The sequence below is a fragment of the Ensifer adhaerens genome (genome assembly GCF_002007205.1).
Taxonomy (GTDB): domain Bacteria; phylum Pseudomonadota; class Alphaproteobacteria; order Rhizobiales; family Rhizobiaceae; genus Ensifer; species Ensifer adhaerens_D.
Genome location: NZ_LAZS01000007.1, coordinates 1 through 55,146, shown reverse-complemented (window position 1 = coordinate 55,146; position 55,146 = coordinate 1). Strand labels below are relative to the sequence as shown.

The window sequence follows — 55,146 nt, the reverse complement described above, 5'->3', positions numbered from 1 at the left end:
CAACAATCTCGTCAAGGAGACGATGGTCCTTGGCATGCCATTCCTGTTCCGCTCGACGGAACACATGCACAAGACGGTCGACGGCCCGATCGGCGACGAAATTCTGGCGGCCTTCGAGCCGCACGGCCTGGTCGGCCTTGCCTTCTACGATTCCGGCGCGCGTTCCTTCTACACCACCGAGAAGCCGATCGAGAAACTCGCCGACCTCAAGGGTCTGAAGATCCGCGTGCAGCAGTCCGACCTCTGGATCGCCATGATGCAGGCCTTCGGCGCCAACCCGACGCCGATGCCGATGGGCGAGGTCTATTCCTCGCTCGAGACGGGTGTCGTCGATGGTGCCGAAAACAACTGGCCGTCCTACGAATCCGCCCGCCATTTCGAGGTGGCCAAGAACTATTCGCTCACCGAACATTCGCTCAATCCGGAAATCCTGGTCATTTCCAAGATGAGCTGGGACAAGCTTTCCCCCGAAGACCAGACGCTGCTGCGTCAGGCCGCAAAGGACAGCGTCGGCAAGATGCGTGAGCTCTGGAGCGCGCGCGAGAAGGCTTCGGAGGAGAAGGTGCGGGCCGCCGGCTCGAATGTCATCAAGGTCAACAAGGAAGAGTTCTCCGCTGCCATGGGGCCGGTCTACGACCAGTTCGTTAGCGATCCGAAACTGAAAGACCTTCTCGAAAGGGTGAAGGCGGTCAAGTGACAGGCGGTGGGGCCGGTTCCGGGATCCGGGCCGGCCCTCGCAACTGTCCACCGGATCGCATTTGCTGAGGAGGAAGAAACATGCGTCGTTTCATGCGGGCGATACGTCCGGCTCTCGGGGTGCTGAGCCGCGCGTCGCTCTATATTGCCGGCACCGGCATGGTCGCCATGACGTTGATCGTCGGCTGGCAGGTCTTTGCACGCTACGTCCTGAACGATTCGCCGAGCTGGTCGGAGCCCTTGTCCCTCCATCTCATGGCTTGGTTCATCATGCTCGGTGCCGCCGTCGGCGTGCGCGAGAGCGTGCATCTCGGCCTTGATGTCATCCGCCACGTGATGAGGCCCTCGGTCCAGCTTGCCATGGATCTGACGAGCCTCGGCCTGATCGTCATCTTCGGGGCGTCCATGGCCTATTACGGCCTGCTTCTTTGCCTCGGCACGTGGACTGCCACCATACCCGTACTCGGGTGGCCGGGCGGCGTCGACTTCTTCCCGCTGATCGTCGGTGGCCTGATGATCGCGCTGTTTGCCGCCGAGCGTTTCATCGATCTTGTTTTGGGCGTCGACGTCGCTGCCGATGTCGTCGTGCAGGAGATGGCCTGAATGGCTTACGTTATCCTTTTCGGGGTCTTCACCCTGCTGATGTTCATCGGCACGCCGATCGCGTTTTGCCTCGGCATCGCGTCGTTCGCCACCGTGCTCTATCTCGGCCTGCCGCCGGTGGTGGTGTTCCAGCAGCTGAATTCCGGCATGAACGTCTTTGCCATGATGGCGATCCCGTTCTTCATCTTTGCCGGCGACCTGATGGTGCGCGGCGGTATCGCCAATCGGCTGATCCAGTTTGCCGCCGGTCTCGTCGGGCATCTGCGTGGTGGTCTCGGCCAGGTGAACATCGTTGCTTCGACGCTTTTTGGCGGCATTTCCGGTTCGGCCGTCGCCGATGCCTCGGCGGTCGGCGGGCTGATGATCCCTCAGATGGCGAAGCGCGGCTATGACCGCGACTATGCCGTCAACGTCACGGTCAATGCGGCGATCATCGCCCTGATGGTGCCGCCGTCGCACAACATGATCCTCTATTCGATCGCCGCCGGCGGCAATGTCTCGGTCGCCGATCTCTTTACCGCCGGCATCATTCCGGGTCTCCTGCTTGCGCTTGCGCTGATGGTGACCGCCTATATCGTTGCGCGGCGCCGAGGCTATCCGGCAGAGCCGTTTCCGGGCTTTTCCAAGGTTTTCTACTACCTGCTCGCGTCGTTCCCGGGCATCGTCCTGATCGGCATCATCTTTGGCGGCGTGCGCTCCGGCGTCTTCACGGCCACCGAGAGCTCCTGCATCGCGGTGCTCTACGCCTTCCTCGTCGCCATGCTGGTCTATCGCGAGCTGGATTGGACAGGTTTCCTCGAGGCGGTGATGGGGGCGGTGCGCACGACGGCCATGGTGCTGCTCGTCATCGGCATGGCGGCGTCCTTCGGCTGGCTGATGGCCTTCCTGCAGGTGCAGGCGCTGATGATCAGTGCGATCAGCGCGGTCTCGGAAAACCCGATCATCGTGCTGCTGGTGATCAACATCATCCTGCTGTTCCTCGGCACCTTCATGGACATGGCGCCGATGGTGATCATCTGCACGCCCGTCCTTCTTCCCGTGGTCAAGGCCTTCGGCATCGATCCTGTGCATTTCGGGGTGGTGATGATCCTCAATGCCGGCATCGGCCTCAACACGCCGCCGGTTGGAACCGTGCTCTTCGTCGGTTGCGCCGTCGGCGGAATTTCCATTCGCGAGGCGATGCGCACCATCTGGCCGTTCTTCGGCGCCAGCATCGCGGTGCTGATGGCCGTGACCTACATTCCAGCGCTCTCGCTCTGGCTGCCGTCGGTCTTCAAATGATCTGAACGTTCGCGATGTTTCCGGGCTCGGCATGGTTGCCGGGCCCGAACAACCTTCATGGGGCGGCTACTCGTTCCGGTTGGCGGCGATGCACTGCCGCTCGAGGCGTTTCAGGAAGACGCCGATCTCCTTTGCCGCCTGCAGATCGCCCTTCCGCTCCGCGACCGTGCGGCCCTCGCGCCAGACCTCGATCGCCTCTTGGTGGCGGCCGAGCTTGTGCAGGATCGCGCCGCGCAGTTTCCAGGCGGCCGAATAGTCCGGGTCGAAGGTGATTGCCCGCTCGACATGGGCAAGCGCGGTTTCGAGATCCGCCTCCTGAAGGCAGATGCTGCCGAGCGTGAAGCGCAGCAGGGCGTCGTCCTTGCCGTCTTTTAAGAGTTTTTCGAGCGTTTGCCGCATTGCTCCATTCCTCCTACGCGATCGCCGGTTCAGGCTGCGGGCTTGCTTGGGGTGAGGGTCGCATGCCCGTTGCTCGGCGACGCCGGCAACGATCTCGTCCTGTCGAGAGACTGATATCGCCGGCGGCTCCAGATCAAGGGGGCGGCGTGGGTGGAAGTCTCGGTTGCGACAATTGTTCCCACGAACAATGTGTGGTCGCCGACCTGCACCGAGGCGCTGAGCAGGCAGTCGAGCGCGGCGGCCGCCCCGAGCAGCCTTGGCCGTTCGCTCGGCCAGTCTGCCCAGATGCCGACGAGGTAGCGCTTCGACGCTTCGATCTTGCCGGCAAACGCATCCGCGATCAGCTCCTGTCCCTCGGCCAGCATGGCGAGCGAGAAGCCCTGCTCGGCGGCGATCAGCGCGGCAAGCGGGCTATCCGCCTTGACTGAAACGACGATCGACGGCGGGCTGGCGGAAAGCGAGAACGTCGCCGTCACGGTGCGGCCGAGGCTTTCGGCGCCCCTGCCGGCGCTGACCACGCAGACGGTGGTGGCGAGATGCGACAGCGTGTCGGCGAACTCCGGTTTCGACACGGCGAGATCGGCGTAGGCGTCGATATCGACGGAAAACGGAGGTGTCTGGCGCATGGGTCTTCTTCCAACTGAGGATAGCCCGTGGCGGCGGGGAGACGCCACGGGGTCTGCGGAAGCCTTGGCTCAGGCGGGGGCGAGGGGCTTCCGCAAATTCTCTGATCAACCGCGCTGTGTGCTGGTTCCGGCGTCGTGGCGGTCTCCAACCGATCAGGCGGACTTCAATTCCGCTTCGGCAAACTCGTAGTTGGCAAGCTTGTCGAGGAAGTTCGACGTATAGTCCGGCCGGCGGTTGCGGAAGTCGATGTAATAGGCATGTTCCCAGACATCGAGGCCGAGCAGGGCCTTGCCCTCGTTGGTGGCGACCGGATTGGAGCCGTTGGCGGTCTTCGTCACCTTGAGCTTGCCGTCCTGGCCGAGCACCAGCCAGGCCCAGCCGGAGCCGAACTGGCCGGTGGCGGCCGCCTTGAAGGCATCCTTGAAGGCGGCGACGCTGCCGAAATCTTCCGCGATCTTCTTTTCGAGTGCGCCGGGGATCTGGCCACCCTTCGGCGAAAGGTTGTTCCAGAACAGGATATGGTTCCAGTGCTGGCCGGCATTGTTGAAGACCGGTGCCAGTTCCGGCTTGCCGTGGCTGAGGCGAATGATCTCTTCCAGCGACAGGCCGGCGAGCGAGGCGTCCTTCTCGACGAAACCGTTCAACGCGGTGACATAGGCCTGGTGATGCTTGCCGTGGTGGAACTCGATCGTCTCAGCGCTCATGCCGTTTTCGGCGAGCGCTGCGGGTGCATAGGGAAGGGCGGGAAGTTCGAAGGCCATGGTCAGATCCTTTGCGGGCGGGGCACGCTCGACGGTCTCTTGTCTGCGAACCGATGAGCGTGTATTTAGCAAGACAACTCTTTGTAAATCTGTGTCCGGGAATATGTCAAGCGATCCCTTGTTAAATCCAGAGCGGAGCAATGGCCGCACGCCGGGTGAACGCATCATGCTGGCGCTCAAGCTGCACGGCCCGCAGACGGCGGCGGCACTCGGCAGGCGTCTGACGATCACCGGCGAGGCCGTGCGTCAGCAACTGGTTCGCCTTGCCGAGGACGGCTTCGTCCTGTCGTGGTCGGAGGCAAAAGGCGTCGGCCGCCCCTCGCAGTTCTGGGGGCTGACGGCCGCGGGCCACGCGGAATTTCCCGATACGCACGCGGAGCTGACCGTCCAGCTCTTAAGGACGATCCGGCAGACGCTGGGCGAGGCGGCGATCGATCGGCTGATCGCGGCGCGCGAGGACGAGACCCGGCAGAACTATCGCGCGGCGATTGAGGAGAAGGCGGGCCTGCGCGAACGGGTGGACGAGCTCGTGCGGCTGCGGTCGCAGGAGGGCTACATGGCCGCTTGCGAGGATCCCGGTGATGGCACGCTGCTCTTCGTCGAGAACCATTGCCCGATCTGTGCCGCCGCGACCAGTTGCCAGGGCTTCTGCCGGGCGGAGTTGAGCGTTTTTCGCGCGGTACTCGGGCCTGGCATCGAGGTCGAACGTACCGAGCATATTCTCGCTGGCGCCCGGCGATGCGCCTATCTCGTCAGGATGGCCGATCAAGCCGCCTGATCTGCCTTGGTAAAGGTATGGCACCGCGCCCGGTTGCGTGCGGGCGAGGCGCCATTGCCGATCCTATCAGCGCGCGCCCATGCGCAGCGCGCCGTCGAGGCGGATGACTTCGCCATTCAGCATGCGGTTTTCACAGATGTGCTGAACGAGCGCCGCGAATTCCTCGGGTTTGCCGAGGCGCTGCGGGAAGGGCACGCTCTTGCCGAGCGAATCCTGCACCTCCTGCGGCATGCCGGCCATCATCGGCGTTTCGAAGATGCCAGGCGCAATGGCGACGACGCGAATGCCGTGGCGCGCAAGTTCACGGGCGATCGGCAATGTCATCGAGACGACGCCGCCCTTGGAAGCGGCATAGGCCGCCTGGCCGATCTGGCCGTCGAAGGCGGCGACCGATGCCGTGTTGACGATCACGCCCCGCTCACCGTCATCGCCCGGTTCCTCCCGCTGGATCGCTTCGGAGGCAAGCCTCAGCATGTTGAAGCTGCCGATCAGATTGATGCCGACTGCGCGCGCAAAACTGTCAAGGCGATGCGGACCGTCGCGGCCGAGCACCTTTTCCCCCGGCGCGATGCCGGCGCAGTTTACAAGCCCGTGGAGGTGGCCGAAGCGGCCGAGCGCCGCAGCGACGGCGGCAGCACCATCCGCTTCATTGGTGACATCCGTCTTCTGGAAAAGCGCGTTGCTGCCCAGTTCGTCGGCCATCTGCTGGCCGGCCGCGGCATTGACGTCGGCAAGCACCACACGGGCACCCTCGCCATGCAACCGCCGCGCGACGGCCGCACCAAGACCCGAACCGCCACCGGTAACGATAAAGACTTTTCCATCGATCAGCATATGAGGCTCCTCCCGTATCGCATCGTGTCGCTGGCCTAACGACATAGCCTTGCTGGCCGTTGAAGCCAAGTTCCGACGACGACCAGCGACCTGGCGCCGCAGAGCCTATTGGGCGCCGATCGGGGAGATTTCGATGATCTTGATGCCGATAGCGTTGGTCGCTTCGTCGAAGACGATCTCGCCTCGCCCGATCACCATGCCGTTGACCTTGAGTTCCACCGGCTCGCCGAAATTTCGGTCGAGGTGGATCGTGTCGTCCTGATGGAGTTTCGAGATCTGCGATACGGTCAGCTTGGCCCGCCCGATCACCGCCTCGATCGCGAGCGGAATTCCCTGCACGGCGCGCTCGCTCATGACGGAACGGCCTTCGAACGCGGGGCTTTCGTCGAGCTCGACCAGCTCATCCTGTAGCTTCTTGTTAATCATTCTGCACCATCCAAAGCACTGATTCACGACTCTTTAACAAAGAGTTGCGCCAGTTCGCCCTGGGTGGCAACCGTGGCTAAATGGGGGTTATCCCTGCCTTGCAAGCGAGCGTTAACAAAGCGTTAACATCCACAATGCGGGGCCGGCTGAAGCCGTCAAAGCGTCACCGCAGCCCAGTTTCCGTCCCGTTTTTGGAATCCGATCATGCGGCGGCCGTTCGGCAATTTGTCGCCGAGTCGCACGACATAGACGTAACCCTCGTAGACCATCAGCCCGCGATCGCCGTCGCTGAAGAGGATCTCGAAGTTCGGCGACCGCATCATCGGTCGTTCGGCCTCAGCCGAGGCGAGCGCAGCTATTTCCGAAGAAGGCTCTTTCGCTCCGGTCAGGTAGTAGAGCGACGTTGCGGCGGCTGTTCCGCAGAGCAGCAGGGCGCCCGCCCACGGCAACAGGCGACGCTTGAAAGGTGTCGGGTTCGGTTGAGGTGCGGCAACACTCAAGGTCATTTTCCTGATTCGCTGTATTTCCCGATCGGAGCCGATCGCACCGGGAAAGCGACTAAGCTTCTCCGGCAGAATGATTGCCGGAGACCTTGCCAAATCTACCTAGTGGAACCGTTCCGTACTTCAAGCCGAGAAGTGACTTGCTTCCCCGACTCGGACAGCATGCCCACGGACCGATTTCAGGGACATATGCTCATCGGCGTTTCCACATCTTTTGCGTGCCTTGCGACAGAAGCATGTCGCACGGCGGTTTTTCAGCGACCGGCCGCCCCTGACTGAGCGAGGTCGAGGCTGATCCCTTAGCCCCGTCTGATGTCGATCAGCCTCAGCCAGGGCTGCAGGTGAAAGGCGCCCATCAGCAGGTACATGGCAGTCATCCCGCCGATCGCCGCTTGCTCGGTCCCGCCGCACAGCATCGGATCCGCTGCGCTGTTTCCCGCGCTCGTCAGGAACGCCATCAGCGCGAAGATGGGGGCGGCGGCGAGCGCCAGCGCCGCTGCCGCCCAATGGGCAAGGGAGGGCACCCGCCCGTCACGCTCGCCGGAACGGGTGCCGGCGCTCATGGCTTCGGGTCCGTGGCGGAGGCGCGCATAGCAGCCTCTCCTGCGTCCGATATCTCGACCCATCTTTTGTCGGGCGCAGCGCCTTCGACATAGCTGTCGTTCCAGTTCCACCATTTGTAGGGCGGGGTCTGGGGGTACCCGGCAGGCGAATCCTCCCAGATTTCCTGTCGTCCGAGCGCCGTGATGTCGAGATAGTTCCAGGTGCCGCCCATCTGCTCGTCGCCGCGATTGTTGACGAAATAGGTGCGAAACAGCCGCTCGCCGTCGCGGACGAAAACATTGTGTCCATGCCAATCGTCCACGCCAAAATCGGCGTCGAAGCTGTCGGTGATTGTGTACCAGGGCATGGTCCATCCCATGCGCGCCTTCAGCCTGGCGATATCCGCCTGCGGCGCGCGTGAGATAAAGACAAGCGTCGTGTCGCGGGCGTTGAGATGCGACAGATGCGCAACCTGGTCGGCGACCATGGAACAGCCGGGGCAACCGTGATCGGGCCAGCCATGGACGCCGGGCTCGTAGAAGGCGCGATAGACGATCAATTGGCGCCGTCCGGCGAAAAGGTCGAAGAGGCTCGCCTTGCCGTCCGGCCCCTCGAAAGCATAGTCCTTGGTCACAGCCATCCAGGGCATCCGCCGGCGCTCGGCAGCGAGTGCATCGCTGGCACGGGTGTGGGCCTTTTCCTTCACCAGCATCTTCTGCCACGCCGCTTCCCACGCCTGCGGCGAAACCACCGCCGGCTTCTGCATGGCCGGTCCGCCGTCCGGGCGTCCATTCTCGCGTTTCTCGATTGTCTGGGTCATGGTGTTGATCTCCTCGTTCAGCAAAGCTTGGCAAAGCAAGGCCAGGGGCATGGCTCGCAGTGCCAACAGCTTGACACCCCGAGAGGATCGGCGGGAGTAACAAGTGTGGCGGTGTTTCCAGGGAGCCGCCGGATGGACGGGACCAGCGCCGAAAGTATGTTCGTGGGTGGCCGTGGTAAGCGCCAAAACATAACCCCTAAATTATGATTGGCGCCCCATATTTCATTTTTACATTACCGTTTGGCATGGCAAGCTGACGACTATCAAATTGTCTGGCGTTTGCGAGGAGGATGCGGGTACGGGAGTGGCCGGCATCTCAGGGAGGAAATATGAAACGCATGATTCTGGCTGCGGTTGCGGCCTTGGCAATGGGTGGCGCGGCCTATGCCGATACGATCAAGATCGGTGTTGTCGGACCGTTCTCGGGACCCTTCGCGCTCCAGGGCAAGAATTTCAAGGCCGGCATCGACGCCTATATGGCGCTGAACGGCACCAAGGTCGGCGAAGACGATATCGAGATCATCTATCGCGACGTGCCGCAGGCGGATCCCGCCCAGGCCAAGGCGCTGGCGCAGGAACTCGTGGTCAAGGAGGGCGTGCAGTATCTCGCCGGCTTCTACTTCACCCCGGATGCGATGGCGGTGACGCCGCTCCTCACCCAGGCGAACGTGCCGCTCGTCATCATGAACGCGGCGACCTCGGCGATCGTCACCAAGAGCCCGCTCGTCGTGCGCACCTCGTTCACCACCTGGCAGACCTCGACGCCGATCGCGAAGGTCGCCAAGGACGCGGGCGTCTCCAAGGTGATCTCCGTCGTCAGCGATTACGGCCCGGGCGTCGATGCCGAGAACGCCTTCAAGGCGGGCTTCGAGGCGGCCGGCGGCCAGGTGGTCGAAGCGATCCGCATGCCGCTCGCGACCAACGACTTCTCGCCGATCATGCAGCGCATCAAGGATTCCGGCGCCGAGGGCGTCTTCGCCTTCCTGCCGTCCGGCCCGACGACGCTCGGCTTCGTCAAGGCCTTCAAGGAAAACGGGCTCAAGGACGGCGGCATCAAGTTCTTCGCGCCAGGCGACCTGACGCAGGAATCCGATCTGCCGGCACTTGGCGAAGCGGCACTCGGCATCCAGACGACCTTCCACTATGCGGTCTCGCACGATTCGCCGGAAAACAAGGCGTTTGTCGAGGCGGCGGGCAAGGCGATCGGCAACCCGGCGGAACTCTCGTTCCCCTCGGTCGGAGCCTATGACGGCATGCATGTGATCTACAAGATGATCGAGGCGACCGGCGGCGAGCAGGATGCGGCCAAGGCCGTGGAAGCCGTGAAAGGCCTCTCTTGGGTCAGCCCGCGTGGTCCGGTGACGATCGATCCGGAATCGCGTCACATCACCCAGAACATCTACCTGCGCGAGGTCGCGAAGGCCGATGACGGCACCTATTACAACAAGGAAATCCAGACCTTCGAGAAGCAGGGCGACCCCGGTCTCGCTGCGCTGAAGTAGTCGACTTGGGCGGGTGCTGAGCGCCCACCGACACTGATGATGCGTTGACCGGTTGCTTTTGAGCGACCGGCGCGCCTGCGGCGCCGCGAATGCTGGCGCCTGACTGCCGCTCCGCGCATAGTGCGCACCGAATCCGGCGCAGCCAAATTTGGAAGAAAGGGCAACGGATAGCCCCATGCAAACCGTCCTCAGCATAGCGATCGACGCCCTTGCCTATGGCATGGTGCTCTTCGTCATCTCCATCGGCCTTTCGGTCACCATGGGCCTGATGCGCGTGGTCAACCTGGCGCACGGCGCCTTTGCCATGATCGGTGGCTACATCGCCTCCTATGCGGCGCGCGATCTCGGTCTCGCCTATGGCTTTGCCGTGCTGCTCGCGATCTTCGGCACCATCGTCATAGCCGTGCCGATCGAGCGGCTGCTTTACCGGCGGATCTATGGCGCGCCGGAACTGACCCAGGTGCTGATGACCATTGGTATTACGTTCTGCATCATCGGCATCGCCAACTATGTCTTCGGCCCGACGTTGAAGACGGTGCCGCTGCCGAGCGAGCTGCAGGGCTCCGTCGATCTCGGCTTCCGGGCGATCGCCACGCACCGCATCTTTGCGATCCTCTGCGGCCTCGCGGTCGCAGCTGGCCTCTGGTACGCGATCGAAAAGACCGCCTTCGGCGTCAAGCTGCGCGCCTCGGTCGACAATGCGGCCATGGCGGCGGCTCTCGGGGTGCGCACCGAAATCGTCTATGCGGTAAGCTTCGCCGTCGCCGTCGGGCTTGCCGCCTTCGGCGGTGTCGTCGGCGCGGAACTGCTTCCGGTCGAACCCTATTATGCCTTGCGCTACATGGTGACTTTCCTCGTCGTCGTCTCGGTCGGCGGTGCCGGCTCTATCCCGGGCGCGCTCGTTGCCTGCCTGCTGCTCGGCGCGATCGACACGACCGGCCGCTATCTCATGCCGGAATTCGGTGAGTTCTTCTTCTATCTGGCCGTCATCGCGATCATCTGCGTCTTCCCGCGCGGGCTCGCCGGGAGGGCCAAGGGATGACCATGACGACGACGAACGACTTGATCGCAACCGCTCCGGCGCGCCGGCGGTTCGGCGGCGGCGACCTTGCCGGTCTGGCCGTTATCCTGCTGGTAGCAGTGCTCGGCTACTTCCTCTTTCCCAACAATCTGGCGCTTCTGACCCGGATCATCGCAGCAGCGCTTCTGGTGCTGTCGCTCGATCTCGTCACCGGCTATTGCGGCGTTGCAACGCTCGGGCACGCCGCACTCTTCGGCGCCGGCGCCTATGCCGCCGGCATCGCCTCGGCGCATTACGGCATCAACGATCCGCTGGCCATGCTCGCCTTCGGGATCGTCGCCGGGGCGGTGGCCGGGCTTATCTGCGGGTTCGTCATCCTGCGTGCGCACGGGCTGCCGCAACTGGTGCTGTCGATCGCGCTCATCCATCTCTTCCATGAGTTTGCCAACAAGGCCTCCTCCTGGACCGGCGGTAGCGACGGGCTCTCCGGCATCGCGCCGACGGCGCTTCTCGGGCTCTACGAATTCGATCTCTGGGGGCGCACGGCCTATGTCTTCGGCGTGGCGCTGCTCGCCGTCGTCTTTGTGCTCCTGCGGCTCATCGTGCGCTCGCCCTTCGGCATGCTGTGCCGGGGCATCAAGGAGGACCCGGTCCGCGTCCGCTCGATGGGGGCGTCGCCGAAGATCGCGCTGACGAAAATGTACGTCATCTCCGGCGCCGTTGCCGGTGTCGGCGGCGCGCTGAACGCGATTTCCACCCAGGTGGTCGGCCTCGACAGCCTCTCCTTCACCATGTCGGCCGAAAGCCTCGTCATGCTGGTGCTCGGCGGCACAGGCTCCCTGTTCGGTGCGCTGACAGGGACGGTCGTCTTCATGTTCTTCGAGGACGTGGTCTCGGCCGCCAATCCGTTCCACTGGCTGACGATGGTCGGCGCGCTGCTGATCGCCGTCGTGCTTTTCGCGCCGAAGGGCATCTACGGCACTGCAGCCGCCTTCGTTGCCCGCCGCAAGGAGGCACAGTGATGCAGCCGATCTTCGAAGTTCGCAACCTGAAGCGCGCCTTCGGCGGACTTGCGGTCACCAATGACGTCAGCCTCAGCATGGCGCCGGGAGACCGTGTCGCGCTGATCGGGCCGAACGGCGCCGGCAAGACGACCTTCGTCAATCTCGTGACCGGCAATCTCAAGCCCGATTCCGGGGAGGTGCGTATCGGCGGCGAGGCCGTCACTGGTGTCGATGCGATCGGCCGCGTGCGAAGGGGCCTCGTGCGCTCGTTTCAGGTGACGCGGCTCTTTGCCGATATGACGCCAGCCGAGCATGTCGCGCTTGCCGTCCTGCAACGAAGTGGCCGCGCCGGTCGCCTTTTCGGCAATTTCCTGGGCATGCCGGATGTCATGGCCGAGGTGGAAGAGCTTCTCGGCAAGCTCGGGCTCAAGGAACTGATGCACCGAAAGGTGAGCGAGATCGCCTATGGCCAGCAGCGGCTGCTGGAAATCGCCGTGGCGCTGGCGCTAAAGCCGCGGGTGCTGCTGCTCGACGAGCCCGCCGCCGGCGTGCCGCAGAGCGACACCGGCCGGATCGAGCAGGCACTGGCCGATCTTCCTGCCGATCTCGCCGTCTTGATGATCGAGCATGACATGGATCTCGTCTTCCGCTTTGCCAAGCGCGTCGTCGTGCTGGCCGCCGGCGCGATCATCTTCGACGGCTCGCCGTCTGACGTGACCAAGGATCCGCGCGTGCGGGAAGCCTATCTCGGGAGCTATGCCAATGCCAGCCACGCCGCTTGAGGTGGAAAACCTGTCTTCGGGCTACGGCCCGACGCGCGTGCTCGAGGGCGTGTCCTTTGCCGTTCCGGCTGGCGCCCGGCTCGCCGTGCTCGGCCGCAACGGCATGGGCAAGACGACGCTGCTTGCGACGCTTGCCGGCCAGACGCGACGTTATGACGGGCGCATCCGCATGGGCGGGACGGACGTGACGGCGCTGCCGAGCGCAGCCCGCGCCATGCACGGGCTTGGTTTCGTGCCGCAGGCGCGCTGCGTCTTCCCGACGCTGACCGTCGAGGAGAACCTGTTTGTCGGCCTCAAAGGCCGTCCGAAAAGCGCGCTCCAGGAAGCCTACGACATGTTCCCGCGCCTCTTTGAGCGGCGGCGCAATCTCGGCAGCCAACTCTCGGGCGGCGAACAGCAGATGCTGTCGACGGCGCGCTCCATCCTCGGCCGTCCGTCGATCCTGCTTCTCGACGAGCCGCTGGAGGGCTTGGCGCCGGTTATCTGCGAAGAGCTGATGAAGGCGTTCGCCGAACTGGCAAAAACCGGCGACATGACGATCGTGCTGGTCGAGCAGCGCATTCAGAGCGCGCTCGACTTTGCCGACCGGGTGATCGTGCTCGAACGCGGCCGAATCGCCTGGTCCGGAACGCCGGAAGCGCTGACTGGGGATCACGACGCGGTCGAGCGGCTGCTGGGCGTCGGCGGGCTTCACTGACGCCGAGTTCGCTTGTACCGCTTCACTTCTGCTCCCGTCGCGACGTATCGAGGCGGGAGCGCTCCCTCTCGTAGTAGCGCGCCAGTGGCGGCAGGGCGCTCTTCAACTGGTCGAACACCACGTCATGCGCCCGAAGCGAGCCGTCGTACTTGGCTTGCACGAAACCCTGATGGCGTTCGATCGCTTCCCTTTTTGCGCCGATGGCGACGGTGAAGACCGGAGACACGGCGGTGCGACCCTTGACGGTGATGCGATCGAGTTCGGCGACCGGGAAGGTTTTTTCGACGAGGCGGGCCGTCTCCTCGCCGAGAAGCAGAGAGATGCCGTAGTCCTTCGATGCGCCTTCGAGGCGCGCGGCCAGATTGACGGCGTCGCCAAGGGCTGAATAGTCGAAGCGCTGGTGCGAGCCCATATTGCCGACGACGCATTCGCCGGTGTTGATGCCGATGCCGATCCTCAGGGTTTGAGCCGGTCTGCGCTCTCGTTTCGCCTCGCCCTCGAGTTCCCGGTTGACCCGTTCAAGCCGCGCAAGCATGTCGAGCGCCGCACCAACCGCGTGGACGGCGTGGTCGGGATCGTCGAGCGGCGCGTTCCAGAAGGCCATCAGGCAATCGCCGATATATTTGTCGATGGTGCCGCCCTTTTCGAGAACGGCTTCCGAAAGCGGCGTCAGCAGTCGGTTGACCAGCGCGGTCAACCGCTCCGGGTCTTCCTTCATTTCCTCGGCGATGGTGGTAAAGCCCCGGATGTCGCAAAAGAGGATCGACAGGGTGCGCCGCTCGCCGCCGAGCCTCAGGTGCGACGGGTCCTTCGCCAGGCGCTCCACGAGGGCCGGGGAGAGATATTGCTGGAAGGCGCGGGTGATTTCCCGGCGCTTCTTCCGTTCCTCCGCATAGTCGAGCCCGGCCTGCCCGGCGGTCACGGCAAGGAACGCCAGGCCGGGGCCAAGCGGCGACAGGAAGACGTGGCCAAGGCGCATCGCGGCATAGCTGGCGGCGATGATGAGGCTGATGGCGACGGCGCCATAGACAAGCGTGCGCCAGCCGGTCGTCCGCAGCACCGAGGAAGCCGCCAGCATCGCAGCCAGCGCAATGGCTGCAACCACGTAGGGTCTTGCAGCGCGCTGAATGAAAAGGTCATGGGCCAGATTGTCGTAGATGGTTGCCTGCATCTCGACGCCGGAGACGAGCTTGTTCGAGTGTACGGTGTCCGATGTGGTGAACGTGTCGGCGCCGCCATCGGCGATCGACGGTGCGTTTTGCAGGCTGAGACCGACGAGCACGACGCGGTCCTCGAAGATGCCTTCGGGCAGGAAGTTGTCGGGATCGAGCGCCTGGTAATAGGAGACGGTGGGATAGGTCCGTGCCGGCCCGAAGACCTGGATCAGCCCGTCGCTTGGTGGTGCTTGCGATTTTGCGCCGGCGATTGCCGCCAGCACGGCGGCAAACCCGTCCGGATAGTCGGGAACGGCGCGCAACGTTCCGTCGCCGCTGAGGCTGACGGAGGCGATGCCGGTCCAGGCGCCTCTTGCGATGAAGCGGGCAAGCGGCTCGGTGCGCACGAACTGGTCGGCCTGGGGCGCTTCCACCAGCGTCTGATCGCCGGCAAGGACGACGTCTGCGCCGAGCGCCTTTTCCAGCGCCTCGTCATTGGCCTGATCGGCCGAAGGTTCGGCGAAAATCACGTCGATGCCGATCGCCCGCGCGCCAGCCTTGCGCAGCGCATCGATCAGGCGCGCATGCAGGGCCCGCGGCCACGGCCATTGACGGCCGATTTCGGCCATCGACGGCTCATCGATGGCGACGATGATCGGGCTGTTTTCCGGCAGCGCCGGGCCGCCGATGGTCGACAGGTAGTCGAAGCTGCGCAGCTCGTTCAGCCGCCAGGCATTGGTCAAGGTTGCCAGTGACAGCGCGATGGCCACGAAAACCGCAAGAGCGAGAAGTTTCAGCCGCCGTTGCAAGAAACGGGGGCTGTCCCATTGTCCGGACCGACCGCTCGATGCCTGCACGGCGACGCGCTCCTCCATCAGAACCGCACTTTAACCGTGCCCTTGAACGTTTGTCCCCAGCCCGGCAGGCCATTGCTCAACTCGAAGTCTTCGTCGAGCAGATTGAAGGCCGCCAGATCGACCTCGATCTGCTTGTCGAACGGCTCCCATTGCAGCGATGCGTCGAGCGTCCAGAAATCGTTAAGGGTTCTTCCGCCGCCGGGTCGCGAGCCGACATAGTTGGCGGCAACGGTTGTCTTGACGTTTGCCTTGTTGACCCATGTCAGCGCGGCCTGGCCGGTGTTCTCGGGCACGAACAGGAGCACGTCCGGTTGGCTGCCACTGTGTTCCTTGACGTCGGCTTCCGTGTGGGCCGCGGTCAAGGAGAGGCCGAAGCCGTGGCCGATGGCAAAGTTCGCTGTCGCGGCGACCCGGTCGAGCCCGACCTTGGCATAGGCAAGGCTGGTGGTGGAAAGCGGAATGTCGAGCGCGAGTTGCCGCACTTCCTGGTGCTGGTAGTCGAGCGCGGTGAAAAACCAGCTGTTCCATTCTGCGTCCCAACGCAGTGCCAGCGTATCGGCGTAGCCTTCCGCGCCGAAGTGCAGCTGGTTCGGTTGCAGGCCGACGATGCCGATCGGCGCGAGGGTGGCGACGTTGAAGTTGAGGCCATCGCGCATGGCAGCGGCCCGCAGCCAGTGCCGTTCGGCCGGCGCCCAGGCGATGCCGAGTTTCGGCTCGAGCCTGACATCGCCGTCGTTGACGCCCTCGATGTAGCGGCCAAAGAGGGCGCCCTCCGTTTTCAGGTCCGGCGTGATTTCGTAGATCGCATCGACATAGGCCTTGGCGACCGTCTGTGTCGCCGACGTCGAACCGGACGCGATGACAGGCACGCTGCTGCTGCCAGTGCTCAGCCCCAGCGGATCGAAGATGTCGAACGACTGCGATGACCTGACGACGCCGCCTTCGATCCCGTAGCGCCAGGTGAAGTCGCCGTCGCCGTAAAGGTGGTTGATCGCGGCGACATAGGTTCGCTGTTTTTCCTCGTTTCGGCTTGTGGCGAGATCCGGAAACCTCACACCCGAAAAGCGAACCCTCTCGCTGTCCGTGATGTTCTCGTCGGAGAAGAAGAACGCCGCATTGGCGATGTTGCGGTAGCCGAAGGTGTGGCTCCAGGCCACGCCCGAGAGCAGCCGCGTCGCGTCGTTGTCGTTTATCCCGTCGAGATTGAACGGGATGAGGGGCGGAGGTGGGATGTCGAAGATGCTGCGTTTATCATTGAGATCGCCGTAGTTGGCATAGGCCACGACCCTGTCATCCGGTGTCGGCGTGGCCGTCACGTAGCCATTGCCGCCAAGCAGGCGCGCTTCGCGCTCGATTGCGAGACCATTGCCGATACCAATCGTGTCTCGCGGTTCTTCCCATTGAAGGTTGCCATAGACGCTGATCGGGAAAGGCGAAAAGGTCAGTCCGCGTAGCTCCGCTTCGCCGATCCAGCCCTCGTGATCGCTGTCGGCGATGATGCCGCCGCCGAGCGCGGCTTCAAAGAATGGACGCTGGACGAGGTTCGCCGTGCGCTCGCGGCTTGCCAGCATATGCGGCTCGATCAGCAGCCCCTGGAAGAAGGCGGAGAAGCTTTGCGGATTGGTGGAGTTGACGACCGGGCTGCCGTCGAAGTCATAGGTGTTGAACAGCGGATTGACGCTGCCGCGGATGGCCTGGTCGACATAGCTCGATCCTGTGAACGGATCGAAGACCACATCGCCGTAATATTGCCCCCAGGCGTTCAGCCCCTGCAGACGGAAGGCATCGTTGAGCGTCGACCCGGCGTCCTGATTGGCGCCGAGCGGTGCGCTCTCGCCGCCGCGCGCCCGCGTCCTGCGCATGAGTTCCTGCGCGTAGCGGATCGCCGCATCGGAATCGTATTCGTCGATCGCGATCGCGGTCCGCACGGTTGCGACGACAGGGTCGTTCGGGTCGAGCCGGTCGGCATTGTCGAGGGCCTGTGCCGCCGGGATGCGATCTCCCTTTTCGTAATGCGCCGCCGAGAGCAGCAATTGGGCGTTGGAGTAGGCGGGATTGGCCGTCGAACCGGCCAAGAGGTCGTCCATGGCCTTGTCGAGGTCGCCGTTCTGCAAATGGTACCGCCCGCGGGCGACGAGCACGAGGTCGAAGGAGGGATCGATCGCAAGCGCCGTATCGATCTCGCGCTTTGCTTCCGCAAGCCGCATTTCGTCCAGATACTGATAGGCCAGGTTGGCGCGGTAAAGCGGATCCGCCGGATCGAGTTCCACGGCTCTCTTGAATGCTTGTTCTGCACCGCGATTGTCGCCGCGGTCGCTCTTTGCCAGGCCCACCCAGTTCCAGAGAGACGGGTCGCCCGGCGTGATTTCGATGGCGCGCTCGAGATCCGCCAGCGCGCCGGCTCGGTCGTTTTCAATGAGCAAACGATACTTGGCCCGCGATTCGAGCGCGGTCGGATCGTCGGGATCGTTCGCAAGGGCCTTTTCGATGCCATCGCGGGTTTCGTCGCGATCGTCGAGCAGCATTGCGAGCTGTGCGCGGGCCGCCGGAAGGAAAGGATCGTCCGGATATTGCCTTTCGGCCGTCCTGAGCGTTTCGATCGCCGCACGGATGTCGGTGCGGAAGCCTGCGGTCCACGCGGCGGCGAAGGCGGCATAGGCGCCCGTCGCCCGAGACGGCGGCGGCTCGATGCGATCCGGATCCGCCAGGGCGCGTGCGAAGTAGCCGCCGAATGCAGCGACGGAGCGGCGATCGGCGTCGAGCCCGGGGGCTGCGCTGGCAAAGAGCTTTGCCGCATCGCTGTAGCGGTTCTCGGAGCCGGCGATCAGCGCTTCGACGAGATAGGCGCGTGCAGCCTGCGGTCGGTTGAGGCCCAGGCTACGGGCCTGTTGAAGGGCTTCCGTGGCCTTGACCCGCCCGTCGAACCGCAAGTGGATTTCAGCGAGCGTCAGCCAATCTTCGGCAGAACGGGATGCTTCCGGCCGGGCTTCGATCCGTTCGCGCTGGTTACGCATGTCGTGCACCTTGAGCGGCGACGGTGGCATCAAGGCGAAGGCGTCTCTGAGCGACAGATGGAAGAGCATCTGTTCGCGGTCCTTCGGCGTCACGATCACAATCTTGGTCGGCGCCTTGCCGATCGCGGCAACGGCGCCTTCGCCCTGTTTCACCGTGACGCTGCCAAGCGCGTTGCTGAGTTCGACCACGCCTTCAAGCACGGTCAGCGAGGTCGTGTCGCCGGCGACCGTCAGCGTCCAATCGGTACCGCGAATGGCAGCCGTTGCCGCCGGCGTGTCGATCGTGAGGCCCTGGCCGCCGCGTTCCGCCCGTGCCCAGATCGTGCCCGACTGCAGTTCGAGATTGGTATCGCTGCCAGTGCCCATGCGTTTGACGCGCAACGCCGTGTTGCGGCCGAGCCGGATCTGGGTGTGGTCGGAAAAAAGCACCGCCAGCGCCCCGGTTGCATTGGTGCGCAACACGTCACCGGACAAAAGGTCCTGGGCGAGATCGACGAAACGCCAGGTCGAGATGTCGACGAAGCGAACTTCCTCGCCGGATTTGCGGGCAATCACCGACCCCGCGACGGGTGGCGTTCGCTGAACCGGTTCCGCCAAGCCTGCGCCTGGACAGAGGATCGCCGCCGCCGCAAGCAGTCCCCGAAGCCGTTGCCGCCCCATCTTCGTTCCCGTCTCCGCCCCACCGTGGATTCAGTGAATTTCGATCAGGTTAAAGTCAATAGAATTCGAATATTCTTAATTTCTTTCCCAGCGATACAGCTTATCCGGGAGGCAAATCTGTAACACCGGGCGAGAAACAATGCGGCGGGAAGCAACGCGCGATCGCCTGCCGTTCCTTGATGGCGGACAGTTCTTCATTGTTGTCCGGCAATTTGACGTCACTGAATCCGCTGTCGAAAAGCCCGCCGGCTTCGCTGGGTGCGTTGGCGGGCCTATGGCGACCGTGGCTTGCTTTCCAAGCTCTCAAGCCTGGATGTCTCGGGAAACAAGGCGCTGGCCGCAAACCCGGCGCTGCGAGACGCAATTCTCGCGCTGCAAAAGCAGGCGGCCGCAGGAAATGCCAAGGCCGTTACGAACGCCTATTCGAAGTTGTGACGGAAGGTGCGACTGCACGAGCCCTGCCGGGGCTCGCTTGCGCCAGCGTTGTTTACACCGCGGCGCGCACACGCTCCCAGGCATTCATGAGGTGCCGGCCGAGAACTTCGGAGAGCCTTGCCTTGTCGCGGGCTTCGAGCGCGACAATCATTTCCTCATGCTCTGAAACGGCCGCGGCCCATTTTTCGGGCCCCTCGTGGCCGATGAAGCGAATGCGCTTCAGCCGTGTCTGCAACACCGCGTGCATGTCCACCAGGGCGACGTTTGCCGCGAGTTGGACGATGGCCGAATGGATCTGCTGGTTGAGCTTGTAGTATTGCAGCCGGTCACCGGCCTTGTAGCGCCCGACCATTTCGTCGTGCAGCGCGCGCACTTCTGCGATGCCGGCGTCGCTTGCGGCTTCACAGGCGAGCTTGCCCGCAAGTTCTTCCAGCGTCTGCAGCACCGTCAGCATATCATGCACGTCCTTGGCGCTGAAACGCTTGACGACGGCGCCGCGGCTCGGAACGAGCTCCACAAGCCCTTCACTGGCGAGATACTTGATCGCTTCGCGCAGCGGCGTGCGGGACACGCCGAGCTGTTCGCCCAACTGCCCTTCATGCAGCCGCGTGCCGGGCGACAAGTCGCCTTCGATGATCATGTCGCGCAGGTGGCTGACCAGCGTGTCGTGCAGCGCCGTGCGCCTGATCGGACCGGGGCCGCCATCCGGCCGCCTCTCCACAGATGTAATTTCGTTCATTGTTTTTGCTTCTGCGCCTGGCGACTGGGCGTCGACCGTCTGTTCCCGTTGGCGCCGATTGAATCAGCGCTGTCTCATTAAAGCATGGAGATGGGCCTTCCTATCGTCAACAGAAAATGCTGCATACAGAATACAAAAGACTTGATGCAGAATTTTGAATAACGTATGACGGCTATCGAAAGAATGAAGTGGAGGACATCTCTCATGACGACCAACGGTGCAGCCGGTAACGGCGCGCGTCCTGTCATTGCGCTCGCGATGGGCGATCCGGCAGGCATCAGCCCGGAACTCACGGCAAAGCTGTTGGCGCTTTCCGACATCCGCGAGGCCGCGCACATCATCACGATCGGAGATCGCCGCATTCTGGATGAGGGTGCCAAGGCCGCGGGCGTGACGCTCGACCTCGAACCGTCGACGCTCGAAGATCTCGACAAGGCTGGCACCGTCCGCCACGTGTTCGTCGATCTTGCTCACCTCGATCCGGCCGACGTCGTTCGCGGCGAGGCGACGCTTGCCGGCGGAACGTTTGCGACCCGCAACTTCCGCACGGCGTTGGAGCTGGCGCATGCGGGCAAGGCCAATGCCGTCTGCTTCACGCCCTTCAACAAGAAGGCGATGCGCTTTGCCTATCCGGGCTACGACGACGAGATCCGTTTCGTTGCCGACGTTCTCGGCTTCACCGGCAAGGTTCGCGAGTTCAACGTTCTCGAAAAGGTCTGGAACGCGCGCGTCACCTCGCACATTCCGCTCAAGGAAGTGGCTGACAACCTTTCGATCGACGGCATCATTGCCGAACTCGAGCTGACCCAGGCCTGCCTCAAGGAGGCCGGTTATGAGGAGGCGAAGATCGCGGTTGCCGGTCTCAACCCGCATGCGGGCGACGGCGGCAGCTTCGGCATGGAAGAGATCGACATCATCGAGCCGGCCGTCGAAAAGGCCAAGTCGCTCGGCTTCAACGTCGAAGGACCGTTCCCGGCCGATACCGTCTTCGGGCGCGCGCTGAAGGAAGGCTACAACGCCGTCCTCACCATGTATCACGACCAGGGCCAGATCGCGATGAAGCTGATGGGCTTCGACAAGGGCGTAACCATGATGGGTGGACTGCCCTTCGCGCTCTGCACGCCGGCCCACGGCACTGCCTACGACATCGCCGGCAAGGGCATTGCCGACGTTGGCGCCAGCCGTGAAGCGCTGCTTTTGGCAGTGCGTATGGCGAAGAAAAAGGCCGCCCTCAAGGCTGCGGCCTGATTTCGCGCGCTTTCAAGCAATAACGGCGCAGGAGGAGGTCTTGCGCCGCAGAACCACAAAACCGGGAGGACCCGACTTGAAGAATACCGTCTCCATCGCATGCATCATGGCAGCCGTTTTCGGTGTTGCCGCTCCGGCCGCCGCTTTCGAGCCCGACCGTCCGGTTGAGTTCGTCGTCACCGCCGGCCCGGGCGGCGGCACCGACATCTTCGCCCGCACGATCCAGGCGATCATCGGCAAGTACGAGCTGATGAAGGCTCCGGTTGTCGTCACCAACAAGGGCAGCGCCGGCGGCGCCGAAGGCTTCGTCTACACGGCGACCAACAAGGGCGACGCCTACAAGCTGGCATTCGGCACCAACAACGCCTACCTGCTGCCGGTCCGCGCCAAGGTTCCCTACAAGGCTGAAGACCTGACGCCGGTGGCAGCACTCGCTTCGGACGAGTTCGTCCTCTGGGTCAACGGCAAGGCCTCCTACAACACCGCAGCCGACTTTGCCGCCAAGGCGAAGGAAGGCGGCCTGAAGATCGGCGGCAGCCAGTCGAAGGACGTCGACCAGATCCTGACCTCGATGATCAACGAGGCGACCGGCTCGACCATCAACTACATCCCCTTCAAGAGCGGTGGCGAAGCGGCCGTCCAGCTCGCCGGCGAGCACCTCGACGCCAACGTCAACAACCCGAGCGAAAACCTCGGTCAGTGGCAGGCCGGCATGGTCAAGCCGCTCTGCGTCTTCAAGAGCGTCAAGCTTTCGAACGATGCCAAGGTTGCCGGCGACAAGGCCTGGAGCGACATCCCGACCTGCAAGGATACGGGCATCGCCATCGACAACTACTCCATGCCGCGCACCGTCTGGCTGCCGGCCGGCGTTGACCAGGATGTGGTCAAGTTCTATGCCGACCTGATGCGCAAGGTTTCCGAAACGCCGGAATGGGCGAAGTACCTCGCAGACACCTCGCAGTCGCCGTCCTACATCGCCGGTGACGACTTCAAGGCCGCCATCGAAATGGATGGCGAGGCTGTCGGCGAAGTGCTGAAGCGCGAAGGCTGGCTCGCCAACTAAGGCGGACATTGAGGCGGGTGCCTTCGGGCGCCCGTCATTCGCTTTGAAAGGTCACGATCATGAGCGAGAACGGTGCGAATGGGGTCTCCCGCTTCGCGGTTGAGCTTGGCGTTGCCGCACTGACCGGCGCCTTCGGCGCTGCGGTCTGCTACGGATCTCTCGATATCGGCGCGGGATGGACGGAGTTCGGTCCGGAAGCCGGCTATTTTCCCTTCTATGTCGGGCTTCTGATCCTGCTTGGAAGCGTCGCCAATGCGATCCATGCTTTCGTCAAGCATCGCGGATCCGGCGAGATCTTCATCGACGGCCACCGCGTCAAGGTGGTGGGATCGTTCCTGCTGCCTCTGGTCGCCTTTGCCGGCGTATCCGCCTGGCTCGGCCTTTATGTCGGCACCGCGCTCTATATCGCCGGCACCATGGCCTTCCAGGGGCGCTACAAATGGTGGATCGCGTTGCCGTCGGGCGTCGCCGTTTCGCTGTTTTTCTTCATCGTATTCGAGTTCGGTTTCAAGGTTCCGCTGCTCAAGGGACCGATCGAGGCATGGTTCGGGATCTACTGATCCCGACCGCCTAAGGCATGTCGCGCAAACGCGCACTGCGGTTTTGCGATAACGACATGCGGAAAATCAAAAACTTAAAGCGCAAAGAGCGAATCTCAAAGATCGCGACGCGCTTTAAGCCCCGGGAGGAATGACATGGAAAATATCGGTCTTCTGATCGATGGCTTCGGCCACATCCTCAGCTGGAACCATATCCTGCTGATGATGATCGGCGTCACGCTCGGCATTCTGGTCGGCGTGCTGCCCGGCCTCGGCGCGCCGAACGGCGTTTCGCTGCTCTTGCCGCTGACTTTCTCGATGGACCCGATCTCCGCCATCATCCTGCTCTCCTGCATGTACTGGGGGGCGCTCTTCGGCGGGTCGACCACATCGATCCTGTTCAACATTCCCGGCGAACCTTCGTCGGTGGCGACCACGTTTGACGGCTATCCGATGGCGAAAGCTGGGCAGGCAAGCCGGGCGCTGACGCTCGCCTTCGTATCCGCCGGCATCGGCGCACTTGCCGGCGTCGTGATGATCACGCTGCTTTCCGGCTGGGTCGCGAACTTCGCGCTGCGTTTCTCGTCGCCGGAATACTTCGCGGTCTACTTCCTCGCCTTCGCAAGCTTCATTTCGATGGGCGCGCAATCGCCCTTCAAGACGCTCGTCTCGATGATGCTCGGTTTCGCGCTCGCTTCCGTCGGCATGGACACGATTTCCGGCGACCTGCGCCTGACCTTCGATATCCCGACGCTGATCAAGGGCGTCAGCTTCCTGATCGCGGTCATGGGGCTCTTCGGCATTGGCGAACTCCTGCTGACGACGGAAGAGGGCCTGCGCTTCGAAGGCATCAAGGCGCGCGTCAAGCTCGTCGAGATCGGCCGCACGCTGATCGAGATCCCGCGGTATTGGTTCACGATCCTGCGCTCGACCATCATCGGCATCTGGATGGGCATCACGCCGGCCGGCCCGACCGCGGCTTCCTTCATGAGCTACGGTGTTGCCCGCCGCTCTGCCCGCGACAAGTCGAAGTTCGGCAAGGGCGACCCCCGCGGCGTCGTCGCACCGGAAACTGCCGACCACTCGGCCGGAACCTCGGCGCTGCTGCCGATGCTGGCGCTCGGCGTTCCCGGTTCGGCAACGGCTGCCGTGATGATGGGCGGCCTGATGATCTGGGGCCTGACGCCCGGTCCGATGCTCTTCACCGAGCGGCCGGACTTCGTCTGGGGGCTGATTGCGTCCATGTATCTCGGCAATGTCGTGGCCGTCTTCCTGGTGATCGCCACCGTGCCGCTCTATGCATCGATCCTGCGCGTGCCCTTTGCGATCATCGGCCCTGTTATCGTCGCCGTCATCTTCTCCGGCGCCTATCAGGTGGCAAACTCGGTCTCCGACATCTTCATGGTCATCGGCTTCGGTTTGCTCGGTTATGTCTTCAAGAAGCTCGACTATCCCTTAGCGCCGCTGGTCCTGGCCATGGTGCTCGGCGACAAGGCGGAGGACGCCTTCCGCCAGTCGATGCTTCTTTCCGGCGGCACCCTGAACATCTTCTGGTCAAACCCGCTGGTTTCCTCTCTGATGGCGCTCGCTCTTGCCCTTCTGCTGTCGCCGCTTGTCTTCGGGCTGGTCGGCATGGTCCGCAAGCGCAAGCAAGATGCGGCCACGCCGCATGGCGACGGCAGCGCGGCGGCTTGACGGAGCCGCCGCACCTCAAAACAAACGCCGGAAAAGCGCGGCGCGGTCTGCTTATAGACTGCGTCGCAAAATGAGTGAGGAAAACCATGGCGAACCCATCGCGCAAGTGGACCCGTGAAACCTGGCCGATCGCGGCTGCGATGATCCAGTATCCCAACGTGCTTGCCGACGGCAGCTCGGTGCAGGACCAGTCGGTCGAACAATGGGCCGAGACGCTGGCCGATGTCGTCGATGCCGGCTTCACCGAGCTCGACCCGACCGATAGCTGGATCCGGCTCGCCGACCTCTCGGCCTCGCGCCGCGATGACTTCGTCAGGCTGACGCGCGAGCTCGGTCTTTCCATGCCGGCGATCTCGACTGCGCGCCGCAGCGTCATCGACCCGGAACACGGCGACGAATATCTGGCCTACGGCCACAGGGTCATCGATACGGCAGCGGCGATCGGCGCCGGCTCCGTTTCCTTCGGCTTCTTCGGGCCTTTGACCGAGGCACAGAAGAAGGCTCTCTGGTTCTGGACCGTCGACGGCGTCAGGAACCCCGAAGACCCGGCGGTCTGGAGACAAGCGGTTCAGCGTATCCGCGAACTCGGCCGGCATGCGGAGGAACTCGGCATCGAGCTGGCGCTCGAAATGTACGAGGACACCTACATCGGCTCGGCCGATAGCGCGGTGCGCTTCGTCACCGATGTCGGCCTGCCGAACGTCGGCATCAATGCCGATCTCGGCAACCTCGTGCGCTTGCACCGCCCGGTCGAGCACTGGCAACAAATGATGGCAAAGGTTGCACCCTTCGCCAAATATTGGCACGTCAAGAATTACTACCGCACCGAGGACGAGACTTCGGGCCTGGTGGTCACCCATCCGGCGCCGCTGGAATTCGGCGTCATCAACTACCGGGCAGCGATCCGCATGGCATTGGCGCATGGCTTCGACAGCCCGTTCCTCTGCGAGCATTACGGTGGCGACGGCCTCTCCGTCAGCGCCGCCAATCGGGACTATCTGAGGCGTATCCTGCCTCGCGACTAAGGGAAGAGACGCGATGACCACAATCTTTGACGCACCGGAAGAGTTTGCGACGACCGCGCTTGCCGGCTTCAGCTCGATCTACGCGCGCAACGTCCGTCTCGTGAAGGGCGGGGTCGTGCGCTCGACCAAGGTGCCGAAGGGCAAGGTCGCCGTCGTCGTCGGCGGTGGCTCCGGTCATTACCCGGCCTTTGCCGGTTATGTCGGCCCGGGCATGGCCGATGCGGCGGTCGCCGGTGATGTCTTCGCTTCGCCCTCGACTGCGGCCGTTGCCCGCGTCTGCCGGTTGGCCGATCAGGGCGGCGGCGTGCTGCTCGGCTTCGGCAACTATGCCGGCGACGTCTTGAACTTCGGCGTTGCCGCCGAGCGCCTGCGCGCCGAAGGCATCGACGTGCGCATCGTGCCGGTGACCGATGACGTCGCCAGCGCGTCTGCCGAAACGCCTGCCAAGCGCCGCGGCATCGCCGGCGACCTCGTCGTCTTCAAGATCGCTGGTGCGGCGGCGGAAGCGGGCCTTGATCTCGACAACGTCGAGCGCATCACTCGTCTTGCCAACGACCGCACCGTGTCCTTCGGCGTCGCCTTCGGCGGCTGCACGCTGCCCGGCGCCAAGGCGCCGCTCTTCACTGTTCCGAAGGGCGAGATGGCGCTTGGCCTCGGCATCCACGGCGAGCCGGGCATCCGCGAGGAAAAGACGGTTTCGGCGAGCGAGTTGGCCAAACTGCTGGTCGGAAAGCTGCTCGCCGAACGTCCGGCCGACGTTCGCAAGGTTGCACCGCTCCTGAACGGCCTCGGCTCCACGAAGTATGAAGAACTCTTCGTGCTCTGGGTCGCGATCGAGAGGGAACTGAAGGCGGCCGGTCTCGAAATCGTCGATCCGGAATGCGGCGAGTTCGTCACCAGCCTCGACATGCAGGGCTGCTCGCTGACGCTGATGTGGCTGAACGACGAACTGGAGACCTACTGGCGCGCGGCCTGCGATGCGCCGGTGCTGCGCAAGGGGGCGATCATCGCCACGGAACCAGCGACCGATACGCTCAAGGATGACGACGACGCGATATCCTTCGCCCCGGCCTCCGAGGACTCCCGCCAAAGCGGCAAGTGCATCGCACGGCTGATCGCTGAAGTCGCGGAAAGCTTGAAGCAGGCGGAAGATGAACTCGGTCGCATCGATGCCTTTGCCGGCGACGGCGACCATGGGCAGGGCATGCGCCGTGGTTCGGCAGCGGCCGACGAAGCGGCAAGGGCGGCTGTCGCCGCCGGCGCAGGTGCTGCCAGCGTGCTGGCCGTGGCTGGCGATGCCTGGGCGGATCGGGCCGGCGGCACGTCGGGCGCGATCTGGGGCCTGCTGCTGCGCGCCTGGAGCAATGCCTTCAACGATGATGCAGCCCCGACCGATGCTGCCATTGTCGACGGTGCCCGCCGTGCGCTCGATGGCGTCACGCGCCTCGGCCGCGCCCGTGTCGGCGACAAGACGCTGGTCGATGCGCTGGTGCCTTTCGTCGAAACGCTTGAACGCGAATATGCCGCCGGCAAACCGTTGATCGCGGCATGGCAGGCAGCGGCCAAGGCTGCAACCGACGCTGCCGAGGCAACGTCGAGCCTGACGCCGAAGCTCGGTCGTGCCCGGCCGCTCGCTGAAAAGAGCATCGGCCATCCGGACGCGGGCGCCGTCTCGCTGGCGCTGACAGCGCGTGTTGCCGGCGGTTTCCTGGCGCAGGTCGCAAAGGCTTAAGCGTCGATGTTTCCCCCGACCGGGCGGCGCTGTCGTCCGGTCGGAATTTCTCTTCCGTGTGGCCACTCTTTTTCCGGGCAACCAGCTCCGCCGTCACACGCCGCCCGCGCCAATGAGGATCGGCAAGACGCCTCGGGCGCCCCTTTCGTGGCTTTTTCAACACAATCTGCAGTCATTGTTGGGGAAACCCGACCAATTTTATCATCTGCTAAAAGCTTGCCACGGAATTGCCCGATCGCGGGCTATGGCTTTGTTCTCCTGCAGCGTGCGTTATGTGTTTGAGTTCGTGTGCCGCCGGTCAAATGCCAATCATTTCTGACGTTCCGAGAAGGAGACAAGAATGAAAAAGAGTTTTGCCGTGAAGGTGTCCGCAGCGTCTCTGGTTCTCGCTGGCGCGATCGCCGCAAACGCAGCCGATCTCGCGACAGTTCAACCACAGCCTGAGCCCGACACCAGCAACGGCGTCAAGATCGGCTACCTCGATTGCAACATCGCCGGCGGCGTCGGCTATGTGCTCGGGTCCGCCAAGGAAGTCGATTGCGTCTTCCGCTCGACCATGGGCGCCGAAGCGTCCGACCATTACTCCGGCGCCATCCGCAAGATGGGTGTCGATGTCGGCTTCACAACGCAGAGCCGCCTGATCTGGGCCGTGTTCGCGCCGACGGCGGGCTACCACCGCGGGTCGCTCGGTGGCCTTTACCAGGGCGCAACCGCCGAAGCGACTGTTGGTGCCGGCATTGGCGCCAACATCCTCGTCGGCGGCACCTCCGGCTCGATCCATCTGCAGACGGTCAGCGTGACCGGCCAGATCGGCCTCAACCTTGCGGCCACCGGCACGTCGATGACGCTGACGGCGGTCAACTAAGGTCGATTGGGCTGCCCGTTGCACCTCCCACGACGGGGCGCCAAAAGACCGGAAAAGACGACAAAGGCACCGCGCGCTCAAACGGCGTCCGGTGCCTTTGTTTTTTGACCTGTTGCCATCAGCCGATTCGCGTTTAAGGAATGCGGCGAGGATTTGTGCGCCGAGAAGGCGAACTTCGAGGGTTCGGATTGAACAGAAGCCTTTGCCTGGGCGTCGTTGCCCTTTGCCTCGCGTCCATGCCGCGGCTTGCATCTGCCGAATGGCAGCCGGTCGAGAAGGAAGCGCTCTACACCGTCACCGGTCAGACGGGCGCAGAACTGTACGCGTCAATCGGCGAACGCGGTCCGAAAGCCGGCATTGGCAGGGCGATCGCCCACACCAATTTCAAGCTGACCTGGACGCGGAAGTATGAAGAGCAGGGCGGCGCCTGCGTTCTGACAACAGCAAAGCCGAAGCTGATTATCACATACACCTTGCCCAAGCCGGCAAAGCCGCTGCCTTCGGGGACGCGCGAAAACTGGGACACCTTCATCGACGGCGTGCGCAAGCACGAACTCGTGCACGGCGACTTCATCAAGGAGATGGTGCGCGCGATCGAGCAGGCAACGCTGGGGCTTACCGTTCCCGACGACCCGAAATGCCGCAAGATCAGAGCGGAAATGACCAAGCGCCTCGGCGCGCTGTCGCAGGCGCAGCGCCAGCGCAGCCGCGACTTCGACCAGGTCGAACTGACGGATGGCGGCAACATTCACCAGTTGATCCTGAGACTGGTGAACGGACCGTAGATCGTGGCCCGATGGATTGCAATCTTAAGTATAGGAAAGCTATACGTCACGTTGCTGAAAGCATTCAGGGGATACGGCGACAATGAACAACGGATTGATCTGTTGCACACTCTCAATCCTGGCAATGTCATTTGGGCCATCGAAGGCTGAAACAGCCCGCATATGGGATCCGTCCTGCGCGCCCCTTGAGCGCGCTTACGCCATGACCCGCTCGACGGATTTCTACAGCACGCGATTTTACGCGGTAAAGCCTGATGGTACGCAGGAGTTGGCTCAGGAAACGCGCTTTGCTGGGGCGAGTTACTTCACTCGGGATACCGCAGCTAAACCGGACAAATGGATAAAATTACAGCGCCCGGGCTGGGTCTTATGGAGCAACGGTGCAGCGAAATTCTCGGACTGCGAGGTAGTGGAAGAGGACGTTGCCGATAGCAAACTCGGTCGGCACTACACAGCCAAGTGGTCGAGACACCCCTACAGCGCCGACGCCGAGATTTGGTTGTTGCAGGATAACAGTCGACTGGCAAAAGTCCTGAGTCGGGATACAGGGAAAATCCGGCTCTACGAGTTTCCGGCGCTACTTGAAGAGTTCGACTTCAACCTTGAGAACGCCGCACCGCCTGCGGTTTATGAAATCGCGCAATCCGAGGATGCCGACTGACACAGCGGTGATCCTAACCAGCTCCCGGTTCGTACGCTTGCCGCCCGGCGACCCAACGTTGTCTATCGGGTCCGGCAGCTATCGAGGGCGCCGGACTCGCTGGGCACCCTCGACTGCAATGCGGCTCATGCGTAGCGCACCAGAAATTCCTCGGCCGTCAGCTCGCGGAAATCGTCGAGTGCGCGGCGCAGGCGCTGGTGGTCCCAGTCCCACCAGGAGAGTGCGTCCATTCGCTCGCCGATGCCCTCGTTGAAGCGGGCGCGGATGAGCTTGGTCGGCACGCCGCCGACGATGGTATAGGGATCGACATCTTTCGAGACGACCGCGCCGGCGCCGATGACAGCGCCATTGCCGACAGTCACGCCCGGCAGGATGGTGGCGCCGTGGCCGATCCAGACGTCATGGCCGATCGTCACCCGGTTCGACCGTCGCCAGGCGAAGAGGTCGTGGTCGAGCTCCGTATCGTCCCAATAGTTGGGCGCGCGATAGGTGAAGTGGTGCAGCGTAGCGCGCCAGGTCGGGTGATTGGTGGCGTTGATGCGCACGGCGGCGGCGATGTTGACGAACTTGCCGACCGTCGCGCACCAGATCGAGCCGTCCTGCATGATGTAGGAGTAGTCGCCGAACTCGACCTCGTCGAGCCTTGAGCGCTCCTGCACTTCGGTGTAGCGGCCGAGCGTCGAATTGTTGACGCTCGCCGTCGGGTGGATGAAGGGCTCGAGCCCGAGCTTCTGGCTCATGCGGCAGTCTTTCTGGGCGAGAAGGCCGAGACGTCGAGGATGCGGTCGGCAACCGCGTCGCGCACTTCCTCATCGTGAAAGATGCCGATCAGCGCCGTGCCCTTGGCCTTTTTCTCGGCGATCAGCTCGACCACGACCGCCCGGTTCTTCGCGTCGAGCGAAGCGGTCGGCTCGTCGAGCAGAAGGATCTTGTGGTCGGTGATGAAGCCGCGGGCGATGTTGACGCGCTGCTGCTCGCCGCCGGAAAAGGTTGCCGGCGGCAGTCCCCAGAGTTCGCGCGGGAGGTTCAGCTTGCTCAGGAGCTCGGCTGCATGCGTGCGTGCCTCCTCGAGCGGCATGCCACGGGCGTGCAGCGGCTCGGCGACGATGTCGAGGGAGGAGACGCGCGGCACGACCCGCAGGAACTGGCTGACATAGCCGAGCGTCGTGCGCCGGACTTCAAGCACGGTGCGCGGCTCGGCCGTTGCCAGGTTTACCAGCTTGCCGTCGTGATCCATCAGGATCTGGCCCTCGTCCACGCCGTAATTGCCGTAGAGCATTTTCAGGATCGAGCTCTTGCCGACGCCGGACGGGCCGCCGAGAACGACGCATTCGCCTGCCTTGACCGAGAAGGAGACGTTGGCGACGACGGGCCGGCGGACGCCGTCACGCAGGTGCATGGTGAAGCTTTTTGCGACTTCGGAAACAACGAGAGGAGTTGCCATGGTTCTTACTTTCCCTTGCGCATGATCTTGGCCGAAAGCCGGGTTCCACTTTTCGGGATCATGCGTCACACCTGCAGGATCGAGGAGACGAGAAGCTGGGTATAGGGCTCGCGCGGATCGTCGAGCACGCGGTCGGTCAGCCCCTGTTCGATGACGGCGCCGTCCTTCATCACCATCATCCGGTGCGAGAGAAGGCGAGCGACGGCGAGGTCGTGGGTGACGATGATGGCCGCAAGGCCGAGGTCGTGCACGAGGCCGCGCACCAGATCGAGCAGGCGCGCCTGCACCGAAACGTCGAGGCCGCCGGTCGGCTCGTCCATGAAGACGAGGCGCGGGGAGGTGACGAGGTTGCGGGCGATCTGCAGGCGCTGGCGCATGCCGCCGGAAAAGGCGCGCGGCTGGTCGTCGATACGGTCGACGCCGATTTCCACCCGCTGCAGCCAGTCGCTGGCGGTGGCGCGGATGTTGCCGTAGTGGCGATCGCCGACGGCCATCAGGCGCTCGCCAACATTGGCGCCGGCAGACACCGTCATGCGCAGGCCGTCGGCCGGGTTCTGGTGGACGAAGCCCCAATCGGTGCGCATCAGGAAGCGGCGTTCGGCTTCTCCCATGCGGGCGAGGTCACGATACTGACCGTCGCGCATGTGGTATTCGACGATGCCGGAGGTCGGCATCAGCCGGGTCGAGAGGCACGACAGAAGCGTCGTCTTGCCCGAGCCGGATTCGCCGACGATGGCGAGCACTTCGCCCGCATAGAGCTCGAAGGAGACGTTGCGGCAGCCGATGCGGCTTCCGTAGAACTTCGAGACGTCGTTCACTTTCAGGAGCGGGAGCGTACTCATTCTGCGGCTTCCTTTCGGGCAAGCATGTGACCTGCGTGGCCGCAGGCGCGGCGGTCTTCGCAATGATCGGTATCGGAGCAGACGAACATGCGCCCGCCCTTGTCGTCGAGGATCACTTCGTCGAGATAGACGTCCTCGGCGCCGCAGAGCGCGCAGGGCTTGTCGAAGCTCTGGATCTCGAACGGATGGTCGTCGAAATCGAGGCTGACGACGTCGGTGTAGGGCGGCACGGCATAGATGCGCTTTTCGCGGCCGGCGCCGAAGAGTTGCAGCGCCTCCGACATGTGCATCTTCGGATTGTCGAACTTCGGCGTCGGCGACGGGTCCATGACGTAGCGGCCCTCGACCTTGACCGGATAGGCATAGGTCGTGGCGATATGGCCGTTGCGGGCGATGTCCTCGTAGAGCTTTACATGCATCAGCCCGTATTCCTCGAGCGCGTGCATCTTGCGGGTCTCGGTCTCGCGCGGCTCGAGGAAACGCAAGGGCTCCGGGATCGGCACCTGGTAGACGAGGGTCTGGCCTTCGGACAGCTTCTCCTCGGGGATACGGTGGCGCGTCTGGATGATCGTCGCCTCTTTCGTCCTCGTGGTGACCGCGACGTTGGCGACCTTCTGGAAGAAGGCCCGGATCGAGACCGCATTGGTGGTGTCGTCCGCACCCTGGTCGATGACCTTCAGAACGTCTTCCGGTCCGAGGATGGAGGCCGTCACCTGTACGCCGCCTGTGCCCCAACCGTAAGGCATCGGCATTTCGCGCGACGCAAAAGGCACCTGGTAGCCGGGAATGGCGATCGCTTTGAGGATCGCGCGGCGGATCATCCGCTTCGTCTGTTCGTCCAGATAGGCGAAATTATAAGTAGCAAGGTCGTTCATCGCCGATTACCCTTGAGTGTGTCGACCGCTGATGGGGCCAGGATGTGAGCGAGATGATTTTCGGGGTGATTGTGATCGTCGCGGCCGTGGTGGCGGTCCTGTATTGGGCTGCGGTCAATGCCCGTCGTGAACCCAATGCCAAGGCGCGCAAAGACGATGGCTCCGGCTACGCCGGTACCTTCGGCGATGGCAGTGGCGATTGCGGCGGCGGAGACGGTGGCGGCGATTGAGCAACGGCCGCCGGGGGCGTTCCCGATCATTCTGCCGCCTCCCGCTGTTCCTTAGCCGTCTCGCCAGAATTCGCGGCGTCGTAGTCGCGGCGCATGCGGCGGACGAGATCGAGTTCCGCCTGGAAGTCGACATAATGCGGCAGCTTCAGATGCTCGACGAAGCCGGTCGCCTGGACGTTGTCGGCATGCGAAATGACGAACTCCTGATCCTGCGCCGGTGCAACGATGTCCTCGTTGAACTCGTCGGTGCGCAGCGCCCGGTCGACCAGCGACATCGACATCGCCTTGCGTTCGCTCTGGCCGAAGACGAGGCCGTAGCCGCGGGTAAATTGCGGCGGCTGCTTGGCCGAGCCCATGAACTGATTGACCATCTGGCATTCGGTGACGCGGATCGTGCCGAGCGAAACCGCAAAGCCGAGTTCGGGCAGGTCGAGCTCGACTTCCACTTCGCCGATACGCACTTCGCCGACGAAGGGGTGGGTGCGGCCGTAGCCACGCTGGGTGGAATAGGCAAGCGCCAGCAGGAAGCCTTCGTCGCCGCGGGCAAGCGCCTGCAGGCGCAGGTCGCGCGCCATGGGAAATTCCATCGGCTCGCGGGTGAGGTCGCCCATCACGTGGCCTTCGGGCATCTGGCCATCGCCTTCGATCAGGCCCTCGCCGTCGAGGATGTCGGAGACGCGCATGACATGTTCGCCGGGTTCCTTGACCGCGGGCTCTTCGACGGCTTCGTCGGCGATCAGCGACGGGTCGAGCAGGCGGTGGGTGTAATCGAAGGTCGGGCCCAGAAGCTGTCCGCCGGGCAGATCCTTGTAGGTCGCAGACACGCGGCGCTCGACCTTCATATTGGCGGTGTCGACCGGCTCGGAGTAACCGAAGCGCGGCAGCGTCGTGCGATAGGCGCGCAGGATGAAGATCGCCTCGATCATGTCGCCGCGCGCCTGTCGAACGGCAAGCGCTGCGAGCGCACGGTCGTAGAGCGAGGCTTCCGCCATCACCCTATCGACCGCAAGGCCGAGCTGTTCGACCACCTGGTCGATGGTGATCGAGGGCAGATTGCGGTCGCCGCGGCGGCGATCGGCGAGAAGGCGGTGGGCATTGGCAATTGCGGTTTCCCCGCCCTTGACGGCTACATACATGGGTCACGCCTCCTTGAGCGCAAGACGGGTGGTGCGCGGCAGGCAGACGAGCTTGTCTCCGGCGGTGAGCACGAGATCGACGCCGCGCGGAAAGACCGCGCGGTTCGCGGTCCAGAATTCGAGGAAGACATCCGGCAGACCCTTCACGGCGACCTCCGTCTCGTCCTTGATGCCGGGACCCTTGGCCGTCAGCACCGGGCCGCCGGTCAGTGCCTCGACTTCGATGACGAGCGTCGTCGAACGATCCGGATATTCCTGGGTGCCGAGCGAAAATTGGTCGAAACCGGGGAAGGCGGTGCCCTTTTCGATAAAGGCGAAGCGGGCGTCAGTCTTGCTGGTGGTGACCGGAGCACCCGTATGGAAAGCGATCCACTGCGGAACGGCCGACTTGGAAAGTGCCGGCGTCAGCCAGACGGGCGTGTCGTGGTCGCAAAGCGTCAGCGCCACCGCACCGGCGGCGGAGGCCAGCGGGGCAGGAGGGGTGCTCGTCGCCTTGAGGCGCTTGATCGTGCCGGGGCGGGCAAAGCCGTCCATCAGGTGGCGGAAGACGGACTGGGCGGCAAAGACCGGATCGGCAAAAGCGCCGGCGTATATCTGCGATTGGCTGGCCATCAGTCGTCTCCCCGGACCATGGTGAAAAAGTCGACGCGGGTGGCCGCAGTTTCTTCGGCCTTGCGGCGTTCTTCCTGGGCAAGCCGGTCGGCCACACGGCCAAGCAGAGCCTCGACCTCGGCGCTGTTGCCGTCACGCTGGGCAAGGGCGTCGAAGATCGCCGCAAGCCGCGCGCGCTGCCGGTCGGTGCCGAGCAACTGCCCGTGACCGATCTCGCCGGTCGAAAGACGGATGGTGGCGCGCGAGACGGTCGCTTCGCCGAGATTGAAGGGATCGCCGCCACCGCCGATGCGCCCACGCACCATGACGAGGCCGGTTTCCGGACCGCGGACCGGATGAACGTCGGGCTTGTCGGCAAGCGCTTCCCAGGCGGCGTTGAGCTCGTCGAGAGTTGCGCGGGCAAGCAGACCCATGGCGTTCTTGCGCGCCGGGTCCGGCGGGCTTTCCTGTTTCAGCTTCGCATCCATCATCTTCACCTCAAATGTCTATTGATATAGACAACTATACATCTTATACTTTTTCATAACGTCGGCAAATGACAGGCTTGTGACATGCCAATGCGAAAAGACACGGCAATGCGAAAAGTGGTGGAGCGCCAGACGGGCGTCGCTTTATGGCGGCAAATCGCCGACCGGATTCGCCTGGCAATCAGCAACGGCGATTATGACGCGACCGGCATGGTGCCGCCGGAAACCGCCCTTGCGGCGGAGTTCGGTGTCAACCGGCATACAGTGAGAAGTGCGCTGGCGGCGCTTGCGGAGGAGGGCCTCGTGCGCGCCGTCCAGGGGCGCGGCACGATGATCGAGCGCAAGGAGCGGGTGAGCTACCCGATCTCCAAGCGCACGCGATTCTCGCAAGGTCTTGGCCGACAGGTGAAGGAGATCGGCACCCGGCTGCTCGGTCATGCCGAACTGCCGGCAACGGGCGAGGTCGCAAGGGCGCTCGACATTTCGCCGGGCGATCCGGTGACCGAGCTTCGCACCGTCAGCAGCGGCGACGGCCGGCCGCTGTCGGTGTCGTCAAGCTATTATCCGGCGCATCGATTTCCGCGCATGGCCGAGGAGTTCGAGCAGCTACACTCGGTCACCAAGGCCTTCGCCGCTCATGGTCTGGATGATTACGTGCGCGTCTCGACCGAGATCGTCGCCCGGCACGCCGACGCCGAGGAGCTTTCGATGCTGAAGCTTTCGCCGGGCGCAATCGTGCTCGAAGCCCTGTCCACCAACGCCGATCTCGACGGCAGGCCGGTGGAGTATTCCCGCAGCCGATTTGCGGCCGACAGGATGAAGCTGAAGATCGAGACATAGTGCTACCAGCCCAACCTATGTCAGCGCGATGACGTCTCGTCCCGTCTTGGCGTTGCGTGTCCCGTCAGGAAATAAGGCAAAGGCCGCATTTCCGACGCGTTTTTGCCGCATCACCGAAGCCTGCATCAGGAACCGCGCATTTAGAATTCTCTGAAGGGAGAATGGCAATGGCGACGTGGCGACCCGATCCTTCCTTCTATCCATCGCCGCGCATGGCGGCCAAGGCTCCAAAGGAGACGCTTGCCTATGTGGCGGCGTTCGATCCCGACCGAAAAAGGCCGGACGCGATCGCCGTCGTCGATGTGGATCCGGCGTCTCCAAGCTATTCGCAGATCGTCGGCCAGGTCGATATGCCGAATGTCGGCGACGAATTGCATCATTTCGGCTGGAACGCCTGCTCCTCGTGCCTGTGCCCCAACGCACCGCATCCGCATGTCGAGCGCCGCTACCTGGTGGTGCCGGGCCTGCGCTCCTCGCGTCTCCACATCATCGACACCAAGCCTGATCCGCGCAGTCCCAAGATCGTTCGTGTGATCGAGCCCGCGGAAATCGCCGAGAAGGCGAATTATTCGCGGTTGCACACAACCCATTGCGGACCCGAAGGCATCTACGTCAACGCGCTTGCCGACCGCGACGGCAAGGCGCCGGGCGGCATCTTTCTGCTCGACCACCAAAGCTTCGATGTGCTTGGCCAATGGGAACTGGATCGTGGACCGCAGAAGCTTGCCTATGACTTCTGGTGGCACCTCGGCCACGACACGATGATCACCAGCGAATGGGGTACGCCGGATACATTCGAGAACGGGCTGGTTCCCGAGGTACTGCTCGGTTCGAAATATGGTCGCCGCCTGCATTTCTGGGACCTGCACAAGCGCAAGCACCTGCAGGAGATCGACTTCGGCGAGGAACACCAGCTCGTCTTCGAACTGCGCCCGGCTCATGATCCGACCAAGGCCTATGGTTTCGTCGGCTGCGTCATCAGCCTCAAGGACCTCTCGGCCTCGATCTGGACCTGGTACCGTGATGGCGACCAATGGGCCGTGAAGAAGGTGATCGAGATTCCGGCAGAGCCGGCCGATCCGGATCTGCTGCCGCCGGTGCTGAAAGGTTTCAGTGCGGTCGCGCCGCTCGTCACCGACATCGATCTCTCGATGGATGACCGGTTCCTTTACGTCTCCTGCTGGGGCACCGGCGACATGATCCAGTACGACGTTTCCGACCCCTTCGCACCGAAGGAAACAGGACGGGTCAGGATCGGCGGCATTGTTTCGCGCGCAAGCCATCCGAAGGCGACAAACGGCGCGCTGAGCGGCGGACCGCAGATGGTGGAGATCAGCCGGGACGGCAAGCGGGTCTATTTCACCAACTCGCTCTATGGCGCCATCGACCCGCAGTTCTACCCCGAAGGCATCGACGGGTGGATGGTCAAGCTTAATGTCGCCGACGGTGGGGGGATCGCGTTCGACGAAAACTTTTTCGTCGACTGGCCGAAAGGCCACCGTCCGCATCAGGTTCGCCTCGAAGGCGGTGACTGCTCGTCCGATTCCTATTGTTATCCGTAAGGAGGGAGCCGCGGTGCAGCCCGGTCACGGCGAATGACGACGGTCTGGCCATGGCTCTCGCTTGCCGGCCTCGGCGCCTTCCACGGCCTCAACCCGGCGATGGGCTGGCTGTTTGCGGTGGCGCTCGGATTGCATCGCCAGAGCAGCCGGGTCGTCTGGCTTTCCCTCGGGCCTATTGCGCTTGGCCACGCGATTTCCGTCGCCACCGTGCTCGCGGTGGTCGCAGCATTTGGCTCGACGCTGGATCCGGACAGGTTCAGGATCGCTGCGGCCGTGCTCATTCTGGGTGCCGCTGGCTACACAGCCATCTATGGACACCGCCACCGCGTCCGGATCGGGATGCGGACCGGCATGGCGGGCCTTGCGCTCTGGTCCTTCCTGATGGCAACGAGCCACGGGGCCGGCCTGATGCTGGTGCCGCCGGTCCTCAGTCTCTGTCTTGCAGGTCACGCGGATGCACTGGCGATGGCAAGTTCGCTGCCGATCTCGCTTGCCGCCGTCGCGGTGCATAGCATCGCCATGCTCACCGTGACAGCGGCGCTGTCGCTTGCCGTCTTCGCCTGGTTCGATCTTGCGGTCCTGCGTGCTGCCTGGATCAACTTCGATCGCCTCTGGACGCTGGCACTCGGCGCAACCGGCGTTGCACTCCTTATTCAATGAACCGCGTTGCAGCCGACCCGCCTATGGCCGCTGCGACTTCACATAGGCGATGTAGCCGCGGACATCGGCGGCTGGCTCGGCATAGGCAGGCCCGAGCGTTCGTTCGATGTTTGCCATGTAGGCCTTTGCCCAACCCGGCAGGTCATAGTCGATCGCGGCCAGGAACTCGAGCGTTGCGGCCAGCCGGATATCGGCGATCGAGGGCTTGGCGCCACCGATGAAGGGCTTGTCACTGACATAGAACGCGCGGAAAACGTCGAGCGGTTCGGCAAGGGCTGCAACCGCCGCCTGGCGGGCGATCTCCTTCGTCGCCGCATCGGCATCGCTGCAGCCGACTTCACCGGCGTAGAGCGGAAAGTTCAGTGCCGGATAGGTTGCGCGGGCGAGGTAGGGATAGAACGTGCCGATCAGATAGAACATGGCACTGTCGATCATGGCGCGGGCTTCGGGGTCTTTCGGGTAGAAGTCATCAAGCCCATGCTTGTTGCACAGGTACTGCATGATCGCGCAGCTTTCCCAAAGCGCGCCCCTGGGCAGGTCTGCCGTCTCGATCATCGGTGTCAGATGCGATGGCGCCCGTGCCAGATATTCGGGCGAGCGCGTCTGGCCATAGACGTCGTTTTCGCTGAAATCGAGCTTGGCCGCTCTCAGAAACACGCGTGCCGTCATGTTGTTGACGCTGGGCTTGATGACGTTGAGTTGGATTGCTGACATGGCCTCCTCCCTGTTGCGCGCCATACATCCGGCGCTGGCTCCCGCGTCGGCGCTCAGGCGCATCTTGAGCTGTACAATCCTCTGCGAACGGCGCTATCGCCGGCCAAAGGGGTCCTTTGGCAAGCGATCGGGCGAGAGCGTCGGCCGGGTGCGCTCGACCAGTGCCTCGATCGCGTCGGCAAGGTGAACCTCGGCGATATTGTAGTCGCCGCGCGCGACCCTGACCTTGTGCGCTTCCATCAGCACCTCGGCGTGGCTGTGACCCGGCGGCGGCTCGAAGCGATAGGAGGCAAGCTCGACGAGAAGCCCGAGCGGGTCCTCGAAATAGATCGAATCCATGAAGCCGCGATCCTTGACGCCGCTGTGCCTGATCTTTCGCTCGTCGAGCCGTTCCACCGCCTGGGTGAATGTCGCGCGCGAAACGGCAAAGGCGATGTGGTGGACACAGCCCATGTCCGTCGGGGTGCGCTCGGGATCTGGCGTGCGGTTCTCGTCGGTAAAGACGGTGATCAGCCGGCCATCGCCCGGATCGAAATAAAGGTGGCTTTCGCTCGGTCTGTCGAGATTCGGCTGCTCGAAAATGAAGGGCATCCCGAGAAGCCCCTCCCAGAAGTCGATCGAAGTTTGCCGGTCCGCCCCGACAAGCGTGATGTGGTGAACGCCTTGCGATTGCAGTTTTCGCATTGCCGGCCTCCCCGGTTCGGCGGAGGATACGGGCCGAGCGGCTGGTGGTCCCGCTTTCCGCCTTTTTTGCAATTGTCGCCCGTCGCGAGCAGAAGGCAAGCGCCAATCACGGGTGGGTCGAGGGCGTTGGGAATGGCAAGCCTCGAATGTGGCGGCCCGGCGATGCACAGCTTTGCTTCCACCTGGTCTTGACCGCCGTCGATTTGGTTGTTTTCTTGCGCGTCACAATCAATGCATGTGTAGAGTTGTGTCAGTAGGTCAGCGATCAGGGAGTGGAAGCATGAAGTTCCTGTGCGGGGCCGGGGTCGCCGGCCTGTTGCTTCTTTCGTCTGCCGCGGCCGTGAGGGCCGACGGTGATCCTTTTTCCGGACAGTGGCGGCAACTGACCTCGACGGCCGGGCAGTGCGATAAATGCTACATCGGCATCGTCAGGCACGGTGACCTCTTGACCGTCAGCAGCAACAACGGCTGGCAGGCCGTGGCGAATGTCGAGCGCTTCGCCGATCTGCAGCTCGCCGCAGGCAAGGGGGAGTGGAAACCGACCATCTCCGGCGCCTACGGCGGCAGACGCTTCGGCATTCAGTTCGTCCGGCGCGGTGGGAAATTGCAGATGTTCATGGTGGTGTCGCGCGGTGACGGGGCGCCCATGTCCATCCTCGCGACCTTCGAGAAAAAGCATCCGGCTTCCGAGGAGCCGGCGATGGAGATGCACCGCATCTGACCCACCGCGTGCGCCTCGCTGGCCGAACGCCGTTGGCGGCAACGGCTGCCCGTGCTGTTTACACGGCACATGGTTTCGTTCCGACGCTCCAGTATTCCACATTCGAACTTTCGTTCTGAGGTCGCGTCCGCTGCCGCAACCGTCTCCGACGCGCGTGTTTTGATTTCCCCGGCAAACTTTCCTATCTTCCGGTTGCAGTATGCGCAGGGTGCGTGGAGGAGAGATGCCGGTCGTGCGACGGTCGAAGATCAGACGGCGCCTGTTGATCATGCTTGTCACCGGCGTCGGCGGCATGGCAGCGGCGGCGATTTCCTTTGCTTCGGCGGTTTATGACGCTGCCAACCCGGCCCCTGTTCCGACCATCGGCAAAGACCAGACGGTCGACACGGGCCGTTGGCGGGTGACGATCAACGGCGCTCACATGTCGTCCATGCCGCCGACGGGCACCAAGCCGTTCGAGCCGAAGCGGTTCCTGGTGGTGGATCTCGAACTCGACAACCGCTCCGTCGCCACCAGCAACGTCTTCCTGAACCTGATTACGATCAGGGATGAAGCCGCTCCCGTGCAGCCGAAACCCACCTATTACCTGGCGCGGGACAAGTGGATCGCGAGCGCAATCAATCCGAACATGCCGGAAAAGCTGGTCGCGGCCTGGGAATGGCCGGCGGATCGCCCGGAACCGGCGACGCTTTCGCTGTCCATCGGCAAACAGATCTACAAGCCGCGTGACAACCTCTACGGCGCACCCAATTGGTTCGACGACGGCGAGGCCGCGGTGGTGGAATTGCCGGTCACGCAAGCTGCGGAGACGAAGGAACAATGATGTCGGCTCTTCGCACGCTGCTGATCTGTGTGCTTGCGATTGCAACGCTCTATGCGATGCGAAACAGCACGCCCGGCTACGGCGATATCACCGCGCCGATCGCCATTCGAGGCGCGGTCGGCGAACGGGTGGAAACCCGGGACTTCGCCTTCGGCGCAGCCAACGTGCACCTGGCGCGCCAGGTCAAGGTCGAGAGCTTCGGGCGTGTCAAGGACTACTCCACATCCGGCGTCTGGCTGATCATCGAGGGCGCGGCCGTCGCCAAGACGGAAACGATGACGTTGACGTCGGCGGATTGGCTGGCAGGCAATGGTCTGCGCTACGAGCTTAGCCAGCGGTTCTCGACCGTGCCCGGCTATCTGCCGACGGAGCGGCTCGAACCGGGCCTGCCGAGGCCGGTGCTTCTCGCCTTCGAGCTTCCCGAGGCGGCCGTGGACAAAGGCACGCTGCTCGTCGCCCGCAGTCTCGTCATGCCGCTCGCCGAGGAACTCTCGATTGCGCTCGGCGACAAGAAGCCGGCCGATATCAAGCCGTCCGTCACCATCGCCCGCAGTGCCAGCGGCACGCCCTGGACGCTGGCCGCGCGATGAGGAAGAGAATGCGATGAGCGAGAAGCGCACATTCTGGACCTGCCTGCTGGTGCTGATCGTCGCGCTTCCGGCCGCCTTCGTCGTCCGCGCATGGGAAAGCCTTCGCGAGAGCCAATGGCTGGCAGCGGGCAGGGCGGAGATCGTCGTCGCGGATGGAGCGCCGCAGGCCTTCGCCGGCGGGCAATGGAAGCTGCTGGACATGAGGCGTCTGCCGCGCACCGACGACGCGCGCGTCATCCTCGCCGAATTCGAGGCATCGCCTACCGAGCCCGCGATCTTGTCGCAGGGCGCCTGCCGCGTCCGGCTGGTCGACGGGAAGGGACGCCGCTTCGAACCCGTCACCCTGACCGAGCCGATCGTGCGCAAGATGTACCCGGAGGTGGCCGAGCGTCCGCGCTGCGGTGTGCTGGCCTTTGCCGATGCCAAGGACGGCGCCGTGGTTCGCATGGCCGAGAGCTTCATCGTTCCTGCAGACGCGCGCGACCTTTTGCTCCGGATCGAGTTTCCGGGCGCCAGCGACGAGACGCTGGTCTTCAAGTGGACGCGAAGCTGACTTCGGCCTTCTCTGCCTGGCGCGAAACCGCATGCTCAAGCATTGCCGCCAGCAAGGCGATGCGCAGCGCATCGAGCAGGATGCCGCCATCGAGATCGCTGGGACTGCCGATGAAAAGGCTCAATGCGTCGACCACCACCTGCCAGCTCGCCAGATCGCCCATGCCGAGCGTTCGCGTCGCCGCGTACCAGATCCAGGCGCCGAGCCAGGCGATGGCGTTGTAGGCGACGACGAAGGCAAAAAGTGCTGCAAGCCCCGAGCCGAGCGTCAGCTTCAGGCAGGTCCAGATCGGCGCGTAACGGGAGCGGTAGTCGCTGAGGAAGTGGTCGAGAAAATCTGCAATCCACTTGCGAAAGGCTCTGGCCCGACGTGGCCGCGGCGATGGCGGCTTCGTGCGCGGTGCGGGGCTCGAAAGCTCGTAGCCGTTGATGATTGCGGCCATGACGAGCCAGATGATCGGAAGAAGCGCGTAAAAGAACAGGCCCGTGACTTCGCTGTTCCAGTCGGGCTTTCGCAGCTCCACCGGCACGAAGGGTTCGGCGGCATGCGCAATGCCGGTGAAACCGATACCGTTCATGCTCAGGAGCTTGCCGGCACCGAGCCAGGTGATGAGCTGGTCCTTCCAGATGGACAGGCCATAGAGACCGATGAAGATCCAGCTCGCGTCGGCCGCCACGACCAGCAGCCGCCAGAATGGCGCTTCGCTCAGCTTGCTCATGCGTTTTGCGCCCCAGCGCACCAGCCAGCAGAGCGCGATCGAGACAAAAACGCCGCGCGATCCCAGGATGTCGAAGAAGTCTGCCTTCTCGCCGAAGGCGACGGCATGGAGCGCCGAACGCGAGTATTCGCGCACCGTATCGCCGAGGAAGCCCCAGGCGGCATAATAGGCAAAGAACGGCAGGATGGCGGCGGCGGTGACGGCGAGCAGTCTGCGGTCGGCTTTCGGCGCGGTGCTCTCGACACGCGCGGCCGCCGGTTGCTGCCTTAGCGCTTCGAGCGCCGGCAGGCCGGGGCGAAGCACCATGAACATCAGGACGATGACAACGAGCTTCGCCAGAACGACGAAGGAGAGCGTCACCATGCCACCGAGCGGATGCTGCAACCCGATCCAGACCGCCGCACGCATCAGAAGATCATGCGCAATCGCGCCACAGGCGCCGATCAGCAGAAGCTGCGGCCAGAAGCGGGCGAGGAGGCGCCCCATCAGGGCGAAGGGTCCGAGGACTTCGGCGATCGACGTCATGCCGACAACATAGTTGCGTCGGCCGGTGACGACAACCGCGCGCGGCGAGCGGAGAGACAAGGCCCTCCGCCTGGCGCTCTATCAGATGTTGCGGCGCTTGCCTTCGATCAGGTCGAGGACCGCGCGTGCGGCATCGAGCACGTTGGTGCCCGGACCGAAGACCGCCGCTACGCCGTTCTCCATCAGGTAGTCGTAGTCCTGCCGCGGGATGACACCGCCGCAGATGACGATGACGTCTTCGCCACCACGCTTCTTCAGCGCTTCGGCCAACTGCGGCATCAGCGTCTTGTGACCGGCCGCGAGCGAGGAGACGCCGATGACATTGACCTTGCTGGCCAGCGCCATGTCGGCGGCCTCCTCCGGCGTCTGGAACAGCGGCCCGGCAAGAACGTCGAAGCCGATGTCGCCGAAGGCAGATGCGATCACCTTGGCGCCGCGGTCGTGGCCGTCCTGGCCGAGCTTGGCGACCATGATCTTCGGCTTGCGGCCGAGTTTCGCCGAGACTTCTTCGAGGCGCCCCGAGAGCACTTCGAGTTCCGGCTCGCCCTCATAGGCCTTGCCGTAGATCTTGCTGACGACCTTGGGCGTTGCGGCGTGGTCACCGAAGGCGCCGCGCATCGCATCGGAGATTTCGCCGACGGTGGCGCGGGCGCGCGCGGCTTCCACTGCGGCTGCCAGCAGATTGCCTTCGCCTGTCGTGGCGACCTGTGCAACCGCGGTCAAGGTCTCTTTCACCTTCGCGCTGTCGCGCCGCCGCTTCGTTTCCTCGATGCGACGGATCTGCGCAGCGCGCACGGCGCTGTTGTCGATTTCCAGGATGTCGATCGGCTCCTCGTTGTCGAGCCGGTACTTGTTGACGCCGACGATGATCTCCTCGCCCTTGTCGACGGCCGCCTGGCGACGGGTCGCTGCCTCCTCGATCAGCCGCTTCGGCAGGCCGGCATTGACCGCACGGGTCATGCCGCCCATCGCTTCGACCTCTTCGATCAGCGCCCAGGCCTTTTCGGCGAGTTCGTTCGTCAGGCTCTCGACATAGTAGGAGCCGGCGAGCGGATCGACGACCTTGGTGACCCCGGTTTCATGCTGCAGGATCAATTGGGTGTTGCGGGCAATGCGCGCGGAAAACTCCGTCGGCAGCGCGATCGCCTCGTCGAAGGAATTGGTGTGCAGCGATTGCGTACCGCCGAGTGCTGCCGACATCGCCTCAAACGCGGTGCGGATGATGTTGTTGTAGGGATCCTGTTCCTGCAGCGAGACGCCCGAGGTCTGGCAATGGGTGCGCAGCATCAGCGACGACGGCTTCTTCGGCTCGAACTCCTTCATGATCCGGGTCCAGAGCAACCGCGCCGCCCGAAGCTTTGCCGCCTCCATGAAGAAGTTCATGCCGATCGCGAAGAAGAACGAAAGCCGCCCGGCGAACTCGTCGACGTTCAGCCCCTTGGCGAGCGCCGCCCGCACATATTCGCGCCCGTCAGCGAGCGTGAAGGCGAGTTCCTGCACGAGCGTCGCGCCCGCCTCCTGCATATGATAGCCGGAGATCGAGATCGAATTGAACTTCGGCATCTCCTTGGCCGTGTACTCGATGATATCGGCGACGATGCGCATCGAGGGTTCCGGCGGGTAGATGTAGGTGTTGCGGACCATGAACTCCTTGAGGATGTCGTTCTGGATGGTCCCCGAGAGCTTGTCGCGCGAAACGCCCTGTTCCTCGCCGGCAACGATGAAGGAGGCGAGGATCGGAATGACCGCGCCGTTCATGGTCATCGAGACCGACATCTCGTCGAGTGGAATGCCGTCGAACAGGATTTTCATGTCCTCGACCGAGTCGATCGCAACCCCTGCCTTGCCGACATCGCCTTCGACGCGCGGATGATCGCTGTCGTAGCCCCGATGGGTCGCAAGGTCGAAGGCGACCGAGAGACCCTTCTGTCCGGCTGCAAGGTTCTTCCGGTAAAAGGCGTTGGAGGCTTCTGCCGTTGAGAAGCCGGCATATTGCCGGATCGTCCAGGGCCGGCCGGCATACATGGTCGCGCGCGGGCCGCGCACGAAGGGCTCGAAGCCGGGCAGCGACGTGAGATGATCGAAGCCGTCGAGGTCAGCGGCCGTGTAAAGCGGCTTTACCGCAATACCCTCGGGCGTCTGCCAAGTGAGGCTTTCCGGCGCTGCCTTGAGCTCGCGCTCGGCGAGCGTTTCCCAGTCCTTGATGGTCTTGTCAGCCATGGGCGTTACTCCATTCGCAAAGCGTGTTCGGAAGGTGGGCGGTGGCACCCCCCTCTGTCCTGCCGGACATCTCCCCCACAAGGGGGGAGATCGACGATCCGCTATGTCCCATTCCATCGGCAATCCGATGCGTGTCCAAGTACCTCCAGCGGCGATGGCGCTGTGAGGCAAAACCGTGCCACAGGTCGATCTCCCCCCTTGTGGGGGAGATGCCCGGCAGGGCAGAGGGGGGTATCACCCGGAGCGCTTCCATCACTCGAATTCCATGATCAGTTCGTCGACGGCAAGGCTGGCGCCGGCTGAGACCGCCACGCGCTTGACCACGGCCTTCTTCTCGGCGCGCAGGATGTTTTCCATCTTCATCGCTTCGACGACGGCGAGCGCCTGACCGGCCTCGACCGTGTCGCCGGCCTTGACCGTGACCGAGGTGATGACACCCGGCATCGGGCAGAGCAGCATGCGCGACATGTCCGGTGGCAGCTTCTTCGGCATCAGCCGTGCCAGTTCCGCAACGCGCGGGTTCCTGACACGCGTGATGACGTCGATGCCGCGCCAGCGGAGCCGGATGGCGGTGCCGACCAGATCGACCTTGATACTCAAGGGTTCATTGTCGATGTTGAAGGTGGCAAGCGTGCGACCGGGCGCCCAGTCGCCGGCGATCGTCAGCGAAGAGCCGTCGGCAAAGCGCACATAGGAACCGTCGGCGGAAGCACCTGCGGTCACGGCAATGTCGTGGTCGCTAAGGCTGACCACCCAATCATGGCCGACGATGCGGCGGTGATTGCCGATCGTGCCGGAAATCTGGCTGGCACGCTCCTGCAGCGCCTGATTGACCGAAACCGCAATGGCGGCGAGCTTGCGAAGCGACTGCTCGTCGGCCGCAACACCGTGGAAGCCGTCGGCGAACTCCTCGGCGATATAGGCGGTGGTCAGCCGGCCGTCGCGGAAGCGCTGCTGCTGCATGACGGCTGCGAGGAACGGCAGGTTGTGACCTATACCTTCCACCTCGAACCGGTCGAGCGCATCGGCCATGGCTTCGACTGCCGCCTGCCGGTCCGGTGCCCAGGTGCAGAGCTTGGCGATCATCGGGTCGTAGAACATCGAGATCTCGCCGCCCTCGAAGACGCCGGTGTCGTTGCGCGTCACCGTGCCGTTGTCGCCTGTGCCTTCGATCGGCGGACGATAGCGCGTAAGCCGACCGATCGACGGCAGGAAATTGCGATAGGGGTCTTCGGCATAGAGCCGGCTTTCGATCGCCCAGCCGTTGAGCTTCACGTCGCCCTGGCCGAAGGCGAGCTTTTCGCCGCTAGCAACCCGGATCATCTGCTCGACGAGATCGAGCCCGGTGATGAGCTCGGTGACCGGATGCTCCACCTGCAGGCGGGTGTTCATCTCGAGGAAATAGAAGTTGCGCTTGCCGTCGACGATGAACTCGACTGTGCCGGCCGAATGGTAGCCGACGGCCCTGGCGAGCGCGACCGCCTGTTCGCCCATCGCCTTGCGGGTCTCGGCATCAAGGAAGGGCGAGGGGGCTTCCTCGATGACCTTCTGGTTGCGGCGCTGGATCGAGCATTCGCGTTCGCCCAGGTAAAGCGTGTTGCCGTGTTTGTCGCCAAGCACCTGGATCTCGATATGGCGCGGCTCGGTCACGAACTTCTCGATGAAGATGCGGTCGTCGCCGAAAGCGTTCTTTGCCTCGTTCTTCGAGGACTGGAAGCCTTCGCGCGCCTCCTGGTCGTTCCAGGCGATGCGCATGCCCTTGCCGCCGCCCCCGGCCGATGCCTTGATCATCACGGGATAGCCGATCGATGCTGCGATCCGGACGGCTTCGTCGGCATCCTCGATCAGGCCCATATGGCCCGGAACCGTGGAAACGCCGGCCTCGGCGGCGAGCTTCTTGGAGGTGATCTTGTCGCCCATTGCCCGGATGGCTCCGACAGGCGGGCCGATGAAGGCGACGCCTTCCTTCTCCAACGCCTCGGCAAAGGCGGCGTTTTCCGAAAGGAAACCGTAGCCCGGATGAACCGCATCGGCGCCGGTCTTGCGGATCGCGTCGATGATCTTGTCGATGACGATATAGGACTGGGCCGACGGCGAAGGGCCGATATGCACGGCCTCATCCGCCATGCGCACATGCATGGCCTCGCGGTCGGCGTCGGAATAGACCGCAACCGTCGCGATGCCGAGCTTCTTCGCGGTCTTGATGACACGGCAGGCGATTTCACCACGGTTGGCGATGAGGATTTTCTTGAACATCTCGTTTCTTTCTCACCTGGCGTCAGCGTTTGAACTTGCGGCGATAGGGCAGAAGCGCGATCGACGATGCCGCAGCCGCACCGCCGAAAAGCAGCGCGAAAGGCACGACGACCATGAGCGTGGCGAGCACCGGGCTCGTCGAGCGGGCGATATGGGTGCCGACCGCGCCGATATTGAGCCAGATCAGCACCCCGGCCGTTATGGCGCCGATCGCAACGCCGATCAGCGCGTTGACCGTCATGTAGCGCAGCATCTGCCAGTGGTCGCGTCGGGCCTCTTCCGGTGTCATCACGCGCTCCGGCTCCCGTTCCATCGTCGCCTCCATCAGAGCGGGATCGTGTCGTGCTTGCGCCAGCGGACATCGACCTGCTTGTTGCGCAGCGACGCGAAGGCGCGGGCGATGCGGCGACGCGACGAATGCGGCATGATCACCTCGTCGATGAAGCCGCGCTCGGCCGCCACGAACGGATTGGCGAAACGCTCCTCGTATTCTTTCGTACGTGCGGCGATCTTCTCGGCATCGCCGAGCTCCGAGCGGTAGAGGATCTCGGTCGCCCCCTTGGCGCCCATCACGGCGATCTCGGCGGTCGGCCAGGCATAGTTGACGTCGGCGCCGATATGTTTCGAGGCCATGACGTCATAGGCGCCGCCATAGGCCTTGCGGGTAATCAGCGTCACCATCGGCACGGTCGCCTGGCTATAGGCAAAGAGCAGCTTGGCGCCGTGCTTGATGACACCACCATATTCCTGGGCGGTGCCGGGCAGGAAACCGGGAACGTCGACCAGCGTCAGGATCGGGATCGAGAAGGCATCGCAGAAGCGCACGAAACGCGCGGCCTTGCGCGAGCTGTCGATGTCGAGGCAGCCGGCGAGCACCATCGGCTGGTTGGCGACGACGCCGACCGTCTGGCCCTCCATGCGAATGAAGCCGGTGATGATGTTGCGGGCAAAGCTCTGCTGCAGTTCGAAAAAATCACCTTCGTCGGCAAGCGCCAGGATCAATTCCTTCATATCGTAGGGCTTGGTGGCGCTGTCGGGGATCAGGCTGTCGAGCCGCATTTCGAGCCGCGACGGATCGTCGTGGAAGGGGCGGACCGGCGGTTTCTCGCGGTTGTTGAGCGGCAGGAAATCGAAGAGCAGCCGGGTCGCCTCCAGCGCTTCGATGTCGTTTTCGTAGGCGCCGTCGGCGACCGAGGACTTCGAGGTGTGGGTGCGCGCGCCGCCGAGTTCTTCCGCCGTGACGATCTCGTTGGTTACGGTCTTCACGACGTCGGGGCCGGTCACGAACATGTAGGAGCTATCACGGACCATGAAGATGAAGTCGGTCATGGCGGGCGAATAGACGGCGCCGCCGGCGCAGGGGCCCATGATGACGGAGATCTGCGGGATGACGCCGGACGCCTCGGCATTGCGGCGGAAGACCTCGGCATAGCCGGCAAGCGAGGCAACGCCTTCCTGGATGCGGGCACCGCCACTGTCGTTGAGGCCGATGACCGGGGCGCCGTTGCGCACGGCCATATCCATGATCTTGCAGATCTTCTGGGCATGGGTTTCCGACAGCGAACCGCCGAGCACCGTGAAGTCCTGGGAAAAGACATAGACCTGGCGGCCGTTGATCGTGCCCCAGCCAGTCACGACGCCGTCGCCGGCGACCTTCTGGCTCTCCATGCCGAAATCGACGCAGCGGTGCGTGACATACATGTCGTATTCTTCGAAGGAGCCGTCATCGAGCAGCACTTCGATGCGTTCGCGCGCCGTCAGCTTGCCCTTGCCGTGCTGGGCGTCGATGCGCCGCTGGCCGCCGCCGGCCCTTGCTTCCGCCCGGCGGGCCTCGACCTGTTCTAGTATGGCGCGCATGGTGCTCTCCCGGATTTTCTAAGTGCCCGTCTTTGTGAACGATTGTGCAGAGGCGCTTCGAGCTTCGCAATAGCGTCGAAGACCGGATGGAAAAACGTCCCTTCATGTGCAAATGTGAAATAGAGAAATTTGTGAAACGTAAATTGCAAAGTTGCAAACATGGCGATCGGCAAGCTCTATATCGGCCGCAAGGTCAGGGAATTGCGGGAGGCGAACAAGGCGACGCAAGGCCAGTTCGCCGAGCGCATCGGCATTTCCACCAGCTATCTCAACCAGATCGAGAACAACCAGCGGCCTGTTTCGGCGGCGGTGCTTCTGGCGCTCGCCGAAAAATTCCAGATCGACATCGCCGAGCTTTCGACCGGTGAAGGCGATCGCCTGCTTTCGGCGCTGTCGGAGGCGCTGAGCGATCCCCTGTTCGAGACCTATTCGGCGAGCCTGCAGGAGCTGAAGCTCGTGGCCCAGAACGCGCCGGGCCTCGCGCATGCGCTGATCACGTGCCACCAGGCCTATCGCCGCAACAGCGAGCAGCTTGCGAGCATCGACGACACGATCGGCCGCGGTGGGCCCTTCGTCGAGACGACCCCTTACGAGGAGGTCCGCGATTTCTTCCATTTCGTCGACAACTACATTCATGAGATCGATATCCTTGCGGAGCGCTTGGCAAGCGAACTCGGGCTCGGCGAGGGCGACAATCATGCCGCACTCGCAAGCTATCTGGAGCAGCGCCACGGGGTGCGGGTGGTGCGCGGCGCTGCCGGCGACGAGGCGATCCGCCGCTTCGACCCGCGCGCCCGGATCCTGACGCTCAACCCTTACGCGCCGGCCGCGACGCGCGACTTCCAGATCGCCCTGCAGATCGCCCAGCTCCATGCCCGCGAAGAGATCGACCGGGTGGCCGGCAGCGCCGGCTTCCGCACGGAAGAAGCCTATGAGATCTGTCGCATCGGCCTGCAGAACTATTTTGCCGGCGCGCTGATCCTGTCCTACCAGACGTTTTCGAAGGCCGCCCGCGATCTCAGGCACGATATCGAACTGCTTGCCGCCCGCTTCGGCGCCTCGCTGGAGCAGGTCTGTCACCGCCTCTCGACCCTTCAGCGGCCCGGGCAAAAGGGCATTCCGATCTTCTTCGCCCGCATCGATCGCGCCGGCAACATCACCAAGCGCCACAGCGCGGCGAAACTGCAATTCGCGCGCTTCGGTGCCGCCTGTCCGCTCTGGAACGTGCATCAGGCCTTCGAGACGCCGGGAAGGATCATTCGGCAACTGGCCGAGACGCCCGATGGCGTGCGCTACCTCTGTCTCGCCACACAGATCACCAAGGGTGGCGGCGGCTTCCGCGCAGCACAACCGCGTTACGCCCTGGCGCTCGGCTGCGAGGTCTCCTATGCCGATGCCTTCGTCTACGCCGACGACATGGATCTCGGAAACCGTGCCGCCTTCGACCCGATCGGCATTTCCTGCCGCATCTGCGAGCGGACGAAGTGCGCGAGCCGCGCCGTTCCGCCTTTGAAACGTCGCCTGATCGTGGACCATGACTTACGCGGCGCTCTGCCGTATCGTCTAAGCGAGAGCTGATGGAGATCTGTTCGTTTTTGAACAGGGCCTGTGAGAAGTTGCATCTGGGCCTGTGCGAAGTTTGATGTAACTAGGCCTTCATCGCCGACAGCGCGGCGCGCCTCATGAGACGCGCAAAGGTCGCTGCAGCACTTTGAGCGGTTGAGGGTTTGAAGGAACCTGCAACCGGTATGCGGTCAGGGAGGACATGCATATGGATTTTCGCCTGTCGGAGGAGCAGGAGGCCATTCGTCAGATGGCGCTCGATTTCGCCCGCGACGAGATCGCCCCTCACGCGATCGACTGGGATCAGCAGAAGCACTTTCCCGTCGACACGCTGCGCGGTGCCGCAGCGCTCGGCATGGCCGGCATCTATGTCCGTGACGATGTCGGCGGCACGGGTCTGACGCGGCTTGACGCGGCGATCATCATCGAGGCGCTGGCGACCGGCTGCCCGGCTGTCGCCTCCTTCATGTCGATCCACAACATGTGCGCCGGCATGATCGATCGTTACGGCACGGACGAGCAGCGGCAGCGGCTGCTGCCCAAGCTTTTAACCATGGACGTGCTTGCGAGTTACTGCCTCACCGAGCCAGGCTCCGGTTCGGACGCGGCGGCCCTGAAGACCAAGGCGGTCAAGGACGGCGACAGCTACGTGTTGACCGGCCAGAAGCAGTTCATCTCCGGCGCCGGTGAATCCGGCCTTTATGTGATCATGGCGCGCACCGGCGAAGATGGCCCCAAGGGTATTTCGACCTTCATCGTCGAGAAAGATGCGCCGGGCCTGACCTTCGGCGCCAATGAGAAGAAGATGGGCTGGCACGTGCAGCCGACCCGCGCTGTCATGCTCGACGGCGTGCGCGTACCCGCGGAAAACCGCCTGGGCGCTGACGGCGACGGCTTCAAGATTGCCATGGGTGGGCTCGATGGCGGTCGCTTGAACATCGCCGCTGCGTCACTCGGCGGCGCTCAATCGGCCTTCGAAAAGGCGCTAGCCTACGTTCAGGAGCGGCGCGCCTTCGGCAAGGCGATCGGCGAATTCCAGGCGCTGCAGTTCCGGCTGGCCGATATGGCGACCGATCTCGAAATCGCCCGCACTTTCCTCTGGCGTGCCGCCTCGGCGCTCGATGCGGGCGACCCGGAAGCGACGAAGCTCTGCGCCATGGCCAAGCGCTTCGTCACCGATCGTTGCTTTGCTGTTGCCAACGACGCGCTGCAGCTTCATGGCGGCTATGGCTATCTCGCAGATTATGGCGTCGAGAAGATTGTCAGAGACCTCCGGGTGCACCAGATCCTGGAAGGCACGAACGAGATCATGCGCCTCATCGTTGCGCGTTCGCTTATCGGTCGGAAATAGGCCAGAAACAGGAAAGACCCCTCATGGAAATGCAGACGCCAGCGCCGGAAGTCATCGTCGAGCGCCAGGGTGCGCTTGGCCGCATCCGGCTCAACCGGACGCGCGCGCTCAACAGCCTCAACGTGCCGATGATCCGGTTGATCGCTGAAGCGCTGACCGCGTTCGAAAACGACCCGGCGGTGGCCGCTGTTCTTGTCACCGGCGAGGGCGAGCGCGGGCTTTGCGCCGGTGGTGATATCCGCATGATCTATGAGAGCGGTCGCGAACGCCCGGAGGAGGGCGCCCAGTTCTGGCGCGAGGAATTCGTCGTCAACAGCCGCATCTCCAGCTACCGCAAACCCTATGTCGCCATTATGGACGGCATCGTCATGGGCGGCGGCGTCGGGATTTCGGCCCATGGCAGCCACCGTCTCGTCACTGAGCGCACCCGGCTTGCAATGCCGGAAACCGGCATCGGCTATTTCCCGGATGTCGGCGCCAGCTGGCTTTTGCCGAAGGCTCCCGGCGAGTTCGGCACCTATCTGGGGCTGACCGGCCGGGATATCGTTGCTGCAGACGCGATCCATGCCCGGCTTGCCGACAGTTTTGTCGCCTCGGACAGGCTGGAAGCGCTTACCAGCGACCTCGCGAATTTGCCGTCCACGGCAGGCGCGGCCGATGTTGGTGCGGTGATTGCAAAGTTTTCGTCGAATGCACCGATAACGCCGCTACACGGCCACCTCGGTCTGATCGAGCGCTGCTTTGCCTTCGATACGGTTGAAGAGATCCTGTCGGCGCTTACGGCTGACGGTTCCGATTTCGCCAAGGAAACGCTGGCGCTCTTGAACTCCCGTTCCGCGCTCAGCATGAAGCTGACGCTCGATCTCCTGCGCGCCGGCCGCCAAAGCGCATCGCTGAACGAATGCCTCGAACGGGAATATTCCGCGACGCTCGGAATGCTCGGAAATCCCGACTTCTACGAGGGCGTGCGTGCCGCTGTCATCGACAAGGACCGCAACCCGAAATGGTCGGTGGGCTTGGCCGACGTCACGCCCGGGATGCTCGCGCGGTTTGCGAACAAGGATCACCCGCCACTGTTCTAGCGCCGGAGGATGGGCGCCTTTCGGCCTGGCCGAGTTTCAATGCGAGGAGGAATGACATGACGAAGATCGCCTTTATCGGGCTCGGCAACATGGGCGGGCCGATGGCCGCCAATCTGGTGAAGGCGGGACATGCTGTCACCGGCTTCGACCTGTCTGAAGCCTCGCGCAATGCCGCAGCAAGGACCGGCGTTTCCGTCGCCGGCTCGATTGCGCACGCGGTGCGTGGCGCCGAATGCGTGATCACCATGCTGCCGGCCGGCGCCCATGTCCTCTATGTCTGGGACGAGCTTCTCGGTTTCGTCGATCCGGGCACGCTTTTGATCGACAGTTCGACGATCGACGTCGACAGCGCCCGCAAGGCGCATGCGCTCGCCGAAAAGATCGGCTGCCCCTCGCTCGATGCGCCGGTTTCCGGCGGGACCGGAGGGGCTGCGGCCGGAACGCTGACCTTCATGGTCGGCGGTAGCGACGAGGCCTTTTCGCGCGGCAAACCCCTGCTCGATGCCATGGGCAAGAAGATCGTCCATTGCGGTGGAACCGGCGCGGGGCAGGCGGCAAAGATCTGCAACAACATGATCCTCGGCATTTCCATGGCCGGCGTTTGCGAGGCCTTTGTGCTGGCGGAACGGCTCGGCCTGTCGCACCAGGCGCTGTTCGACGTGGCTTCGACGTCGTCCGGCCAGTGCTGGTCGCTGACGAGCTATTGCCCGGTGCCGGGACCGGTCGCTACGTCGCCGGCCAACAACGACTACAAGCCGGGTTTTGCAGCCAGCCTGATGCTGAAGGATCTGAAGCTGTCACAGCAGGCCGCAAGTGCCGCCGGCGCGTCGACGCCGATGGGCGCTCAGGCAGCCCAGCTTTATTCGATGTTCGAGAAACTAGGACATGGTGGCGAGGACTTTTCCGCCCTGATCCGGCTGCTGCGCGGCAACGATGAAGCAAAGGCAGGCTGACCCGCCTTCGACGATGGATTTTCGCCCGTCTAAGCGGGCGAAATACGACGCTCCCGACTGTTGATAGATATTATCGTTTAATTTCAACTGGTTGTTAGATTTATGTCGGAGCTGTGAAA

The 55,146-nt window shown here is 63.5% G+C and carries 56 protein-coding genes (1 of these 56 only partly in view); 31 read left to right on the top strand and 25 right to left on the bottom strand.

What is annotated here, in order from left to right; all coding sequences use genetic code 11:
• The 3 genes from XB14_RS18240 to XB14_RS18230 all read left to right on the top strand — a co-directional run.
• Positions 1 to 697 carry the 3' portion of a TRAP transporter substrate-binding protein gene (locus tag XB14_RS18240; protein ID WP_077963025.1) on the top strand. The gene continues 281 nt to the left of window position 1, outside the view, so 697 of the gene's 978 nt are visible here — the last part of the coding sequence; its start codon lies off the left edge, out of view; it ends in the stop codon at positions 695 to 697.
• Positions 698 to 777: 80 nt separating this feature from the next.
• A complete protein-coding gene (locus XB14_RS18235; RefSeq protein WP_077963024.1) occupies positions 778 to 1,299 on the top strand; it encodes a TRAP transporter small permease in 522 nt (173 codons plus the stop codon).
• Positions 1,300 to 2,580 carry a TRAP transporter large permease gene (locus XB14_RS18230; protein ID WP_077963023.1) on the top strand — a complete coding sequence of 427 codons (1,281 nt, stop codon included), beginning with the start codon at positions 1,300 to 1,302 and terminating at the stop codon, positions 2,578 to 2,580.
• A gap of 66 nt (positions 2,581 to 2,646) precedes the next feature.
• On the opposite strand, the gene XB14_RS18225 is transcribed toward XB14_RS18230, so the two are convergent.
• The 3 genes from XB14_RS18225 to XB14_RS18215 form a co-directional block, all read right to left on the bottom strand.
• Positions 2,647 to 2,979, bottom strand: a complete 333-nt coding sequence (locus tag XB14_RS18225) for a tetratricopeptide repeat protein (protein ID WP_077963022.1) — start codon at positions 2,977 to 2,979, stop codon at positions 2,647 to 2,649.
• Between the two features lie 29 nt (positions 2,980 to 3,008).
• The gene (locus tag XB14_RS18220; protein ID WP_077963021.1) at positions 3,009 to 3,605 is read right to left on the bottom strand and encodes a flavin reductase family protein; all 597 of its coding nucleotides are present in this window, start codon (positions 3,603 to 3,605) and stop codon (positions 3,009 to 3,011) included.
• A 153-nt stretch (positions 3,606 to 3,758) separates the two neighbouring features.
• Positions 3,759 to 4,367 (bottom strand): superoxide dismutase, encoded by a 609-nt coding sequence (locus XB14_RS18215; RefSeq protein WP_077963020.1) that lies wholly within the window; start codon positions 4,365 to 4,367, stop codon positions 3,759 to 3,761.
• A 166-nt stretch (positions 4,368 to 4,533) separates the two neighbouring features.
• On the opposite strand from XB14_RS18215, the gene XB14_RS18210 reads away from it, so the two are divergent.
• The gene (locus tag XB14_RS18210; protein WP_077963019.1) at positions 4,534 to 5,145 is read left to right on the top strand and encodes a helix-turn-helix transcriptional regulator; all 612 of its coding nucleotides are present in this window, start codon (positions 4,534 to 4,536) and stop codon (positions 5,143 to 5,145) included.
• A 66-nt stretch (positions 5,146 to 5,211) separates the two neighbouring features.
• Here XB14_RS18210 and XB14_RS18205 read toward each other — a convergent pair whose 3' ends face one another.
• The 5 genes from XB14_RS18205 to XB14_RS18185 all read right to left on the bottom strand — a co-directional run bounded on the left by XB14_RS18205 (position 5,212) and on the right by XB14_RS18185 (position 8,271).
• A complete protein-coding gene (locus tag XB14_RS18205; RefSeq protein WP_077963018.1) occupies positions 5,212 to 5,979 on the bottom strand; it encodes a 3-hydroxyacyl-CoA dehydrogenase in 768 nt (255 codons plus the stop codon).
• Between the two features lie 105 nt (positions 5,980 to 6,084).
• Positions 6,085 to 6,405 carry a FliM/FliN family flagellar motor switch protein gene (locus XB14_RS18200; protein ID WP_051659531.1) on the bottom strand — a complete coding sequence of 107 codons (321 nt, stop codon included), beginning with the start codon at positions 6,403 to 6,405 and terminating at the stop codon, positions 6,085 to 6,087.
• Positions 6,406 to 6,560: 155 nt separating this feature from the next.
• Complete coding sequence (locus tag XB14_RS18195; protein WP_077963017.1) at positions 6,561 to 6,905, bottom strand: hypothetical protein; 345 nt, start codon at positions 6,903 to 6,905, stop codon at positions 6,561 to 6,563.
• 302 nt (positions 6,906 to 7,207) lie between these two features.
• The gene (locus tag XB14_RS18190) at positions 7,208 to 7,471 is read right to left on the bottom strand and encodes a hypothetical protein (RefSeq protein ID WP_077963016.1); all 264 of its coding nucleotides are present in this window, start codon (positions 7,469 to 7,471) and stop codon (positions 7,208 to 7,210) included.
• Entirely contained in the window at positions 7,468 to 8,271 is an 804-nt protein-coding gene (locus XB14_RS18185) for a DUF899 domain-containing protein (protein WP_077963053.1), read from the bottom strand. The genes XB14_RS18190 and XB14_RS18185 overlap by 4 nt, the downstream gene beginning before the upstream one ends.
• Positions 8,272 to 8,600: 329 nt before the next feature.
• On the opposite strand from XB14_RS18185, the gene XB14_RS18180 reads away from it, so the two are divergent.
• The 5 genes from XB14_RS18180 (at position 8,601) to XB14_RS18160 (ending at position 13,277) form a co-directional block, all read left to right on the top strand.
• Positions 8,601 to 9,773, top strand: coding sequence for an ABC transporter substrate-binding protein (locus tag XB14_RS18180; protein ID WP_077963015.1), 1,173 nt, complete (start codon positions 8,601 to 8,603; stop codon positions 9,771 to 9,773).
• Between the two features lie 175 nt (positions 9,774 to 9,948).
• Positions 9,949 to 10,815 (top strand): branched-chain amino acid ABC transporter permease, encoded by an 867-nt coding sequence (locus XB14_RS18175; RefSeq protein ID WP_077963014.1) that lies wholly within the window; start codon positions 9,949 to 9,951, stop codon positions 10,813 to 10,815.
• Entirely contained in the window at positions 10,812 to 11,816 is a 1,005-nt protein-coding gene (locus tag XB14_RS18170; RefSeq protein ID WP_143348441.1) for a branched-chain amino acid ABC transporter permease, read from the top strand. Before XB14_RS18175 ends, XB14_RS18170 begins: the two co-directional genes overlap by 4 nt.
• Entirely contained in the window at positions 11,816 to 12,580 is a 765-nt protein-coding gene (locus XB14_RS18165; RefSeq protein ID WP_077963013.1) for an ABC transporter ATP-binding protein, read from the top strand. Before XB14_RS18170 ends, XB14_RS18165 begins: the two co-directional genes overlap by 1 nt.
• A complete protein-coding gene (locus XB14_RS18160; protein ID WP_077963012.1) occupies positions 12,561 to 13,277 on the top strand; it encodes an ABC transporter ATP-binding protein in 717 nt (238 codons plus the stop codon). Before XB14_RS18165 ends, XB14_RS18160 begins: the two co-directional genes overlap by 20 nt.
• A 22-nt stretch (positions 13,278 to 13,299) precedes the next feature.
• Here XB14_RS18160 and XB14_RS18155 read toward each other — a convergent pair whose 3' ends face one another.
• Positions 13,300 to 15,306: a CHASE2 domain-containing protein gene (locus XB14_RS18155; protein ID WP_077963011.1), complete on the bottom strand. Its 2,007-nt coding sequence runs from the start codon at positions 15,304 to 15,306 to the stop codon at positions 13,300 to 13,302.
• On the bottom strand, positions 15,306 to 18,962 hold the full coding sequence (locus XB14_RS18150; protein WP_077963010.1) for a FecR domain-containing protein: 3,657 nt from the start codon (positions 18,960 to 18,962) through the stop codon (positions 15,306 to 15,308). Before XB14_RS18150 ends, XB14_RS18155 begins: the two co-directional genes overlap by 1 nt.
• 288 nt (positions 18,963 to 19,250) lie before the next feature.
• On the opposite strand from XB14_RS18150, the gene XB14_RS33280 reads away from it, so the two are divergent.
• Positions 19,251 to 19,397: a hypothetical protein gene (locus XB14_RS33280; RefSeq protein ID WP_179119610.1), complete on the top strand. Its 147-nt coding sequence runs from the start codon at positions 19,251 to 19,253 to the stop codon at positions 19,395 to 19,397.
• A 52-nt stretch (positions 19,398 to 19,449) separates the two neighbouring features.
• Here XB14_RS33280 and XB14_RS18145 read toward each other — a convergent pair whose 3' ends face one another.
• Positions 19,450 to 20,136: a GntR family transcriptional regulator gene (locus XB14_RS18145; RefSeq protein WP_077963009.1), complete on the bottom strand. Its 687-nt coding sequence runs from the start codon at positions 20,134 to 20,136 to the stop codon at positions 19,450 to 19,452.
• A 204-nt stretch (positions 20,137 to 20,340) separates the two neighbouring features.
• Here XB14_RS18145 and XB14_RS18140 point away from each other — a divergent pair, with 204 nt between their 5' ends.
• The 9 genes from XB14_RS18140 (at position 20,341) to XB14_RS18100 (ending at position 29,749) form a co-directional block, all read left to right on the top strand.
• Positions 20,341 to 21,384 (top strand): 4-hydroxythreonine-4-phosphate dehydrogenase PdxA, encoded by a 1,044-nt coding sequence (locus XB14_RS18140; protein WP_077963008.1) that lies wholly within the window; start codon positions 20,341 to 20,343, stop codon positions 21,382 to 21,384.
• 76 nt (positions 21,385 to 21,460) lie between these two features.
• A complete protein-coding gene (locus XB14_RS18135; protein ID WP_077963007.1) occupies positions 21,461 to 22,447 on the top strand; it encodes a Bug family tripartite tricarboxylate transporter substrate binding protein in 987 nt (328 codons plus the stop codon).
• A 59-nt stretch (positions 22,448 to 22,506) separates the two neighbouring features.
• Entirely contained in the window at positions 22,507 to 23,007 is a 501-nt protein-coding gene (locus XB14_RS18130) for a tripartite tricarboxylate transporter TctB family protein (protein WP_077963006.1), read from the top strand.
• A gap of 135 nt (positions 23,008 to 23,142) precedes the next feature.
• Positions 23,143 to 24,681 (top strand): tripartite tricarboxylate transporter permease, encoded by a 1,539-nt coding sequence (locus XB14_RS18125; protein WP_077963005.1) that lies wholly within the window; start codon positions 23,143 to 23,145, stop codon positions 24,679 to 24,681.
• Positions 24,682 to 24,767: 86 nt separating this feature from the next.
• Complete coding sequence (locus XB14_RS18120; RefSeq protein WP_077963004.1) at positions 24,768 to 25,706, top strand: sugar phosphate isomerase/epimerase family protein; 939 nt, start codon at positions 24,768 to 24,770, stop codon at positions 25,704 to 25,706.
• A gap of 13 nt (positions 25,707 to 25,719) precedes the next feature.
• Complete coding sequence (locus XB14_RS18115) at positions 25,720 to 27,438, top strand: dihydroxyacetone kinase family protein (protein WP_077963003.1); 1,719 nt, start codon at positions 25,720 to 25,722, stop codon at positions 27,436 to 27,438.
• 340 nt (positions 27,439 to 27,778) lie between these two features.
• Positions 27,779 to 28,303, top strand: a complete 525-nt coding sequence (locus tag XB14_RS18110; protein WP_065773756.1) for a DUF992 domain-containing protein — start codon at positions 27,779 to 27,781, stop codon at positions 28,301 to 28,303.
• Between the two features lie 236 nt (positions 28,304 to 28,539).
• On the top strand, positions 28,540 to 29,088 hold the full coding sequence (locus XB14_RS18105) for a DUF922 domain-containing Zn-dependent protease (RefSeq protein ID WP_234804077.1): 549 nt from the start codon (positions 28,540 to 28,542) through the stop codon (positions 29,086 to 29,088).
• A gap of 82 nt (positions 29,089 to 29,170) precedes the next feature.
• Positions 29,171 to 29,749: a hypothetical protein gene (locus XB14_RS18100; protein ID WP_143348440.1), complete on the top strand. Its 579-nt coding sequence runs from the start codon at positions 29,171 to 29,173 to the stop codon at positions 29,747 to 29,749.
• Between the two features lie 125 nt (positions 29,750 to 29,874).
• Here the strand turns inward: XB14_RS18100 and XB14_RS18095 are convergent, their stop codons facing one another.
• The 4 genes from XB14_RS18095 to XB14_RS18080 all read right to left on the bottom strand — a co-directional run bounded on the left by XB14_RS18095 (position 29,875) and on the right by XB14_RS18080 (position 32,910).
• On the bottom strand, positions 29,875 to 30,489 hold the full coding sequence (locus XB14_RS18095) for a DapH/DapD/GlmU-related protein (protein WP_077963000.1): 615 nt from the start codon (positions 30,487 to 30,489) through the stop codon (positions 29,875 to 29,877).
• The gene (gene phnL / locus XB14_RS18090; RefSeq protein ID WP_077962999.1) at positions 30,486 to 31,193 is read right to left on the bottom strand and encodes a phosphonate C-P lyase system protein PhnL; all 708 of its coding nucleotides are present in this window, start codon (positions 31,191 to 31,193) and stop codon (positions 30,486 to 30,488) included. Before phnL ends, XB14_RS18095 begins: the two co-directional genes overlap by 4 nt.
• A 65-nt stretch (positions 31,194 to 31,258) precedes the next feature.
• Positions 31,259 to 32,035: a phosphonate C-P lyase system protein PhnK gene (gene phnK / locus XB14_RS18085; RefSeq protein WP_077962998.1), complete on the bottom strand. Its 777-nt coding sequence runs from the start codon at positions 32,033 to 32,035 to the stop codon at positions 31,259 to 31,261.
• Positions 32,032 to 32,910 (bottom strand): alpha-D-ribose 1-methylphosphonate 5-phosphate C-P-lyase PhnJ, encoded by an 879-nt coding sequence (locus XB14_RS18080; RefSeq protein ID WP_057251652.1) that lies wholly within the window; start codon positions 32,908 to 32,910, stop codon positions 32,032 to 32,034. Before XB14_RS18080 ends, phnK begins: the two co-directional genes overlap by 4 nt.
• A 44-nt stretch (positions 32,911 to 32,954) precedes the next feature.
• On the opposite strand from XB14_RS18080, the gene XB14_RS32735 reads away from it, so the two are divergent.
• A complete protein-coding gene (locus XB14_RS32735; protein ID WP_143348439.1) occupies positions 32,955 to 33,140 on the top strand; it encodes a hypothetical protein in 186 nt (61 codons plus the stop codon).
• Positions 33,141 to 33,166: 26 nt separating this feature from the next.
• Here XB14_RS32735 and XB14_RS18075 read toward each other — a convergent pair whose 3' ends face one another.
• From XB14_RS18075 to phnG, 3 genes are read right to left on the bottom strand one after another with little or no spacing between them, the layout of a single operon-like run.
• Positions 33,167 to 34,276 (bottom strand): carbon-phosphorus lyase complex subunit PhnI, encoded by a 1,110-nt coding sequence (locus XB14_RS18075; RefSeq protein ID WP_077962997.1) that lies wholly within the window; start codon positions 34,274 to 34,276, stop codon positions 33,167 to 33,169.
• Between the two features lie 3 nt (positions 34,277 to 34,279).
• Complete coding sequence (gene phnH, locus XB14_RS18070) at positions 34,280 to 34,888, bottom strand: phosphonate C-P lyase system protein PhnH (protein ID WP_077962996.1); 609 nt, start codon at positions 34,886 to 34,888, stop codon at positions 34,280 to 34,282.
• On the bottom strand, positions 34,888 to 35,355 hold the full coding sequence (phnG, locus tag XB14_RS18065) for a phosphonate C-P lyase system protein PhnG (RefSeq protein WP_143348438.1): 468 nt from the start codon (positions 35,353 to 35,355) through the stop codon (positions 34,888 to 34,890). Before phnG ends, phnH begins: the two co-directional genes overlap by 1 nt.
• A gap of 108 nt (positions 35,356 to 35,463) precedes the next feature.
• Between phnG and phnF the strand changes: the two genes are divergently transcribed.
• From phnF to XB14_RS18050, 3 genes are all read left to right on the top strand, one after another.
• Positions 35,464 to 36,195 carry a phosphonate metabolism transcriptional regulator PhnF gene (gene phnF, locus XB14_RS18060; RefSeq protein ID WP_077962994.1) on the top strand — a complete coding sequence of 244 codons (732 nt, stop codon included), beginning with the start codon at positions 35,464 to 35,466 and terminating at the stop codon, positions 36,193 to 36,195.
• A 167-nt stretch (positions 36,196 to 36,362) separates the two neighbouring features.
• Positions 36,363 to 37,757 carry a selenium-binding family protein gene (locus XB14_RS18055; RefSeq protein ID WP_077962993.1) on the top strand — a complete coding sequence of 465 codons (1,395 nt, stop codon included), beginning with the start codon at positions 36,363 to 36,365 and terminating at the stop codon, positions 37,755 to 37,757.
• Positions 37,758 to 37,790: 33 nt separating this feature from the next.
• Positions 37,791 to 38,417: a hypothetical protein gene (locus XB14_RS18050; protein WP_077962992.1), complete on the top strand. Its 627-nt coding sequence runs from the start codon at positions 37,791 to 37,793 to the stop codon at positions 38,415 to 38,417.
• A 21-nt stretch (positions 38,418 to 38,438) separates the two neighbouring features.
• Here XB14_RS18050 and XB14_RS18045 read toward each other — a convergent pair whose 3' ends face one another.
• Entirely contained in the window at positions 38,439 to 39,131 is a 693-nt protein-coding gene (locus tag XB14_RS18045) for a glutathione S-transferase family protein (protein WP_077962991.1), read from the bottom strand.
• A gap of 93 nt (positions 39,132 to 39,224) precedes the next feature.
• Positions 39,225 to 39,815 carry a VOC family protein gene (locus XB14_RS18040; RefSeq protein ID WP_077962990.1) on the bottom strand — a complete coding sequence of 197 codons (591 nt, stop codon included), beginning with the start codon at positions 39,813 to 39,815 and terminating at the stop codon, positions 39,225 to 39,227.
• Positions 39,816 to 40,095: 280 nt separating this feature from the next.
• On the opposite strand from XB14_RS18040, the gene XB14_RS18035 reads away from it, so the two are divergent.
• The 4 genes from XB14_RS18035 to XB14_RS18020 all read left to right on the top strand — a co-directional run bounded on the left by XB14_RS18035 (position 40,096) and on the right by XB14_RS18020 (position 42,502).
• On the top strand, positions 40,096 to 40,536 hold the full coding sequence (locus tag XB14_RS18035; RefSeq protein WP_077962989.1) for a hypothetical protein: 441 nt from the start codon (positions 40,096 to 40,098) through the stop codon (positions 40,534 to 40,536).
• A 223-nt stretch (positions 40,537 to 40,759) separates the two neighbouring features.
• Positions 40,760 to 41,359: a hypothetical protein gene (locus tag XB14_RS18030; protein WP_077962988.1), complete on the top strand. Its 600-nt coding sequence runs from the start codon at positions 40,760 to 40,762 to the stop codon at positions 41,357 to 41,359.
• Positions 41,359 to 41,949: a hypothetical protein gene (locus tag XB14_RS18025; protein WP_143348437.1), complete on the top strand. Its 591-nt coding sequence runs from the start codon at positions 41,359 to 41,361 to the stop codon at positions 41,947 to 41,949. The genes XB14_RS18030 and XB14_RS18025 overlap by 1 nt, the downstream gene beginning before the upstream one ends.
• Before the next feature lie 13 nt (positions 41,950 to 41,962).
• A complete protein-coding gene (locus XB14_RS18020; protein WP_077962986.1) occupies positions 41,963 to 42,502 on the top strand; it encodes a hypothetical protein in 540 nt (179 codons plus the stop codon).
• Here XB14_RS18020 and XB14_RS18015 read toward each other — a convergent pair.
• From XB14_RS18015 to XB14_RS17990, 5 genes are all read right to left on the bottom strand, one after another.
• On the bottom strand, positions 42,483 to 43,805 hold the full coding sequence (locus XB14_RS18015) for a hypothetical protein (RefSeq protein ID WP_234804074.1): 1,323 nt from the start codon (positions 43,803 to 43,805) through the stop codon (positions 42,483 to 42,485). The two genes, XB14_RS18020 and XB14_RS18015, sit on opposite strands and share 20 nt — an antisense overlap.
• A 21-nt stretch (positions 43,806 to 43,826) precedes the next feature.
• Entirely contained in the window at positions 43,827 to 45,965 is a 2,139-nt protein-coding gene (gene scpA / locus XB14_RS18010) for a methylmalonyl-CoA mutase (protein ID WP_077962985.1), read from the bottom strand.
• 252 nt (positions 45,966 to 46,217) lie between these two features.
• The gene (locus XB14_RS18000) at positions 46,218 to 48,221 is read right to left on the bottom strand and encodes an acetyl-CoA carboxylase biotin carboxylase subunit (protein WP_077962984.1); all 2,004 of its coding nucleotides are present in this window, start codon (positions 48,219 to 48,221) and stop codon (positions 46,218 to 46,220) included.
• Positions 48,222 to 48,243: 22 nt separating this feature from the next.
• Positions 48,244 to 48,534, bottom strand: a complete 291-nt coding sequence (locus tag XB14_RS17995) for a hypothetical protein (RefSeq protein ID WP_234804073.1) — start codon at positions 48,532 to 48,534, stop codon at positions 48,244 to 48,246.
• 11 nt (positions 48,535 to 48,545) lie between these two features.
• A complete protein-coding gene (locus XB14_RS17990; protein ID WP_077962983.1) occupies positions 48,546 to 50,078 on the bottom strand; it encodes an acyl-CoA carboxylase subunit beta in 1,533 nt (510 codons plus the stop codon).
• A 159-nt stretch (positions 50,079 to 50,237) separates the two neighbouring features.
• Between XB14_RS17990 and XB14_RS17985 the strand changes: the two genes are divergently transcribed.
• From XB14_RS17985 to mmsB, 4 genes are all read left to right on the top strand, one after another.
• A complete protein-coding gene (locus XB14_RS17985; protein WP_077962982.1) occupies positions 50,238 to 51,656 on the top strand; it encodes a helix-turn-helix domain-containing protein in 1,419 nt (472 codons plus the stop codon).
• A gap of 193 nt (positions 51,657 to 51,849) precedes the next feature.
• Positions 51,850 to 52,992, top strand: coding sequence for an isobutyryl-CoA dehydrogenase (locus tag XB14_RS17980; RefSeq protein WP_077962981.1), 1,143 nt, complete (start codon positions 51,850 to 51,852; stop codon positions 52,990 to 52,992).
• A gap of 23 nt (positions 52,993 to 53,015) precedes the next feature.
• Positions 53,016 to 54,074: an enoyl-CoA hydratase/isomerase family protein gene (locus XB14_RS17975; RefSeq protein WP_077962980.1), complete on the top strand. Its 1,059-nt coding sequence runs from the start codon at positions 53,016 to 53,018 to the stop codon at positions 54,072 to 54,074.
• Between the two features lie 56 nt (positions 54,075 to 54,130).
• On the top strand, positions 54,131 to 55,027 hold the full coding sequence (gene mmsB / locus XB14_RS17970) for a 3-hydroxyisobutyrate dehydrogenase (protein WP_077962979.1): 897 nt from the start codon (positions 54,131 to 54,133) through the stop codon (positions 55,025 to 55,027).
• Positions 55,028 to 55,146 lie beyond the last annotated feature (119 nt).

Excerpts from the sequence above, each read along its gene's own strand:
- XB14_RS18185 (WP_077963053.1), bottom strand. The coding sequence starts at position 8,271 with ATGACCCAGACAATCGAGAAACGCGAGAATGGACGCCCGGACGGCGGA.
- XB14_RS18170 (WP_143348441.1), top strand. The coding sequence starts at position 10,812 with ATGACCATGACGACGACGAACGACTTGATCGCAACCGCTCCGGCGCGC.
- XB14_RS17995 (WP_234804073.1), bottom strand. The coding sequence starts at position 48,534 with ATGGAACGGGAGCCGGAGCGCGTGATGACACCGGAAGAGGCCCGACGC.
- XB14_RS18155 (WP_077963011.1), bottom strand. The coding sequence starts at position 15,306 with ATGGAGGAGCGCGTCGCCGTGCAGGCATCGAGCGGTCGGTCCGGACAA.
- XB14_RS18020 (WP_077962986.1), top strand. The coding sequence starts at position 41,963 with ATGAGCGAGAAGCGCACATTCTGGACCTGCCTGCTGGTGCTGATCGTC.
- XB14_RS18115 (WP_077963003.1), top strand. The coding sequence starts at position 25,720 with ATGACCACAATCTTTGACGCACCGGAAGAGTTTGCGACGACCGCGCTT.
- XB14_RS18075 (WP_077962997.1), bottom strand. The coding sequence starts at position 34,276 with ATGTATGTAGCCGTCAAGGGCGGGGAAACCGCAATTGCCAATGCCCAC.
- XB14_RS18050 (WP_077962992.1), top strand. The coding sequence starts at position 37,791 with ATGACGACGGTCTGGCCATGGCTCTCGCTTGCCGGCCTCGGCGCCTTC.
- XB14_RS18160 (WP_077963012.1), top strand. The coding sequence starts at position 12,561 with ATGCCAGCCACGCCGCTTGAGGTGGAAAACCTGTCTTCGGGCTACGGC.
- XB14_RS18100 (WP_143348440.1), top strand. The coding sequence starts at position 29,171 with ATGAACAACGGATTGATCTGTTGCACACTCTCAATCCTGGCAATGTCA.
- XB14_RS18225 (WP_077963022.1), bottom strand. The coding sequence starts at position 2,979 with ATGCGGCAAACGCTCGAAAAACTCTTAAAAGACGGCAAGGACGACGCC.
- XB14_RS18165 (WP_077963013.1), top strand. The coding sequence starts at position 11,816 with ATGCAGCCGATCTTCGAAGTTCGCAACCTGAAGCGCGCCTTCGGCGGA.
- mmsB (WP_077962979.1), top strand. The coding sequence starts at position 54,131 with ATGACGAAGATCGCCTTTATCGGGCTCGGCAACATGGGCGGGCCGATG.
- XB14_RS18045 (WP_077962991.1), bottom strand. The coding sequence starts at position 39,131 with ATGTCAGCAATCCAACTCAACGTCATCAAGCCCAGCGTCAACAACATG.
- XB14_RS17990 (WP_077962983.1), bottom strand. The coding sequence starts at position 50,078 with ATGCGCGCCATACTAGAACAGGTCGAGGCCCGCCGGGCGGAAGCAAGG.
- XB14_RS18180 (WP_077963015.1), top strand. The coding sequence starts at position 8,601 with ATGAAACGCATGATTCTGGCTGCGGTTGCGGCCTTGGCAATGGGTGGC.
- XB14_RS18000 (WP_077962984.1), bottom strand. The coding sequence starts at position 48,221 with ATGTTCAAGAAAATCCTCATCGCCAACCGTGGTGAAATCGCCTGCCGT.
- XB14_RS18130 (WP_077963006.1), top strand. The coding sequence starts at position 22,507 with ATGAGCGAGAACGGTGCGAATGGGGTCTCCCGCTTCGCGGTTGAGCTT.
- XB14_RS18190 (WP_077963016.1), bottom strand. The coding sequence starts at position 7,471 with ATGAGCGCCGGCACCCGTTCCGGCGAGCGTGACGGGCGGGTGCCCTCC.
- phnL (WP_077962999.1), bottom strand. The coding sequence starts at position 31,193 with ATGGCAACTCCTCTCGTTGTTTCCGAAGTCGCAAAAAGCTTCACCATG.
- XB14_RS18025 (WP_143348437.1), top strand. The coding sequence starts at position 41,359 with ATGTCGGCTCTTCGCACGCTGCTGATCTGTGTGCTTGCGATTGCAACG.
- XB14_RS17980 (WP_077962981.1), top strand. The coding sequence starts at position 51,850 with ATGGATTTTCGCCTGTCGGAGGAGCAGGAGGCCATTCGTCAGATGGCG.
- XB14_RS17975 (WP_077962980.1), top strand. The coding sequence starts at position 53,016 with ATGGAAATGCAGACGCCAGCGCCGGAAGTCATCGTCGAGCGCCAGGGT.
- phnK (WP_077962998.1), bottom strand. The coding sequence starts at position 32,035 with ATGAGTACGCTCCCGCTCCTGAAAGTGAACGACGTCTCGAAGTTCTAC.
- XB14_RS18230 (WP_077963023.1), top strand. The coding sequence starts at position 1,300 with ATGGCTTACGTTATCCTTTTCGGGGTCTTCACCCTGCTGATGTTCATC.
- XB14_RS18035 (WP_077962989.1), top strand. The coding sequence starts at position 40,096 with ATGAAGTTCCTGTGCGGGGCCGGGGTCGCCGGCCTGTTGCTTCTTTCG.
- XB14_RS18095 (WP_077963000.1), bottom strand. The coding sequence starts at position 30,489 with ATGAGCCAGAAGCTCGGGCTCGAGCCCTTCATCCACCCGACGGCGAGC.
- XB14_RS18175 (WP_077963014.1), top strand. The coding sequence starts at position 9,949 with ATGCAAACCGTCCTCAGCATAGCGATCGACGCCCTTGCCTATGGCATG.
- phnF (WP_077962994.1), top strand. The coding sequence starts at position 35,464 with ATGCGAAAAGTGGTGGAGCGCCAGACGGGCGTCGCTTTATGGCGGCAA.
- XB14_RS18215 (WP_077963020.1), bottom strand. The coding sequence starts at position 4,367 with ATGGCCTTCGAACTTCCCGCCCTTCCCTATGCACCCGCAGCGCTCGCC.
- XB14_RS17985 (WP_077962982.1), top strand. The coding sequence starts at position 50,238 with ATGGCGATCGGCAAGCTCTATATCGGCCGCAAGGTCAGGGAATTGCGG.
- XB14_RS18150 (WP_077963010.1), bottom strand. The coding sequence starts at position 18,962 with ATGGGGCGGCAACGGCTTCGGGGACTGCTTGCGGCGGCGGCGATCCTC.
- XB14_RS18205 (WP_077963018.1), bottom strand. The coding sequence starts at position 5,979 with ATGCTGATCGATGGAAAAGTCTTTATCGTTACCGGTGGCGGTTCGGGT.
- XB14_RS18055 (WP_077962993.1), top strand. The coding sequence starts at position 36,363 with ATGGCGACGTGGCGACCCGATCCTTCCTTCTATCCATCGCCGCGCATG.
- XB14_RS18145 (WP_077963009.1), bottom strand. The coding sequence starts at position 20,136 with ATGAACGAAATTACATCTGTGGAGAGGCGGCCGGATGGCGGCCCCGGT.
- XB14_RS18120 (WP_077963004.1), top strand. The coding sequence starts at position 24,768 with ATGGCGAACCCATCGCGCAAGTGGACCCGTGAAACCTGGCCGATCGCG.
- XB14_RS18220 (WP_077963021.1), bottom strand. The coding sequence starts at position 3,605 with ATGCGCCAGACACCTCCGTTTTCCGTCGATATCGACGCCTACGCCGAT.
- phnG (WP_143348438.1), bottom strand. The coding sequence starts at position 35,355 with ATGGATGCGAAGCTGAAACAGGAAAGCCCGCCGGACCCGGCGCGCAAG.
- XB14_RS18040 (WP_077962990.1), bottom strand. The coding sequence starts at position 39,815 with ATGCGAAAACTGCAATCGCAAGGCGTTCACCACATCACGCTTGTCGGG.
- XB14_RS18140 (WP_077963008.1), top strand. The coding sequence starts at position 20,341 with ATGACGACCAACGGTGCAGCCGGTAACGGCGCGCGTCCTGTCATTGCG.
- XB14_RS18235 (WP_077963024.1), top strand. The coding sequence starts at position 778 with ATGCGTCGTTTCATGCGGGCGATACGTCCGGCTCTCGGGGTGCTGAGC.
- phnH (WP_077962996.1), bottom strand. The coding sequence starts at position 34,888 with ATGGCCAGCCAATCGCAGATATACGCCGGCGCTTTTGCCGATCCGGTC.
- scpA (WP_077962985.1), bottom strand. The coding sequence starts at position 45,965 with ATGGCTGACAAGACCATCAAGGACTGGGAAACGCTCGCCGAGCGCGAG.
- XB14_RS18030 (WP_077962988.1), top strand. The coding sequence starts at position 40,760 with ATGCCGGTCGTGCGACGGTCGAAGATCAGACGGCGCCTGTTGATCATG.
- XB14_RS18200 (WP_051659531.1), bottom strand. The coding sequence starts at position 6,405 with ATGATTAACAAGAAGCTACAGGATGAGCTGGTCGAGCTCGACGAAAGC.
- XB14_RS18110 (WP_065773756.1), top strand. The coding sequence starts at position 27,779 with ATGAAAAAGAGTTTTGCCGTGAAGGTGTCCGCAGCGTCTCTGGTTCTC.
- XB14_RS18210 (WP_077963019.1), top strand. The coding sequence starts at position 4,534 with ATGCTGGCGCTCAAGCTGCACGGCCCGCAGACGGCGGCGGCACTCGGC.
- XB14_RS18080 (WP_057251652.1), bottom strand. The coding sequence starts at position 32,910 with ATGAACGACCTTGCTACTTATAATTTCGCCTATCTGGACGAACAGACG.
- XB14_RS18125 (WP_077963005.1), top strand. The coding sequence starts at position 23,143 with ATGGAAAATATCGGTCTTCTGATCGATGGCTTCGGCCACATCCTCAGC.
- XB14_RS18105 (WP_234804077.1), top strand. The coding sequence starts at position 28,540 with ATGCCGCGGCTTGCATCTGCCGAATGGCAGCCGGTCGAGAAGGAAGCG.